At 73.3% G+C, this 52,440-nt stretch carries 49 protein-coding genes, 3 tRNA genes and 2 pseudogenes; 28 read left to right on the forward strand and 26 right to left on the reverse strand.

Annotated elements, in window-relative coordinates; all coding sequences use genetic code 11:
• Window positions 1-83 precede the first annotated feature (83 nt).
• From ABT300_RS14305 to ABT300_RS14315, 3 genes are all read right to left on the reverse strand, one after another.
• On the reverse strand, window positions 84-1,568 hold the full coding sequence (locus ABT300_RS14305; protein WP_351674851.1) for a glycoside hydrolase family 18 protein: 1,485 nt from the start codon (window positions 1,566-1,568) through the stop codon (window positions 84-86).
• Between the two features lie 259 nt (window positions 1,569-1,827).
• Window positions 1,828-3,198: a sensor histidine kinase gene (locus ABT300_RS14310; RefSeq protein ID WP_351674853.1), complete on the reverse strand. Its 1,371-nt coding sequence runs from the start codon at window positions 3,196-3,198 to the stop codon at window positions 1,828-1,830.
• The gene (locus ABT300_RS14315; protein WP_351674855.1) at window positions 3,195-3,914 is read right to left on the reverse strand and encodes a response regulator transcription factor; all 720 of its coding nucleotides are present in this window, start codon (window positions 3,912-3,914) and stop codon (window positions 3,195-3,197) included. The genes ABT300_RS14310 and ABT300_RS14315 overlap by 4 nt, the downstream gene beginning before the upstream one ends.
• A gap of 142 nt (window positions 3,915-4,056) precedes the next feature.
• Between ABT300_RS14315 and ABT300_RS14320 the strand changes: the two genes are divergently transcribed.
• Complete coding sequence (locus ABT300_RS14320) at window positions 4,057-4,584, forward strand: hypothetical protein (protein WP_351674856.1); 528 nt, start codon at window positions 4,057-4,059, stop codon at window positions 4,582-4,584.
• 85 nt (window positions 4,585-4,669) lie between these two features.
• Here ABT300_RS14320 and ABT300_RS14325 read toward each other — a convergent pair whose 3' ends face one another.
• Both ABT300_RS14325 and ABT300_RS14330 read right to left on the reverse strand, forming a co-directional pair.
• Entirely contained in the window at window positions 4,670-5,536 is an 867-nt protein-coding gene (locus ABT300_RS14325; RefSeq protein WP_351674858.1) for a spermidine synthase, read from the reverse strand.
• 167 nt (window positions 5,537-5,703) lie between these two features.
• The gene (locus ABT300_RS14330) at window positions 5,704-6,093 is read right to left on the reverse strand and encodes a hypothetical protein (protein WP_351674860.1); all 390 of its coding nucleotides are present in this window, start codon (window positions 6,091-6,093) and stop codon (window positions 5,704-5,706) included.
• Window positions 6,094-6,349: 256 nt separating this feature from the next.
• On the opposite strand from ABT300_RS14330, the gene ABT300_RS14335 reads away from it, so the two are divergent.
• Window positions 6,350-7,810 carry an NsdA family TPR-like regulatory protein gene (locus ABT300_RS14335; protein ID WP_351674861.1) on the forward strand — a complete coding sequence of 487 codons (1,461 nt, stop codon included), beginning with the start codon at window positions 6,350-6,352 and terminating at the stop codon, window positions 7,808-7,810.
• Window positions 7,811-7,892: 82 nt separating this feature from the next.
• On the opposite strand, the gene ABT300_RS14340 is transcribed toward ABT300_RS14335, so the two are convergent.
• Window positions 7,893-8,486, reverse strand: coding sequence for a histidine phosphatase family protein (locus tag ABT300_RS14340; protein ID WP_351674863.1), 594 nt, complete (start codon window positions 8,484-8,486; stop codon window positions 7,893-7,895).
• A 246-nt stretch (window positions 8,487-8,732) separates the two neighbouring features.
• On the opposite strand from ABT300_RS14340, the gene ABT300_RS14345 reads away from it, so the two are divergent.
• The 7 genes from ABT300_RS14345 (at window position 8,733) to ABT300_RS14375 (ending at window position 14,981) form a co-directional block, all read left to right on the forward strand.
• Window positions 8,733-9,722 carry a phosphatase PAP2 family protein gene (locus tag ABT300_RS14345; RefSeq protein WP_351674865.1) on the forward strand — a complete coding sequence of 330 codons (990 nt, stop codon included), beginning with the start codon at window positions 8,733-8,735 and terminating at the stop codon, window positions 9,720-9,722.
• Entirely contained in the window at window positions 9,619-10,821 is a 1,203-nt protein-coding gene (locus tag ABT300_RS14350) for a hypothetical protein (protein ID WP_502977937.1), read from the forward strand. The genes ABT300_RS14345 and ABT300_RS14350 overlap by 104 nt, the downstream gene beginning before the upstream one ends.
• A complete protein-coding gene (locus tag ABT300_RS14355) occupies window positions 10,812-12,401 on the forward strand; it encodes an amino acid adenylation domain-containing protein (RefSeq protein WP_351674867.1) in 1,590 nt (529 codons plus the stop codon). Before ABT300_RS14350 ends, ABT300_RS14355 begins: the two co-directional genes overlap by 10 nt.
• The gene (locus ABT300_RS14360; RefSeq protein WP_351674869.1) at window positions 12,398-13,738 is read left to right on the forward strand and encodes an AAA family ATPase; all 1,341 of its coding nucleotides are present in this window, start codon (window positions 12,398-12,400) and stop codon (window positions 13,736-13,738) included. The genes ABT300_RS14355 and ABT300_RS14360 overlap by 4 nt, the downstream gene beginning before the upstream one ends.
• Before the next feature lie 82 nt (window positions 13,739-13,820).
• Window positions 13,821-14,189 carry a DUF8844 domain-containing protein gene (locus ABT300_RS14365; RefSeq protein WP_306952131.1) on the forward strand — a complete coding sequence of 123 codons (369 nt, stop codon included), beginning with the start codon at window positions 13,821-13,823 and terminating at the stop codon, window positions 14,187-14,189.
• 140 nt (window positions 14,190-14,329) lie between these two features.
• Complete coding sequence (locus ABT300_RS14370) at window positions 14,330-14,917, forward strand: bifunctional DNA primase/polymerase (RefSeq protein ID WP_351674871.1); 588 nt, start codon at window positions 14,330-14,332, stop codon at window positions 14,915-14,917.
• Window positions 14,908-14,981, forward strand: a tRNA-Lys gene (locus ABT300_RS14375). The genes ABT300_RS14370 and ABT300_RS14375 overlap by 10 nt, the downstream gene beginning before the upstream one ends.
• A gap of 48 nt (window positions 14,982-15,029) precedes the next feature.
• On the opposite strand, the gene ABT300_RS14380 is transcribed toward ABT300_RS14375, so the two are convergent.
• Window positions 15,030-16,478 carry a M6 family metalloprotease domain-containing protein gene (locus ABT300_RS14380; RefSeq protein WP_351674872.1) on the reverse strand — a complete coding sequence of 483 codons (1,449 nt, stop codon included), beginning with the start codon at window positions 16,476-16,478 and terminating at the stop codon, window positions 15,030-15,032.
• Between the two features lie 315 nt (window positions 16,479-16,793).
• Here ABT300_RS14380 and ABT300_RS14385 point away from each other — a divergent pair, with 315 nt between their 5' ends.
• Window positions 16,794-18,641, forward strand: a complete 1,848-nt coding sequence (locus ABT300_RS14385; RefSeq protein ID WP_351674874.1) for a putative bifunctional diguanylate cyclase/phosphodiesterase — start codon at window positions 16,794-16,796, stop codon at window positions 18,639-18,641.
• On the opposite strand, the gene ABT300_RS14390 is transcribed toward ABT300_RS14385, so the two are convergent.
• Window positions 18,620-19,729, reverse strand: coding sequence for an LLM class flavin-dependent oxidoreductase (locus ABT300_RS14390; protein WP_351674926.1), 1,110 nt, complete (start codon window positions 19,727-19,729; stop codon window positions 18,620-18,622). The two genes, ABT300_RS14385 and ABT300_RS14390, sit on opposite strands and share 22 nt — an antisense overlap.
• A gap of 221 nt (window positions 19,730-19,950) precedes the next feature.
• Window positions 19,951-20,682, reverse strand: a complete 732-nt coding sequence (locus ABT300_RS14395; protein ID WP_351674875.1) for a maleate cis-trans isomerase family protein — start codon at window positions 20,680-20,682, stop codon at window positions 19,951-19,953.
• Window positions 20,683-21,105: 423 nt separating this feature from the next.
• Between ABT300_RS14395 and ABT300_RS14400 the strand changes: the two genes are divergently transcribed.
• Window positions 21,106-22,092: a D-2-hydroxyacid dehydrogenase gene (locus ABT300_RS14400; RefSeq protein ID WP_351674877.1), complete on the forward strand. Its 987-nt coding sequence runs from the start codon at window positions 21,106-21,108 to the stop codon at window positions 22,090-22,092.
• A gap of 41 nt (window positions 22,093-22,133) precedes the next feature.
• On the opposite strand, the gene ABT300_RS14405 is transcribed toward ABT300_RS14400, so the two are convergent.
• On the reverse strand, window positions 22,134-22,631 hold the full coding sequence (locus ABT300_RS14405; RefSeq protein ID WP_351674879.1) for a cupin domain-containing protein: 498 nt from the start codon (window positions 22,629-22,631) through the stop codon (window positions 22,134-22,136).
• 307 nt (window positions 22,632-22,938) lie between these two features.
• Between ABT300_RS14405 and ehuB the strand changes: the two genes are divergently transcribed.
• The 6 genes from ehuB to ABT300_RS14435 all read left to right on the forward strand — a co-directional run bounded on the left by ehuB (window position 22,939) and on the right by ABT300_RS14435 (window position 27,195).
• A complete protein-coding gene (gene ehuB, locus ABT300_RS14410) occupies window positions 22,939-23,865 on the forward strand; it encodes an ectoine/hydroxyectoine ABC transporter substrate-binding protein EhuB (RefSeq protein WP_351674881.1) in 927 nt (308 codons plus the stop codon).
• Complete coding sequence (ehuC, locus tag ABT300_RS14415) at window positions 23,865-24,608, forward strand: ectoine/hydroxyectoine ABC transporter permease subunit EhuC (RefSeq protein ID WP_351674883.1); 744 nt, start codon at window positions 23,865-23,867, stop codon at window positions 24,606-24,608. The genes ehuB and ehuC overlap by 1 nt, the downstream gene beginning before the upstream one ends.
• Window positions 24,605-25,252 carry an ectoine/hydroxyectoine ABC transporter permease subunit EhuD gene (gene ehuD, locus ABT300_RS14420; RefSeq protein WP_351674885.1) on the forward strand — a complete coding sequence of 216 codons (648 nt, stop codon included), beginning with the start codon at window positions 24,605-24,607 and terminating at the stop codon, window positions 25,250-25,252. The genes ehuC and ehuD overlap by 4 nt, the downstream gene beginning before the upstream one ends.
• Window positions 25,242-26,066 (forward strand): ectoine/hydroxyectoine ABC transporter ATP-binding protein EhuA, encoded by an 825-nt coding sequence (ehuA, locus tag ABT300_RS14425; RefSeq protein ID WP_452989266.1) that lies wholly within the window; start codon window positions 25,242-25,244, stop codon window positions 26,064-26,066. The genes ehuD and ehuA overlap by 11 nt, the downstream gene beginning before the upstream one ends.
• Before the next feature lie 193 nt (window positions 26,067-26,259).
• On the forward strand, window positions 26,260-27,018 hold the full coding sequence (locus tag ABT300_RS14430; RefSeq protein WP_351674887.1) for an IclR family transcriptional regulator: 759 nt from the start codon (window positions 26,260-26,262) through the stop codon (window positions 27,016-27,018).
• A gap of 103 nt (window positions 27,019-27,121) precedes the next feature.
• Window positions 27,122-27,195 (forward strand) — tRNA-Lys (locus tag ABT300_RS14435).
• Here ABT300_RS14435 and ABT300_RS14440 read toward each other — a convergent pair.
• The 5 genes from ABT300_RS14440 to ABT300_RS14460 all read right to left on the reverse strand — a co-directional run bounded on the left by ABT300_RS14440 (window position 27,161) and on the right by ABT300_RS14460 (window position 33,189).
• Complete coding sequence (locus ABT300_RS14440; protein WP_351674889.1) at window positions 27,161-28,939, reverse strand: AMP-binding protein; 1,779 nt, start codon at window positions 28,937-28,939, stop codon at window positions 27,161-27,163. The two genes, ABT300_RS14435 and ABT300_RS14440, sit on opposite strands and share 35 nt — an antisense overlap.
• 55 nt (window positions 28,940-28,994) lie before the next feature.
• The gene (locus tag ABT300_RS14445) at window positions 28,995-29,459 is read right to left on the reverse strand and encodes a DUF3592 domain-containing protein (protein WP_351674890.1); all 465 of its coding nucleotides are present in this window, start codon (window positions 29,457-29,459) and stop codon (window positions 28,995-28,997) included.
• Between the two features lie 111 nt (window positions 29,460-29,570).
• A complete protein-coding gene (locus ABT300_RS14450) occupies window positions 29,571-30,176 on the reverse strand; it encodes a lytic polysaccharide monooxygenase auxiliary activity family 9 protein (RefSeq protein WP_351674892.1) in 606 nt (201 codons plus the stop codon).
• Window positions 30,177-30,300: 124 nt separating this feature from the next.
• Window positions 30,301-31,407, reverse strand: coding sequence for an SPFH domain-containing protein (locus tag ABT300_RS14455; RefSeq protein WP_351674894.1), 1,107 nt, complete (start codon window positions 31,405-31,407; stop codon window positions 30,301-30,303).
• A 177-nt stretch (window positions 31,408-31,584) separates the two neighbouring features.
• On the reverse strand, window positions 31,585-33,189 hold the full coding sequence (locus ABT300_RS14460; RefSeq protein ID WP_351674896.1) for a peptidoglycan-binding protein: 1,605 nt from the start codon (window positions 33,187-33,189) through the stop codon (window positions 31,585-31,587).
• A 205-nt stretch (window positions 33,190-33,394) separates the two neighbouring features.
• Here ABT300_RS14460 and ABT300_RS14465 point away from each other — a divergent pair.
• Window positions 33,395-33,468 (forward strand) — tRNA-Lys (locus tag ABT300_RS14465).
• A 60-nt stretch (window positions 33,469-33,528) separates the two neighbouring features.
• Here ABT300_RS14465 and ABT300_RS14470 read toward each other — a convergent pair.
• From ABT300_RS14470 to ABT300_RS14490, 5 genes are all read right to left on the reverse strand, one after another.
• On the reverse strand, window positions 33,529-34,200 hold the full coding sequence (locus ABT300_RS14470) for a class F sortase (RefSeq protein WP_351674898.1): 672 nt from the start codon (window positions 34,198-34,200) through the stop codon (window positions 33,529-33,531).
• 3 nt (window positions 34,201-34,203) lie between these two features.
• Window positions 34,204-34,818 (reverse strand): hypothetical protein, encoded by a 615-nt coding sequence (locus ABT300_RS14475; protein WP_351674900.1) that lies wholly within the window; start codon window positions 34,816-34,818, stop codon window positions 34,204-34,206.
• 195 nt (window positions 34,819-35,013) lie between these two features.
• The gene (locus tag ABT300_RS14480) at window positions 35,014-35,793 is read right to left on the reverse strand and encodes an HAD-IIA family hydrolase (RefSeq protein WP_351674901.1); all 780 of its coding nucleotides are present in this window, start codon (window positions 35,791-35,793) and stop codon (window positions 35,014-35,016) included.
• Window positions 35,794-35,916: 123 nt separating this feature from the next.
• Window positions 35,917-36,798, reverse strand: coding sequence for a hypothetical protein (locus tag ABT300_RS14485; RefSeq protein ID WP_351674930.1), 882 nt, complete (start codon window positions 36,796-36,798; stop codon window positions 35,917-35,919).
• A gap of 78 nt (window positions 36,799-36,876) precedes the next feature.
• The gene (locus ABT300_RS14490; RefSeq protein WP_351674903.1) at window positions 36,877-37,983 is read right to left on the reverse strand and encodes an ROK family transcriptional regulator; all 1,107 of its coding nucleotides are present in this window, start codon (window positions 37,981-37,983) and stop codon (window positions 36,877-36,879) included.
• 55 nt (window positions 37,984-38,038) lie between these two features.
• On the opposite strand from ABT300_RS14490, the gene ABT300_RS14495 reads away from it, so the two are divergent.
• Window positions 38,039-39,136, forward strand: coding sequence for a Gfo/Idh/MocA family protein (locus ABT300_RS14495; protein WP_351674905.1), 1,098 nt, complete (start codon window positions 38,039-38,041; stop codon window positions 39,134-39,136).
• The gene (locus ABT300_RS14500) at window positions 39,136-39,642 is read left to right on the forward strand and encodes a heme-degrading domain-containing protein (protein WP_351674907.1); all 507 of its coding nucleotides are present in this window, start codon (window positions 39,136-39,138) and stop codon (window positions 39,640-39,642) included. The genes ABT300_RS14495 and ABT300_RS14500 overlap by 1 nt, the downstream gene beginning before the upstream one ends.
• A gap of 79 nt (window positions 39,643-39,721) precedes the next feature.
• Here ABT300_RS14500 and ABT300_RS14505 read toward each other — a convergent pair whose 3' ends face one another.
• From ABT300_RS14505 to ABT300_RS14515, 3 genes are all read right to left on the reverse strand, one after another.
• The gene (locus ABT300_RS14505; protein ID WP_351674909.1) at window positions 39,722-40,576 is read right to left on the reverse strand and encodes a fumarylacetoacetate hydrolase family protein; all 855 of its coding nucleotides are present in this window, start codon (window positions 40,574-40,576) and stop codon (window positions 39,722-39,724) included.
• A gap of 137 nt (window positions 40,577-40,713) precedes the next feature.
• Window positions 40,714-41,412, reverse strand: a complete 699-nt coding sequence (locus ABT300_RS14510; protein WP_351674911.1) for a YidC/Oxa1 family membrane protein insertase — start codon at window positions 41,410-41,412, stop codon at window positions 40,714-40,716.
• 96 nt (window positions 41,413-41,508) lie between these two features.
• The gene (locus ABT300_RS14515; protein ID WP_351674912.1) at window positions 41,509-41,826 is read right to left on the reverse strand and encodes a DUF6412 domain-containing protein; all 318 of its coding nucleotides are present in this window, start codon (window positions 41,824-41,826) and stop codon (window positions 41,509-41,511) included.
• A 170-nt stretch (window positions 41,827-41,996) separates the two neighbouring features.
• On the opposite strand from ABT300_RS14515, the gene ABT300_RS14520 reads away from it, so the two are divergent.
• The 3 genes and pseudogenes from ABT300_RS14520 to ABT300_RS14530 form a co-directional block, all read left to right on the forward strand.
• Window positions 41,997-42,755 (forward strand): hypothetical protein, encoded by a 759-nt coding sequence (locus tag ABT300_RS14520; RefSeq protein ID WP_351674913.1) that lies wholly within the window; start codon window positions 41,997-41,999, stop codon window positions 42,753-42,755.
• On the forward strand, window positions 42,748-43,140 hold the full coding sequence (locus ABT300_RS14525) for a GntR family transcriptional regulator (protein ID WP_351674914.1): 393 nt from the start codon (window positions 42,748-42,750) through the stop codon (window positions 43,138-43,140). The genes ABT300_RS14520 and ABT300_RS14525 overlap by 8 nt, the downstream gene beginning before the upstream one ends.
• A 178-nt stretch (window positions 43,141-43,318) precedes the next feature.
• Window positions 43,319-44,092: pseudogene (locus tag ABT300_RS14530) on the forward strand (DUF817 domain-containing protein); the annotation flags it as partial.
• Window positions 44,093-44,212: 120 nt separating this feature from the next.
• On the opposite strand, the gene ABT300_RS14535 reads toward ABT300_RS14530, so the two are convergent.
• Window positions 44,213-44,986 (reverse strand): class E sortase, encoded by a 774-nt coding sequence (locus tag ABT300_RS14535; protein ID WP_351674932.1) that lies wholly within the window; start codon window positions 44,984-44,986, stop codon window positions 44,213-44,215.
• Between the two features lie 438 nt (window positions 44,987-45,424).
• Here ABT300_RS14535 and ABT300_RS14540 point away from each other — a divergent pair, with 438 nt between their 5' ends.
• Window positions 45,425-46,900, forward strand: a complete 1,476-nt coding sequence (locus tag ABT300_RS14540; RefSeq protein WP_351674915.1) for a glycoside hydrolase — start codon at window positions 45,425-45,427, stop codon at window positions 46,898-46,900.
• 87 nt (window positions 46,901-46,987) lie between these two features.
• The gene (locus ABT300_RS14545; RefSeq protein ID WP_351674917.1) at window positions 46,988-48,025 is read left to right on the forward strand and encodes an SEC-C domain-containing protein; all 1,038 of its coding nucleotides are present in this window, start codon (window positions 46,988-46,990) and stop codon (window positions 48,023-48,025) included.
• Between the two features lie 10 nt (window positions 48,026-48,035).
• Here ABT300_RS14545 and ABT300_RS14550 read toward each other — a convergent pair whose 3' ends face one another.
• Window positions 48,036-48,815 carry an SDR family NAD(P)-dependent oxidoreductase gene (locus ABT300_RS14550; RefSeq protein WP_351674919.1) on the reverse strand — a complete coding sequence of 260 codons (780 nt, stop codon included), beginning with the start codon at window positions 48,813-48,815 and terminating at the stop codon, window positions 48,036-48,038.
• 223 nt (window positions 48,816-49,038) lie between these two features.
• Window positions 49,039-49,551: a very short patch repair endonuclease gene (locus ABT300_RS14555; protein ID WP_351674921.1), complete on the reverse strand. Its 513-nt coding sequence runs from the start codon at window positions 49,549-49,551 to the stop codon at window positions 49,039-49,041.
• 98 nt (window positions 49,552-49,649) lie between these two features.
• On the opposite strand from ABT300_RS14555, the gene ABT300_RS14560 reads away from it, so the two are divergent.
• The 3 genes and pseudogenes from ABT300_RS14560 to ABT300_RS14570 form a co-directional block, all read left to right on the forward strand.
• Complete coding sequence (locus ABT300_RS14560) at window positions 49,650-50,873, forward strand: DNA cytosine methyltransferase (protein WP_351674923.1); 1,224 nt, start codon at window positions 49,650-49,652, stop codon at window positions 50,871-50,873.
• A gap of 101 nt (window positions 50,874-50,974) precedes the next feature.
• Window positions 50,975-51,976 carry a DUF4928 family protein gene (locus ABT300_RS14565; protein ID WP_351674934.1) on the forward strand — a complete coding sequence of 334 codons (1,002 nt, stop codon included), beginning with the start codon at window positions 50,975-50,977 and terminating at the stop codon, window positions 51,974-51,976.
• A 96-nt stretch (window positions 51,977-52,072) separates the two neighbouring features.
• Window positions 52,073-52,243 (forward strand): annotated as a pseudogene (locus ABT300_RS14570) (DNA cytosine methyltransferase); the annotation flags it as partial.
• Window positions 52,244-52,440: the final 197 nt, after the last annotated feature.

Here is a 52,440-nt window from a genome sequence, read left to right on the forward strand (position 1 = left end):
GCCTGCCGGGGGGGGGGCGGGGGGGGGGGCGCGGCACGCCGTGGGGGCGTGCCGCGCCCTCTGCGTGACGGGCCGCCCGGGCGCTACCGGTAGGCGGCGAACGCCTTGGCGAACGCGGAGTCGGCCTGGAGGACGGAACTGCAGGTGGCGTCCGCGGAGTTCTTGGCTCCGCCGGGGCACTGCCTGTCCCGCGCAGCCGACCACATGGACAGCCGGCCGAGCCCCCTCGCCTTGGCGAAGGCGACGAGCTGTGCGGCGTCCTGCACGGTGAACACCTCGGAGGCCACGTCGTTGACGCCGATCATCGGGGTGACCGCGACGGTCTTCCAGGCAGCGCTGTCGCTCAGCCCGAGGACGCTCTTGATCTGCGCCTGGGCAGCCGTCGCGGCCTGCTCTGCGTACGTCCCCATGTCGCCGCTGTAGGCCGGGCCGTAGTCCATCGCCATGATGTCGACGGCGGCGATCCGCACGCCGGCGGACCTGGCGGCGGCGAGCAGGTTCACGCCGTCCTGGGTCAGCCCCTCGGGCATGACGGGGAGGGTGAACGACACGTCCAGGCCCGGGTGTTCGCGCTGCAGCTCGGCGACGGCCTGGGCGCGGCGGGTGTTGGCCGCGGTGTTCGGCAGCGCGCCGCCCTCGACGTCGAAGTCGACCTTCGTGAGCCGGTACGCGTCCACCGCCCTGGCGTACGCGGCGGCCAGCGCGGTCGCGGACGGGCATGTCGTCGCCAGCTCGGAGCCGGCGGCGCCGCCGAAGGAGACCCGGACGTCACCGCCCTTGGCCCGCAGCGCCCCGATCTGTGCGGCGACGGCGTCGTTCGCGAGGTCGGTCACCCCGCCCCACTGGGGCGTGCAGCCGCCGCCGTCGGTGACGAACGCGAGGTTGTAGTCCTTCACGCCGGTCGCGTCCGCGTTCGCGAGCAGGTCGAAGGCGGGGTAGAGGGAGGTGTCGACGTAGGGGGCGAACCGGGCGGCGGACGCGGTGCCAGTGCCGATGCCGGTGCTGCCGCTCGGGCTCGGCGAGCCGGAGCCGGGCGTGCCGGGAGCGGGGCTGGAGCCCGCGCCGGGGCTGCTCGGGGCCGCGGTGGGGCCGGTGGATCCGGTGGGCTCGGTGGGCCGTCCGCTCGGCTCGGGTGTGGGGCCGTCGTCGGCTGAGCACTTGGCCCCGTCCACGAGACAACCGGACGGGTCGCCGCTGCCGTTGACGACGAAGCCGACGGTGACGGACTCCCCGGCGGCGAGTCCGTCGGTGTCCCAGCGGGGCGGTGAGACGGTGACGTGCCGCCCGCTGACACCCGCCTCCCCGTTCCACAGGGAACCCAGCTTCGCCCCGGCCGGCAGATCGAACTCCAGCTTCCAGTCCTTCTCGGCCTGCGGGCTGTTGTTCGTCACGACGTACTGCGCGGTGTAGCCCGTCGACCACTGGCTGGTCCTGGTGTACGCGGCGCCGACCCCGGCGGCCTGCGCGGTGCCGGTGACGAGGACGACCCCGCCTCCGACGACCGCCGCGGCGACCACACCGCCGATCACCTTCGTCCTGCTGCCGGTCCTGCGCCGATGCGTGCTCATGACGTGCCTGCCTTCGCTGCTCACGGGTCCCGGATGCGGGGTGCGGGGTGCGGCAGCACGCTAGCGATGCGGAATCGGACAAAAGGCCTGATGGGGGCAGGGTTCGACGAACTTAGGACGCGCTTAAGGGAGGCATCGGCGGCGGTTAAAGGTCGAGACCGATCCGGCCCGCTCCCGGCGGACGGCCGGGCAGACGGGCAGGCAGGCGAGCGGGCAGGCAGGCAGGCGGGCGGGGCGTCGCGGCGGCCCTCGCCCGTCGTCAGCGCCGGGCGGTCCGTCTCCGTCTGCGGACCGCGCCGCGATGGCCTCCCCGGGCAGGTCGGCGGTCGGTCAGCTGGAGCCAGAGGCGGACCTCCGTGCCGCCCAGCACCGAGGAGCCGATGCGGACGTCGCCGCCCGTGGACTCGGCGAGCCGGCGGACGATGTCGAGGCCGAGGCCGGTCGAGCCGGCGGTCCCGGACCCCCGACCGCGGGCCATCGCCGTGGCGGGGTCGGGGATGCCCGGGCCGGCGTCGGAGACCAGGACGATCACCGCGTCCTCGGCGTTGTGGACGTCGACCGCGAAGGCGGTGCCCTCCGGGGTGTGGCGGAAGACGTTGCCGAGGAGCGCGTCGAGGGCGGCCGCGAGGTCGGCGCGGGCCACCGGGATGCGCACCGGGCGGTCGACGCCCGCGGTGCGCACCTTGCGGCCCTCGTCCTCCGCGAGCGCCGACCAGAACGCCATCCGCTCCCGGACCACCTCCGCCGCGTCGCATCCCGCGCCCGGCCCGGCGGCCGCCGTCTGCGGCTTGGCCTCCCGCGCGGTGCGGATGATGACGTCCACCTCGCGTTCCAGCTGGGCGACCGCCGTGCGGGTCTGCTCGGCAGCCGGGGAGTCGCCGAGGGAGGCCGCGTTGAGCCGGAGCACGGTCAGCGGGGTGCGCAGACGGTGGGACAGGTCCGCCGCCAGCTCCCGCTCGTTCGCCAGCAGTTGGACGACCTGATCGGCCATCGAGTTGAACGCCACTGCGGCCAGGCGCAGTTCACTCGGCCCCTCCTCGGGCACCCGCGCCCCCAGCTTCCCCTCCCCCAGTTCGTGCGCCCCCTCGACCAGCCGCCTGGCCGGCTGCACCATTCGCACGCCCAGCCGGTCGGCGACCGCCACCGACCCGACGACCAGCGCGGCCCCGACCGCGGCGAGCACCGCCCAGGCCGTGGCGACGCCGTTGCTCACCTCGGACTCGGGGACGTACACCTCGATCACCGCGGTCCCCAGGCTCAGCGCGACCGGCTGGAGCAGCACGGAACCGCCGGGGACCTCCGCCATGGACGCCCGGCCCAGCTTCCGCACGGCCGCGACGTCGGCGGCGTCCGCGCGCTGCCGGCCGAGGTCGACGGCGGCGCGGCCCTCGCCCGCCGGCAGATGCACCGCCATCCCGTCGTCGGATCCCGCCGCGGCCACCACCCGCTCCAGCTGATCGCGGTCGGTGGTGATGGACAGCGCCGGGACGACGACCGCGGCCACCCGCTCCGCGTTGGAGAACGCCCGGTCCCGGGCCATCTCCTTGACGACGAGCCCCAGCGGGACCGCGAACGCGATCACGACCATCGTGGTGACCGCCAGACACACCTTGACCAGCGCCCATCTCATCGCGGCGGCTCCGATCCGCCGGGGCCGCAGGCCGGGGGCTCCAGCTTCACGCCGACGCCCCGCAGGGTGTGCAGATAGCGCGGCCGGGCCGCCGTCTCGCCCAGCTTGCGCCGCAGCCAGGACAGATGGACGTCGATGGTCTGGTCGTCGCCGTAGGACTGCTGCCACACCTCGGCCAGCAGCTCCCGGCGCGCGACCACGACCCCGGGCCGGCTCGCGAGGAACGCCAGCAGGTCGAACTCGCGGCGGGTCAGGTCGAGCCGCACGCCGTCCAGCTCGGCCTGACGGCGCAGCGGGTCCACGGTCAGCCCGCCGACCCGCAGGACGGTGGACGGCGCCGCCTCCCCGGCGCCGGCGCGGGAGCGGCGCAGCACGGCCGCCATCCGGGCCGACAGGTGCTCCACGGAGAACGGCTTGGTCAGGTAGTCGTCCGCGCCGGCGTTGAGAAGCCGGACGATCTCCGACTCGTCGTCGCGCGCGGTGGCGATGATGACCGGCACGTCCGTGATGCCGCGCAGCATCTTCAGGGCCTCCGAGCCGTCCAGATCGGGCAGCCCGAGGTCGAGGACGACCACGTCGAAGGAGAAGTGGGCGACCTCGCGCAACGCCTCCAGGGCCGTGCCCACGCTGCGCACCGTGTGCGCGGCGTCGGTCAGATGCCGGATGAGCGCCGAGCGCACGAACTGGTCGTCCTCGACCACGAGCACACTTGCCATGCGCCGCAACCTACGCCATGCGGGCGGGCGTCATTCTGGCCTGTGGACAACTCGGCGTCTGTGGACGACCGGTAAGTCCGCCGGGCTCCGCGGCCCGCCTGACAGGGGACACGGGTGGGGCGCGTGGGGCAGGATGGCGGCGATGCGCAGAGGACTCGTACACGTACTGGCCTGGTCGCTCGCCACGGGCGCGGCGGTCACGCTGTCGTGGTGGGGCGTCCACACGGTGATGGCGGGCACGGCCTACGACCCGCCGCGCGCCCTGCCGCTGGCGGCCGGCGCGGCCGTGCGGGAGCCGAAGGCGCCGACCGCGTCGTCGAGCAGTCCCGGGCCGTCGGCCGGTCCGTCCAGCGGGCCCGTCCGCACGCCCGTCGCGCCCGCCCCGTCGCGCTCGGCGACGGCCGGCAGTCCCTCGCCGAGCGGCCCCGTCGCGTCCGGCTCGACGGGGCGGAGCGTCAAGAGCTACGACACCGACGGCGGGCGGGTCGTCTTCGACCTCGGGAGGACCTCGGCGACGCTGGTCTCGGCCACGCCGGGTCCGGCCTGGTCGATGCAGGTGTGGAAGACCGAGTCGTGGATCCGGGTGGAGTTCAGCTCCGGCGCGGACCGGGTGTCGGTGTTCTGCACCTGGCACGACGGTCCGCCCCGGGTGGAGGTGGGGACGTACTGACGCCGGTCGGGCCGGCGGACCGGCTGCCGGAAGCCCGGTCGGAAGCGCCGTCGGGCGGGACGCGCGGCGTGCGAGGCCGGACGCGTCAGCGGAACACCGAGGGCGGCGGCGCGGGCGAGGCCACCGCCGACGCGTCCGCCACCGCCGTCGCGCCGCCGGTGAAGTCGGTCAGGGCCCGGCCGTGCTCGACCCGGCCGGGGTGCGGATCGGAGGCGGCCCGGCGGGTCAGTTCGGCGATCGGCAGCGGCAGGTCGGAGGCCACGAGCACGGCGTTGCCGAACCGCTTGCGCCGCAGCACGGTCGGGTCGGCGACCAGCGCGAGTTCGGGGAACCGGGCGGCGGCGGTGGCGATCTGGCCGCGCAGATGCGCGAGCGGCGGGCCGTCGGCGAGGTTGGCGGCGTAGACCCCGCCGGGCCTCAGCGCCCTGCGGACCTCGTCGAGGAACTCCGTCGAGGTGAGGTGGGCGGGGGTCCGGGCGCCGCTGAACACGTCGGCCACGACGAGGTCGGCCCAGCCGTCCGGCGCCTTGGCGAGGCCTTCGCGCGCGTCGAGGGCTCTGACCCTGATCCGCGCCCCCGGGTCCAACGGCAGTTCCCGGCGCACCAGTCGGACGAGGGCGGCGTCGCGTTCGACGACCTGCTGGGTGGAGCGGGGGCGGGTGGCGGCGACGTACCGGGCGAGGGTGAACGCGCCACCGCCGAGGTGCACGACGTGCAGGGGCTTGCCGGCGGGGGCGGCGAGGTCGACGACATGGCCGAGGCGCCGCTGGTACTCGAAGGAGAGGTACCCGGGATCGTCGAGGTCGACGTGGGACTGGGGGGCGCCGTCGATGAGCAGCGTCCAGGCCCGCGCCCGGTCCCGGTCGGGCACGAGCTGGGCGAGTCCGCCGTCGACGGGCTCGACGACGGCGTCGGCGTCCCGCTCGCGCCGGGTGTTCCTGGACTTTCCCATGACGCCATTTTCGCAGGCCCCGACAGCACTCCGCGCGCCCGGACCCATCGCCCGGCGGCGGTGCCCGGCCGGTGCCCGGCGCACCGCGATCCGCCCCCGGACCCCCGGCCCGGCCCGGCCCGACGGCTGCTGCCGGATCCGGCCTGACGACAGCTGCCGGGGCCGGCCTAACGGCAGCTGTCGGCCGCCTCGATCAGACGGGCCGCCTCGCCCAACGCCCGGCGCAGCACCGCGGGATCCGTCGCGAGGTCCGCCTCACCGGGGGGCACCAGCCAGTCCGAGCCCTCGACGGGCGGCTCGGGCGCGGGTCTCAGTCCCCGGTCTCCGGTCCTGGTGCAGATGCTGCCCGGCACGTCCCACGCCGCCGCGGTGCCGGGCGGCACCACGAAGCCGAGCGTGTCGCCGCCGCCGTCGTGCAGCACGGGCCCCACCCCGTCGCCGGACGACCCGCGCCGCAGGATGTCCACCGCCTCCAGCCCCTGCCGGGTCCCCACCGTCACGAGGTCGCACGCCGCCACCGGCGACGTCCGACGATCGTTGCTCTGGCTGGTCTCCATTCCGGCCTCCACCGCGCAGCCCGCCTGTAGTCCACAAGGCTCAACGCGTCACCGCGTCAAGGGCTACGGCGGAAGTCCGCCGCAAAGGATGGCAGTTCATGGCAGATCGCGGATGAGATATCCGTTTTGTAGCCAAACACCGCATGGCGGCCCGACCACAGCAGGTACGTTCTTGCCCGCCGGGAACAAGGGTGCCACTCGGACAACTCACCCCTGGTCCGGCATGGTTCGACGGTTCGCACGAGAGGACCCGGCCATGGCGTCGTCGACGGTGACCCCAGCTCGGCCCGACCGGCCGGCACGGCCCAACTCCGCCTTCCGGCAGCTGCGCGGACAGCGCTCGCCGGCCGAGTTCGCCGCGCTCGTACGGCGGGCCGCGCGGGAGATCGGCGAGCGAGTCAGCTGTGACGCGCGGTACATCGGGCGGGTCGAGGCGGGCGAGATCCGCTGCCCCAACTACGCCTACGAGCGGGTGTTCCTGCACATGTTCCCCGGCCGCACACTCGCCGATCTCGGGTTCGCGCCCCGCTCGTCCGTTCGCGGCCGAGGGGCGCGCGGCGCCGGGGACGCGCCCAGCGCTCACCCCGCCGAACCGGCGGGCGCCACCGGTGACGAGCGGCACACGGATGAGACGCGCCGGGCGCACGAGCCGTATGACACGCAGGACCCGTACGACACGCACCACGACCACGAGGAGAGCGACGTGCTGCGTCGCGCATTCATGACCGGCGGAGGCGCCACGATGGCCGCCGCCACCCTGGGCCCCTTCGTCCTCGCCCACGGCGCTTCGGCGGCGGCCCGCCGCACACGGCGCGCGGGATCGAGCGAGGCGAGCGCACTCGAAGAAGCGGTCCGCAGAATCCGGCTGCTGGACGACCGGCACGGGGCCGACGGCCTCTACCGGCGCGCGGCCGCTCCGCTGCGCGCCGCCTTCGCGCTGCTGGACGCCGGGACCACCCGTCAGACGACGGCCGACCGGCTCCACTCGGGCGCCGGGGAGCTCGCCATCTCGGTGGGCTGGCTGGCGCACGACTCTGGCCGGTTCGACGACGCGCGTTCGCACTACGCCGAGGCGCTGGCGACCGCCCGGGTGACCGGGGACGACGCGCTGGAGGCGCACGCCTTCTGCAACACGGCGTTCCTCGCGCGGGACGCGGGCCGACCCCGCGAGGCCGTCCGCGCCGCCCAGGCCGCCCAGCGCGTCGCCCGCCCCCTGGGCTCACCCCGGCTGATGTCGCTGCTGTCGTTGCGGGAGGCGGGCGGCTGGGCGGGGCTCGCGGACCGGACCGGCTGCGAGCAGGCCCTCGTCCGCGCACAGGCCCTCTACGACCGCGGCCGCTGCGACCACGACCCCGAGTGGATGAGCTTCTACGGCGAGGCCGAGCTGGAAGGGCTCACGGCGCAGTGCTGGTCCGCGCTGGGCGACTGGCCGCGCGCGGCCCGGCACGCGAGACGGGCCGCGGACCTCCAGGACCCGCACTTCACCCGGAACATCGCCCTGTACACGGCAGAGCTGGCGGACGACCTCGCGCGCGGGGGGCGCCCCGACGAGGCCGCGGTGGCCGGACTGCGGGTCCTGGATCTGCTGGACCAGGTCCAGTCGTCGCGGATCCAGACCATGCTGGCGGGGACGGCGCGGGTGCTGCTGCCGCACCGGAGGGCGGGCGGCGTCTCCGCGTTCCTGGAGCGGCACGCCTCGACGCCGCGGACGGTGTGAGCCGCGCCCTCCCGGCCCCGTCCCGGCCTACCGCCCCCGCCCCCGCCCCTGCCCGGGGTCTGCGGCGGACTGCGGCGGATGGTCAGACGAGGTGACCGAGGTCGTTCCAGCTCTCGATCGCCGGCTCGCCGTAGGCCCAGCCGAGGACGGACAGCGACGTGGGGTTCAGACGGATCCGCGCCGCGAAGTCCAGCGGCAGACCCAGCCAGCGTGCCCCGATGGAGCGGAGGATGTGCCCGTGGGCGAAGACCAGCACGTCCCGGTCGGCCGAGCGGGCCCAGGCGACGACCTCGTCCGCGCGGGCGGTCACCTCGTCCAGGGTCTCCCCCTCGGGAACACCGTCGCGCCAGATCAGCCACCCGGGCCGGACGGCCTGGATCTGCGCGGGGGTCATCCCCTCGTAGGCGCCGTAGTGCCACTCCATCAGGGTGTCCCAGACCTCGGCCCGCTCGCCGAAGCCGGCGAGTGCGCACGTCTCCCGCGCGCGGACCAGCGGGCTGCTGCGTATCTCGGCGCCGGCGAGGCTGTCGAAGGGCGGCCGGTGCAGCCGCTCCCCCAGCAGCTTGGCGCCCCGGCGGCCCTCCTCCAGGAGGGGCACGTCGGTCCTGCCGGTGTGCTTGCCGGACAGCGACCACTGCGTCTGCCCGTGCCGGGCCAGCACAATGCGCGGTGCCATGGGGGACCTTTCCGGGAGAACCCTGGAAGGGACCAGGGGGAAATCGGGGGCGGATCCCCTCCATCATCGCGCACCCTGAACTGGGGCAACCCGGCGGGCGATCTCAGCGTCTTTGAGATCCGGGGCCCCTCGTGAGGGGCGCGTACGTCCGCCGTAAAGTGGCATGTCCCGCGCCACGAGCGCCGCAGTGACCGGACCAGCACCAGACAAGCGACCAGACAGCGACCAGAAGGGGGAGGCGATCGGATGCCGCAGACCGAGACACCAGGCACCGAGGCGGCCCCGCGGACACGGCTGCGCTGGTGGACCGAGCTGCCTCTGCTGCTGCTGGTGTACCTCTGCTACTCGGCGGGCCGGCTGCTCGCGCGCGGCGACGTCTCCACGGCCGTCGACCACGGTCTGGCGATCCTGCGCGTCGAGAAGTTCCTCTACCTCAACGCCGAGCACCCGCTGAACCGGCTGTTCACGGCCCACGCGTGGATCGGCGTGCCGGCCGACTTCTGGTACGCGTCGCTGCACTACCTGGTCACCCCCGCGATCCTGGTCTGGCTGTTCCGGTCGCGGACGCTGCACTACCGGGCGGCCCGCACCTGGCTCATGGTGTCGACCTTCATCGGCCTCATCGGCTTCACCCTGATGCCCACCTGCCCGCCGCGGCTGCTCTCGGCGGGGCACGGCTTCGTGGACACGATGGCCCAGTACAGCTCGTACGGCTGGTGGGGCGGCGAGGCGAGCGCGCCGCGCGGCATGGGCGGCATGACGAACCAGTACGCGGCCATGCCGAGCCTGCACGTCGGCTGGGCCCTGTGGTGCGGTGTGATGCTGTGGCGGCACGGCGGCACGCGCCTGGCGAAGACGGCGGGCGTCGTCTACCCGCTGGTGACCACCCTCGTGGTGATGGGCACCGCCAACCACTACTTCCTCGACGCGGCCGCCGGTGCGGCCGTGATGGGCGTCGGACTGCTGCTGGCGCCGTGGGCGATGCGCGCCGCGGACCGGGCCCGGGTGCGGTTCGCGTCCCGCGTCCCGGTGGACGCTCCGGCTCTGGCACCGACCCTGGCGCCGGCACTCCCGGCGGACTCTCCCGCCACTTCGGCCTCGGTTGTCAGTGGCGGATGCCAGACTTCCCCGGGTGAGCGAATTCCACGGCAGCGCGAGTCACGGCTCCGCCCCGGAGTCGAACCGGACGCCTCTCCCTCGGACGCGGGGGAAGGCGCTCCGGCAGCGGCTCGCTGAGCTGCGCGGCCCCGACACACCGGCCAAGGCGCTGGACGCGCGCGCCCTCGCCGCGCTCGCCGCGAACCCTGGCTGCAAGCGGCGCGCCATCCTCGACGGCGCGGGCGTGAACAAGGCGGCCCTGGCGGGCGCGCTGGGCTCGCCTTCGGCCTTCGGCCAGTCCCAGTTCGCCCTCACGCGGGGCAACGCGTTCGAGGCGAAGGTGAAGGCGGACGGCGGCGCGGAGCTGCTTCGGCTGGTGCACGAACGGCTGGATCCGGCCGCGCCGCCACCCGCCGGCGCGGCGGTGCCCGACCTGTCCGCGATCGGCCCCGAGGGCCGCACGGCCCGTACGGCGCTGGCGCTGCGCGAAGCCGCCGCGTCCGCCGCGGAATCCGCCGGGACCGGCGGGACCGGCGGCTGGACGCTCCTCGACCACCCGATGATCGCCCTCGACGTGGCGGGCTCCCCCGCCTTCCTCGAGCCGGACGCGGTGGTGGTCCACCCGGACGGCAGCTGGACGGTCGTGGAGATCAAGTCCTTCCCCATGCTGGACGGCGCGGCGGACCCCGCGAAGGTCGGCGCCGCCGCCCGGCAGGCCGCCGTGTACGTGCTGGCCCTCGAGGAGGTCGCCGCCCGGCTCGAGCCCGCCCCGCGCGTGCGCCACCGGGTGCTGCTGGTCTGCCCCAAGGACTTCTCCAACCTGCCCACCGCGTCCGCCGTGGACGTGCGCAAGCAGCGCGCCGTCACCCGCCGTCAGCTCGCGCGCCTCACCCGGATCCAGGAGATCGCCGACGCCCTGCCCGACGGCGTCTGCTTCTCCCCCGAGCTGCCCGCCGAGCAGCTCACGGAGGCCGTCGAGGCGGTCCCCGCCGCGTACGCGCCCGAGTGCCTGGCCGCCTGCGAGCTCGCGTTCCACTGCCGCGACCGCTCCCGCGCGGCCGGCGCCGTCACCGCGCTGGGCCGTTCGGTGCGGGCCGAGCTGGGCGGACTGAACACCGTCGAGGACGTTCTCGCGGCGGCCCGCGGCGAGGCCGGCGATCCGCGGGACCCGGCCGTCGCCGCCCTGCGCCGGGCCGCGGAGCTGCGCCGGGAGGCCCTGGGGGCGATGTGTCCCTGATCACCGCCCTGGCCCGGCTGGAGGCCGTCGCCACCGGCCGCGCCCAGCCCGCCGCCACCGTCCGGCACCGGAGGCTGTCGGAGCGGCCGCTGGTGTTCGTGCCGCTGACCACCGCCGGTGAGGCCGGCGCCCCGCTGGGCGCGCTGGTCGGCACCGAGCGGGACGCGCCGCGGCTGCTGGTCGTGCCGCAGCCGCGCGACCGCGACCTGCGGTTCGCGTTCCTCGCCGAGCTGGCCGACGTGGTCCTGCCCTACCTCGACTCCTACGCCGACGACGTGGAGTGCGCCGAGCGGGCCGAGACCGACCCGGAGACCGGCAAGCGCGTCAAGGTCGAGGTCGAGCTGTGCGCGGACGCGCCCCAGCTGATCGTGCCGAGCCGCGCGGGCGTCGACCTCGTGCGTCTGCTGGGCCGCTCCATGCGCTTCAGGCGGACGGCCGAGCAGGACCCGGAGACGCCGCATCCCGCACCCCCGCGCGTGCCGCTGCTCGGGCGGTGGCTGACGCACTTCGGGGAGCGGTCCCGGGTGCCCGGCTCCTCGCTGCTGCTGGCCCTCACGGAGGTGCTGGGCCGGCACTGGGCGACCGGGCAGTCCAGCCTGGAGGACCAGCACCTGGGGGCGCTGCTCGCCTGGATCGACCCCCCGCCCGGCGAGACGGGCGCGGCGGCGGCCCTGCGCGCGGAGCTCGCGCGGGACGCGGACGGGCAGTTGGGGTGCCCGCCGGCCGGTCCCGCCACCGACCCGGCGTTCGACAACAAGCTGCTCGCGCCCGCCATCGAGCGCTACGACCGCGCGCGCACCGCCCTGGCCGCCGCCGAGGACGGCCTGCAGGCCGACGACCGGCTGGGCGCGCTCACCGCCGCCGAGCGGGAGATCCGCGAGCTGGTGCGCAGCCGGACGCTGCCGACCTGGGACGCGGTGTGGGCGGGCCTGGACCTGCTGCGGGCGCTGCCCGAAGGCGCGCACGTCGAGGAGCGGTGGACGCGCGACCGCTGGTCGTTCACCGGCCACCGCGACCGGGTGGTCGCCGGCGAGCCCCCGCAGCCGCGCCGGGACGACGCGGTCACGGCGGCCAACAAGCTCGCCACGCGCGAGCGCGAACAGGCCCGGCTGGAGGCCCAGGAGGCGCTCGACGACCCGCTGGCCATGGCGGGGCGCCGGCTGGCCGGGGAGGCGTTCGCGGGCGAGGTCGTCGACGTCGTCATGGCGTACGGCGAGGGCCGGCGGCCGAGCCCCCGTCCGCTGGTCACCGTACGGACGGACGACCGTCCGCACCTCGCCGAGCGGGCGAAGGCGTACCGGTCGCTGGGCGGGAAGCCGCAGGCGGCCGAGTTCGTGGAGCGGGTCGCGGAGGACCTGATCGTCCTGCGGATCGTCGACAAGATGGGCCGCGGCAAGGAGCCCGAGGCGGGGTCCGTGCCGGAGAAGGGCGACCGGCTCTGCTTCACCCTCTTCGAGCACGAGCAGCGCGGCGGCGCGAAGCTGCCCGACCCGGAGGACACGCCGTGGACGCACGGCGGTCCGCCCGGTGAACAGGCTCCCGAAGCCCCCGACTCCGTCACCCAGGAGGACGTCCTGTGACCGCCGAGGCCGCACTCGACCCCGGTACCGCCGCCGCCCGCGCCACCGACGCGATCCTGCGCGACACCCTGCACTCGGCCGCGCGCGGGGTCGTCGTGGACTCCCCGCCGGGCGCCGGGAAGTCCACGCTCGTCGTCCGGGCGGCGCTCGAACTGGCCGACGCGGGCCGGTCGTTGATGGTGGTGGCGCAGACCAACGCCCAGGTCGACGACCTGGTGCTGCGGCTCGCCGAGAAGAGCCCCGAGCTGCCGGTCGGCCGACTGCACAGCAGCGACGCCGACCCGTACGACAAAGCGCTCGAGCGGCTGCCGAACGTGCGGAAGTCGGCGAAGGCGGCGGAGCTGGCCGGGCTGCCGGTGGTGATCTCCACCGCCGCGAAGTGGGCGCATGTGAAGACCGACGAGCCGTGGCGGCACGCGATCGTGGACGAGGCGTACCAGATGCGCTCGGACGGGCTGCTGGCCGTGGCCGGGCTGTTCGAGCGGGCGCTGTTCGTGGGCGACCCCGGGCAGCTGGACCCGTTCTCGATCGTCGGCGCCGAGCAGTGGGCGGGGCTGTCGTACGACCCGTCGGCGTCGGCGGTGAGCACCCTCCTCGCGCACAACCCGGAGCTGCCGCAGCACCGGCTGCCGGTGTCCTGGCGGCTCCCGGCGTCGGCCGCGCCGCTGGTCTCGGCCGCGTTCTACCCGTACACGCCGTTCCGCAGCGGCACCGGGCACGGCGACCGCCGGCTCTCCTTCGCCGTCCCGTCGGACGGCTCCGGCGCCGACCGGGTGATCGACGAGGCGGCGGAGTCCGGCTGGGGCCTGCTGGAGCTGCCCGCCCGGCACACGCCCCGCACCGACCCGGAGGCGGTGCGGGCGGTCGCCGTGGTGGTGCAGCGGTTGCTGGACCGGGGCGGCGCGGCCGCCTCGGAGCGCTCCGCCGACCCGGCCCCGTTGACGGCCGACCGGGTGGCGGTCGGCACGGCGCACCGCGACCAGGCGGCGGCGGTGCGCGCGGCGCTGGCGGATCTGGGCGTCGTCGACGTGACGGTGGACACAGCGAACCGGCTGCAGGGCATGGAGTTCGACGTCACCGTGATCCTGCACCCGCTCTCCGGCCGCCCCGACGCCACCGCCTTCCATCTGGAGACCGGCCGGCTGTGCGTGCTCGCCTCCCGCCACCGGCACGCGTGCGTGGTGGTGTGCCGGGCGGGCGTCGGCGATCTGCTGGACGAGTACCCCTCGACGGAACCGGTCCAGCTGGGCGCCCTCGTGAAGTTCCCGGACGGCTGGGAGGCCAACCACGCGGTGCTGGCGCACCTCGGGGAACATCGGGTCGCCTGGAAGCCTTGAGAGTCCGGGGCCGAATGGCTCCTGCCCCATCGGGGGAGAATGGAAGGCGGTCTGCATCCGAACCGTACGAGGAGGAGAAGACATGGCGGAGCCCACGCCGCGTCGGCACGAACCGCGGCTACGCCCCGCGCCCCTGCTCTTCGAGCCCGCCGAGGCGGCCGGCGACCCTGAGCACTTCTTCGACCTGGAGTCGATAGACGATCCGGGGGCGCTGCTGAGCCGGGCGACGGAGCTGACGCTCGCGTTCCGGGCGGCCGCCGACCGGGCGCTGGAGTTCCAGGCGATGGCGGCGGCGCAGCTCGCCGATCCGCGCCGCTTCGACCGGCTGACGACGGCGGACATCGCCGACCGGGCCGAGTGGACCGAGGACTACGCGAAGAAGATGGTCGAGTTCGGCCGCGACCTGCTGCGGGGCGACGCCGAGGGGCGGGGACCCGCCGACCCCGGGTGAGCCCTGCAAGGCCCGAGGACGGCCGGCGACCTCACCGGTGGCATATGCCGGGCGGGCAAGATACTCCCCCCGCGTCCCTCCCGTCCCGATTTCGCGCAACCCTGTGAGATCGCCTGCTCACAGGCGGTAGACCTGTCGGTATGAGCAGCGCATACGACGAAGCCCTCGGCGTCACCCCGGACGGCGCCGCATGGCTGGCCTCCGCCGGAACGTATCCGCGCAGCACGCTCGCCTTCTGGGAGGAGCGGCCGCAGGCGCCGGTCGTCCTCCCGTGCGGCGCGGTGTTCGACGTCGTCAGCGCCCCGGCGATGTTCGGGCGGGCGATGCTCGACCGGTTGTGGGGCGAGGGGCCGGGCTCCGGGCCGGTGGCCGCGTTCCGCGGCCGCACCCTGCTCTTCGCCGCGCCGGGCACGGCCCAGCGGCTGCCCTCGCTGCTGCAGTGGGAGGAGTGGAGCGCCGAAGGCCGCCGGGGCGGCCGTGCCGCGAGCGTGCCGCCGCTGCTGTGCCACGGCACCGGCGACGCGGTCACCGTGCCCGCCCTGGTGCCGCCCGAGCCGGGGTGCGGCACCCGCTGGATGGTCGCCCCGGACACCCGTCATCCCTGGCTGCCGGGGCCCGAGATCCTGCTGTGGGCGGCGGTGCGGGCGGCCCGCTCGGCCGTGCGCATATCGATTTCTCCTCCCCCCGACCAGGATGCTAAGGTCTACGACGTCAGCAGGCGCCGCTAGCTCAGTTGGTTAGAGCAGCTGACTCTTAATCAGCGGGTCCGGGGTTCGAGTCCCTGGCGGCGCACGACAGTGAAAGGCCTCTCGCGTGAGCGGGGGGCCTTTTCTCTTGCCCTCACAGCTTCGTGCCGGGGGTGATCCTCAGCGTCCACGCCCCCGACGCCGAGCGGCTCTCCACATCCACCCGGACGCCGTCGCCCGGGACGGTGAAGCTCTCGCCGAGGGCGACCGGGGCGTCGGCGAGCGGCGGATAGACGGAGTTCTCCCAGCAGGCCTCGGTGCGCGGGTGGGCGTCGAGCACCTCGACCGGCCCGCGGCCCGACCGGGCGGCGCTGCTGACGCGGTAGACGAGGATCCCGGCGCGGCAGGCGGCGCGGTCGTTGCCCACCGGGCCGCGCGCCTCGAAGGCGAGCGCGCTGTCCTGGCCGGTGCGGACCACCGCGAGCCTGGCGCCGCCCCCGGGCACGGGAGCCGACTGCACGGAGGCCCGCTGCTCGGGGGCCAGCCGCACGGGGGCCGGCTGTGCAGGGGCCGGCTGTGCAGGGGCGGGGACCCGCCCGCCGGGCTCGGGGGCGGGCTGGACGGGGGCCGGGGCCGGTTCCCCGAGGACCGGCCCCCCGGACCCGAGGGCCGGCTCCCCCACGGTCCGTACGGCCTGCGCGCCCGGTCCGGCGCCGACCGGCTCCAGCGTCAGCCGGGTCGGACCGGGGCCCCGCAGACACAGCACCTGGCGCGGATCCAGCCAGCCCAGCTTCCACTTGTGCCAGGCGAACAGGTCGGGGGCGAGTCCGAACTGGCTGCCCATCAGGTCCCAGTCGCCCACATAGGTGTCCCAGTCGCCCTTGCCGTCCACCGGGCGGTGGTAGAGGTCGGGCAGGTCGAAGACGTGGCCGGTCTCATGGGCGAGGACGAGCCGGTCCGGGGGGTGCTTCTCGAACACGGTGACGACCCGGCGGATGTCGGCGCCGTCGGCGTGCAGCGGGTCGTCCAGGTTGACGACCTTCGTGGCGTCCGAGTCGACGCCGGGAGCGTCCGGATCGGCCACGAAGTACACGACGTCGTAGCGGGAGAAGTCGATGTGGGGGTCGGCGGCGGACAGGGCGTCGTGCAGGTAGGCGGCCCGGCCCTCGGGGCTCCAGTCACGCCGTATGGCGTAGGCGGTGGAGGGCTTCGGCATGCGGATCCACTGTTTCAGCGGATGGGAGCGCAGATGGAACCTGCCGTACGACGCCTGCTCGAAGAAGCGGCTGGTGGCCGGGAAGTGGTCGGCGGCCAGCTCGGCCGGGGACGTCAGGGGGGTCCAGTCGGGGAAGGACAGGAACACCATCACCGCGTCCAGCGTGCGGGCCGGACGGGGGTAGGCGGCGTTCCAGGTGTCCAGCCCCTCCGAGTGGTGGGCCGCCGTGCGGGCCAGGGCGCAGGGCGCGGCGGAGAAGGGTTCGGCCACGGAGGGGTTGCCGATCAGGGAGGTCGCGGCGAGCGCGGTGAGGGTGGTGAACACGGCCGCGGCGCCGCGCAGTCGGGGGTGCGGGAGCAGGCGCACGGGTCGCGGCAGTCGCGGCACAGAGACCTCCGGGAGCGGTTCACAGGACACCGCCACCCAGACTGTGTTGATTTGTCGTACTACGCCCTGTTTTTCTGCACCAGACGAGTGAGGACGCGGAAAGCGGGCATCACCCCGACACCCCCGGAATTCTCACGGAACGTCACAAGCGGTCGCGGGCCCGCAGAACCGGGCCAGGTGCGGGCAGAAACGATCTGTCAGAAAGCCGGGTTGTTCCGGGACACTGGGCATGGGCTGCGCGGGTCCCCGGGCAGCCTCTATGATCGGCACACTTTCCTGCACGGACAGCGATCGAGTGCACTGCGGGAGCGAGCGGTGAGCGGAACGTCCGAAGGGCCGACGCCCGCGGCAGACCTCGACCGGTCAGCCGTCACAGAGAGTGACATCAACAGTACGAGCGGCGGGTCTGCGGCCTATCGGTCCGTCTTCGCGGCGGCGCCGCTCGCCATGGCCGTCGTCGACCGCGAGGGGCGGATCGTCGACGCCAACGGCGCGCTCGGCGCGCTGCTCGGCGGCGGCAGCGCCCCGCTGGTCGGGCGGGTCGCCTCCGATCTGCTGGACCTGGCCTCCGACGCCCGGATCCGGCACGCCTACCGCGAGGTCCTGCGCGGCCGGCGGGCCAAGCTGCGCTGCACCCGGCGGCTGAAGCAGCCGGACGGGCACGCGCTGTGGGCGCAGGTCACCGTCTCGCCGCTGGAGGCGCAGACGCCGGGGGCGGAGGCGCCCGGGGTGCTGCTGTCCGTGGCCGACGTCAGTGCTCACCGTGACCTCCAGGCGCGACTGCGGCACCTGCAGATGCACGACCCGGTGACCCGGCTGGCCAACCGCACGCTGTTCTTCGAGCGGGTGTCCTCCGCGCTGGAGGCGGAGGCGTACGAGCAGAGCGGCACGGGCCGGATCGGCCTGTGCTACCTGGACCTGGACGGCTTCAAGGCGGTCAACGACACCCTCGGGCACCGGGTGGGCGACCGTCTGCTGGCCGCCGTCGCCGAGCGGCTGAACGGCTGCGCCGAGGAGGCCGGACGGACCAGGCCGAGCGTGCCGCTGGTGGCCCGGCTCGGCGGGGACGAGTTCGCCCTGCTGGTGGAGGACTCCACCGGCACCGACCAGCTCGCCGACCTCGCCGAGTCCGTGCTCAAGGCGCTCCAGGCCCCCTTCGACCTGGCCGGACACCGGCTGAACGTGTCGGCGTCGATCGGGGTGGTGGAGCGGGCCGCGGCCGGCACCACCGCGACCGGTCTGATGCAGGCCGCCGACACCACGCTGTACTGGGCGAAGGTGGACGGCAAGGACCGCTGGACGCTGTTCGACCCCGAGCGCAACGCGCATCTGATGACCCGGCAGGCGCTGGCCTCCACGCTCCGTCCCGCGATCGAGCGGGGCGAGTTCCGGCTCGACTACCAGCCCCTGGTCGGCATGTCGGACGGCCGGCTGCGCGGCGTGGAGGCGCTGGTCCGCTGGGACCACCCCCGGTTCGGGCTGCTGTCGCCGAATCGGTTCGTCGCACTGGCCGAGGAGGATGGTTCGATCGTCCCTCTCGGCCGATGGGTTCTGGCCACCGCCTGCCGCCAGGCACGGCAGTGGCAACTGGACAATCCGGACGATCCGCCGCTGTTCGTCAGCGTCAACGTGGCGGTGCGTCAGGTGTGGGACTCCGACCTGGTGGCGGACGTGGCGGAGATCCTCGCCGAGACCGGGCTCGCGCCGCACCTGCTGCAGCTGGAGCTGACCGAGTCGGCGGTGATGGGCTCGGCGGGACGGCCGTTGCAGGCGCTGCAGGCGCTCAGCGACATGGGCGTGGGCATCGCGATCGACGACTTCGGCACCGGCTACTCCAACCTCGCCTATCTGAGCCGGCTGCCGGTGTCGGTGCTGAAGCTGGACGGATCCTTCGTGCGCGGCTTCCAGTACGAGAGCGACAAGGAAGGGGCCACCCCGCCGAACCCGGCCGACCAGGTCGTCGTCGAGGCGATGATCGATCTCGCCCACCGGCTGGGGCTGACCGTCACCGCCGAGTGCGTGGAGACGTCGGCGCAGGCGACCCGGCTGCGCAGCATCGGCTGCGACACCGGGCAGGGCTGGCTGTACTCCCGCCCGGTGCCGCCGGACCGCATCTCCGAGCTGCGCGGTACCGCCGAGTCCTACGCGGTCGGCAACCCGTAGGCGTCCGCGACGAGTTCGTAGGAGCGCAGCCGCAGGGCGCCGTGGTGGGCGTGGCTGGTGAGCATCAACTCGTCGGCGCCGGTGCGCTTGTGCAGGTCGTCGAGGCCGGAGCGGACCTCGTCGGCGGTGCCGTGGATGATGTTCGCCGTCCAGGAGTCGACGAACTCGCGCTCCAGCGGGCCGAGTCGGTGCGCCTGCGCCTCCTCGGGGGACGGGAACAGACCGGGGCGTCCGCTGCGCAGCCGGACCATGTTGACGCCGGTGGCCAGGACCTGGCGGCGGGCCTCGCGCTCGTCGTCTGCGGCGAGCACGGAGACGCCGATCAGGGCGTAGGGCTCGGCGAGCACCTCGGAGGGCCTGAACGACGCCCGGTACAGATCGAGGGCCGGCACGGTGTTCTGCGCGGAGAAGTGGTGCGCGAAGGCGAACGGCAGGCCGAGCACGCCGGCCAGCCGGGCGCTGAAGCCGGAGGAGCCGAGCAGCCAGATCGGCGGCCGGTGCGCCGACTGCACCCCGCCGGGCGACGTGCCCTGGATCGGGCCGGGGATGGCGTGCACCCTGCGGTAGGGGTGGCCGTCGGGGAAGTCGTCGTCCAGGAAGCGGGTGAGCTCGGCGAGCTGCTCGGGGAAGTCGTCGGCGCCCTCGTGCAGGGTGGCGGTCCGGCGCAGAGCGGCAGCGGCGCCTCCGTCGGTGCCGGGGGCGCGGCCGAGGCCGAGGTCGACGCGGCGGGGCGCCAGCGCCTCCAGGGTGCCGAACTGCTCGGCGATGACGAGGGGTGCGTGGTTGGGCAGCATCACGCCGCCGGAGCCGAGCCGGATGCGGTCGGTGTGCGCGGCGAGGTGGGCGAGGATCACGGCCGGCGAGGACGAGGCGACGCCGGGCATCGAGTGGTGCTCGGCGACCCAGTAGCGGTGGAAGCCGCGCGACTCCGCGAACCGTGCGAGGGCGACGCTGGTGCGCAGGGCGTCGGCGGCGGTGCTGCCGGAGCCGACGGTGACCAGGTCCAGTACGGACAGGGGCGTCGGGGCGCTGCCGTGTGCCGTGCCGCGGATCCCGTCCTCCGCCGGGGTCGTGTCCCCTGGCGGGATCGTGTCCCCCGTCGGGGTCGTGTCGCCGGACGTCGTCCGGTCTGCCGCCGTCCCGTCCGCCGTCGTCGCGTCGGCCGGTCCGGCCTGTGCCGACGTCTCTTCTGCGGCCACGGGGGTCCTCCTGTCGTCAGCCGTGTGCTGTCCTCGCAGAGCTAACAGGAGGGTGTCCCCGCTTATTCCCGGCACACCGGCGCGGAGCCGCCCCGGCGGCATGCCGGGTCTCACACCTGCACGACGGGCTCCCGGGTGAACAGGGCGCCGAGCCCCGGCGCGTTCACCCGCCGGTCGGTCAGGCGCAGCGCCTCCCACACGGTGACCTGGTTGGCGGTGAGGACCGGCTTGCCGAGGTCCTTCTCCAGCTCCGGCAGCCACGCGGCGGTGTGCAGGGCGGTGCCGGGCAGCAGCACCGCCTGCGCCTCGGGGGAGTCGGCCGCCCGCGCGAGGGCGAACACCTCCGCCTCGCCCCAGGCCCCGACCTCGGCCGCCGTGACGATCCCGGCGCCGTGGACGCCGGTCACCCGCAGACCGCCCGCCCTGAGGAAGTCGGCGAAGAGGGCGGCCACGTCGTCCGGGTAGACCGCCCCGACGGCCACGTGTGCGGCGCCGAGCTCCCGGGCCGCCCGCACGAAGGCGAACGAGGTGGAGGAGGCCGGCGTTCCGGCGCTGGTGGCCAGGGCGCGCACCTGCTCCTGGGCGCCCTCCCAGCCGTGCACGAAGCCGCCGCCGGTGCTCGCCCACACGATCGCCTCGACGCCCGCGAGCCGCAGCTGCCCGACGCCCTGGGCCAGTCGCTCGGTCGCGCCCTTGCGCCGCAGGGCGTCGATCCGGTGGGCGTCCTCGTCGACGCCGGTGTGGACCAGGTCCAGTCGGACGTCACTGCCCAGGAGCTGCTCGATGCGCGGGTAGTCGTCCTCGGCCGAGTGGCCCGGGTAGAGGAATCCGAGTGCGGTCATGTCCAGCCTTCCTGCTGCTCTTCTTCCGGCAGTGCCGGCGGGTCCCGCGGTGCGGGCGGACCTCCGGCGGTCCAACGGGCCGCTTACGCGCCGGTATGTCCAGGGATGTTCAGCAGCGCTCCACGGTCCCACCGCTCGGGTACCCAGTCGGCGCAACGCCGCCCACACGGTCACCTGGTTGGCCGAGATCAGCGGTGTGCGCGGCGGGGCCGCCGGGCGGGGGCCGCTCCGCCCTCCCGGCCGTGCCCTCCCCCGGCGTCCGCCCACCCGGCCGGCCCTCCTCGGAGCCGGGCGACAACGGACCGTCGGCGCAGCCGTGTTGACGACGGTGGATCCGGGTGCCAACGTGGTCGATCCATGCCTGCCGGAATCGGCGCACATCGCAATCCGCGCACGTCACACGCGCCGGGGAAGGGACACCGGATGGCCGCCGTCCCCCCGCCCCCCGCCGTGCCGTCTCCCGCCGCGCTTCCCACCCTGCTCGTCCTGGACGCCGATCCGCCGCCCCGGCTCGGGCGGCTCACCGGGCGGGTCCGGGTGGTGCACACCGACGAGGCCTCGCTCGCCGAGCGGCTGCCGGCCGCCGACGTCCTGCTGGTCTGGGACTTCACCTCGCACGCGGTGCGCGACGCCTGGCCGGGCGAGGGTCCGCGGCCGCGCTGGGTGCACACGGCGAGCGCGGGCGTGGACCATCTGATGTGTCCCGAACTCACCGCGTCGGACACGGTGTTGACGAACGCGCGCGGCGTCTTCGACGAGCCGATCGCCGAGTACGTCGCCGCGCTGGTGCTGGCGATGGCGAAGGACCTGCCCCTGACCTGGGAGTCGCAGCAGCGGGGCGAGTGGCGGCACCGGGAGGGCCTGCGGGTCGCCGGGACCCGGGCCGTCGTCGTCGGATCGGGGCCGATCGGGCGGGCCGTCGCCCGCACGCTGAAGGCTCTCGGCGTGACCGCGACGGTCGTCGGCCGCGTCCCGCGGACCGGCATCCACGGCCCCGGCGACCTGGACCGGCTGCTGGCCCGCGCCGACTGGGTGGTCGCCGCAGCCCCGCTCACCGAGCAGACGCGCGGCATGTTCGACCTGCAGCGGTTCGGCGTGATGCAGCCCTCGGCGCGGTTCGTGAACGTGGGCCGCGGACAGCTGGTCGTGGAGGAGGCGCTGGTGCAGGCCCTGGAGCGGCGGTGGATCGCCGGCGCCGCCCTGGACGTCCTCACCTCGGAGCCGCTGCCTCCCGACAGCCCGCTGTGGCGGGTGCCGGGGCTGCTGATCTCGCCCCATATGAGCGGTGACACGGTCGGCTGGCGGGACGACCTCGGCGCGCAGTTCGTCGAGTTGTTCGAGCGGTGGGCGGTGGGCCGTCCGTTGAGGAACGTGGTCGACAAGCGACGCGGATACGTGCCCGGCCACTGACGCCCCGGGCGCCGTGCGCGCGGCGGCCCGCCCAGGCCGGCTCAGGCGCGGTCCGGGACCGGCCGGCGCAGCTCGTCACGCCACAGCGCGCTGTCGACGTAGTGGTTGTCGTAGCGCTCGGAGCTCGCGCGGATCTCCTCGACGCCCGCCTCCCCGTGGTGCACGCGCTCCAGCAGCCTGTAGTAGTCGAAGCGGTGCAGTCCGGGCGTGAAGAGGACGAGGAGTTCGGCGGTGCTGCCGGGGGCCGGCGCGAAGGCGTGCGGGACGTGCGGCGGGACGGTGAGGAAGTCGCCCCGTTCCAGGGTGCGCACCTCGTCGCCGACCAGGAAGCGCATCCGGCCGTCCAGGACGTAGAACACCTCGGTCGCCCTGGTGTGGAAGTGCGCCGGAGCGCCGGGCGAGCCCTCGGCGAAGGTCGCCTTGTTGGCGGTGAGGGCCTCGCCGGTGGCGTCCGCGTCGGCGAGCAGCGTGATCAGGCTGAGGGCGCCGTCCTGGAGGGTCTCGGCCTGGCCGGAGCGGACGACGAGGGGGCTGCTCATGGGGACTCCCGACAATCGGTGGGCGGTCCGCGGCGGTGGCCGTCGGACCCGTCACCCATGAATCTAGGCCCTCGAAAGACCCGTCGAGAGGTTCATTTCGAGGTCATTCTCATGGGTCAATTTCCATCCGGTCGCCGACGGTCCGGCGGCAGCCGTGCCAGCGCTGAGCAGCACGGGAGACGCCCTTCCGGCCGCCCGTGGGGTGGGGGCGGGAGCGCCGTCGCGAGGCCCTTCGCGAGGCGCCTCGCGAGGAACGGGGCCGGAAGCGATCCGCATAACCCGCCGGAAGCCGGGTAGCGGCGCGCCCATGGCTCGACCACAAGCACATCGATCAGGAACCGGCTCCCGACCCCACAGAGGACCCAGCCGCCGCTCGCTGCTCGCCGCGGCGGTGTCGCTGAGCGCTGCGGGGGGTCTGGGGGCGGTCGGCTGCAGCCGTGTCCCGGACGACGGGAAGGTGTTGGGGGGCGGCCTTCTGGACACGCTGCGCAGGCAGGGGTCCGTGAAGATCGGCATCGCCAGCGAGCCGCCCTTCGGGTATGTCGGGGAAGACGGACGGGCCACCGGGGAAGCGCCCGCGATCGCGAGGGTGATCTTCAAACGGCTCGGCATCGACGACGTCGAGCCGGTGCCGGTGGACTTCGGCGCCCTCATACCGGGCCTCAAGGCACGGCAGTTCGACGTGGTGTCCGCCGGGATGTACATCAACCCGGTCCGGTGCGAGCAGGTGCTGTTCGCCGACCCGGACTATCTGATGCTGGACTCCTTCATCGTCCGCAAGGGCAATCCGCACGGCATCAGGACGTACGACGACGTCAGGAAGAAGGGGCTCAGGCTCGCCTCCGGGAAGGCGTACGCCCAGATCGACTACGCCAAGGCCGCGGGCATCGGGGACGTCCTGGTCCTGCCGGACCAGGTGGCCGGTCTGGACGCGGTGGCCCAGGGCCGGGTGGACGCCTTCGCGGGCACCCGCATCACGGTGAAGTCGGCGGTGGCGAGTTCCGGACGGGTGTCCGCGACCGAGCCGTTCCAGCCCGTGGTGGACGGCGAACCGGCCTACGGCGCGGGCGGCTTCGCCTTCCGGCAGTCCGAGAAGAACCTCCGTGACGCGTTCAACGGGGAACTGCTGAAGCTCAAGAAGGACGACTACCGCGAACTCCTGCGGATCGTCGGCCCCTTCGGCTTCGAGAGGGCCGACATGACGGACCTCACGGCGAAGGAGCTGTGCGGCTGATGATGAGTTCCGAGTTCTTCACCGCCTGGTTCCTGCCGGGCGTCTGGGTCACCTGCCAGGTGACGGTGTACGCCGCGGCCCTCGCCGCGGCCGTCTCCTTCGGGGTCGGGCTGGCCCGCGGTTCGCGGCTCTGGATCGTCCGCTTCGTCGCCGGGACCTACTTCGAGGTCTTCCGGGGCATGTCGGCGCTGGTGCTGATGTTCTGGATGTTCTTCGCGCTGCCCCTGTTCGGCTGGCAGCTGGCGCCCATGTGGGCCGGGGTCAGCGCGCTGGGCCTGACCTACGGCGCGTACGGCTCCGAGATCGTCCGCGGGTCCCTTGCCGCCGTCTCCCCGGCGCAGCGGGAGGCGGGCATCGCGCTCAACTTCAGCCGACTGCAGCGGCTGCGCCTGATCGAACTGCCCCAGGCCTGGCCCGAGATGATCCCGCCGTTCAACAACCTGTTGGTCGAGTTGCTGAAGGGCACCGCCCTGGTCTCGGTCATCACCGTGGCGGACATGACGTTCGCCGGCAACCTGGTCCGGCTGGGCACCAACGAGACGACCCCGGTGTACACGCTGCTGCTGGTCCTGTACTTCGTCCTCGCCTTCCTCATCACCCGCGGCATGCGGCTGCTGGAGCGCAGGGCCAAGGCGGGGGTCGGGCAGCGGCCCGGGAAGACCGGCGGGACCGCTCCCGCGTCCGGCGCGCGCGGCGAACGCGTGCCCGCCGGTTCGCAGTCCACGGCAGGAGGCACGGCATGAGCTGGGACTGGAACGTCGTGGACGACTTCATGCCGCGGTTCTGGGACGGCGTGCTCGTCACCCTGCAGGCGCTGGCCGTCGGCACGCTGATCGCCTTCGCGCTGGGACTGGTGTGGGCGCTCGCCCAGCGGTCCGGGCGGGCGTGGGTGCGCTGGCCGGTCGTCGCCGTCACGGAGTTCATCCGCAACACGCCGCTGCTGGTGCAGCTGTTCTTCCTGTTCTACGTGGTGCCGAACTTCGGCCCTTCGATGTCGCCGCTCACCACCGGCGTCGTCGGTCTCGGACTGCACTACTCCACCTACACCGCCGAGGTGTACCGGGCGGGCATCGACGGCGTGCCCGTCGGTCAGTGGGAGGCGGCCACGGCGCTGAGCCTGTCCAAGGGCCGCACCTGGCGGGTCGTGATCCTCCCGCAGGCGATCCGCCGGGTCGTCCCGCCGCTGGGCAACTACGTCATCGCCATGCTCAAGGACTCTCCGATGATCGCGACCATCGGCGCCTTCGACATGCTCGGCGAGGCCCAGACCTTCAGCAACGAGACCTTCACCACGGAGGCGCTGACCGTCGTGGGCGTGGCGTTCGTCGTCATCGCCTACCCCGCCTCCCTTCTGATCCGAGCCCTGGAGCGACGCCTTGTCCGCTGACACCGATCCCGCACAGACCCTCGAGTCCCTCGCCAACCCGCCGGTGGACGGCAGTGAGCTGATCCGCTTCGACAAGGTCACCAAGCGCTTCGGCGACAACACCGTCCTCGACCGGCTCGACTTCTCCGTCGACTCCGGCAAGCACGTCACGCTCATCGGCCCGTCGGGCTCCGGCAAGACGACGATCCTGCGGCTGCTGATGACCCTGGCGACGCCCGACGAGGGCTCCATCAAGGTGGGCGGCGCGTACCTGACCCACGAGGAACGCGACGGCAGACTGGTCCCGGCCGGCGAGAAGCACGTCCGGGAGGTCCGCAAGAACATCGGGATGGTCTTCCAGCAGTTCAACCTCTTCCCGAACATGAAGGTGCTGCGCAACATCACCGAGGCCCCCGTCACCGTCCTCGGCCTGTCCCGGGACGAGGCGGAGCAGCGGGCCCGCGAACTGCTCGAACTGGTCGGCCTGACCGAGCACATCGACAAGTACCCGAGCCAGCTGTCCGGCGGCCAGCAGCAGCGGGTGGCGATCGCGCGGGCGCTGGCGATGCGGCCGCAGGTCCTGCTGCTGGACGAGGTGACCTCCGCGCTGGACCCGGAGCTGGTGGCCGGCGTCCTGGACGTGCTGCGGGACATCGCCCGCAGCACCGACATCACGATGCTCTGCGTGACCCACGAGATGGGCTTCGCCCGGGACGTCTCCGACCAGGTGCTGATGTTCGACTCGGGACGCGTCATCGAGTCGGGCCCGCCGGAGAAGATGTTCAGCGACCCGGAGCGGGAACGGACCCGGGAGTTCCTCAGCGCCGTGCTGTGACGAGCCCGTCGTCCCGGACCCCGATTCCCCCCTCTTCGGCATATGCCAGAGGAACGGGCTGCTGGGGAGGGGGCCGGCAATCCCGTCGACGCCCCTCCCCACGGGCCCGTCCCCGGCTATCGTGGTAGCGGTTCACTGACCGGATTACGGCCCATAGGCAGGCGCAGCCGACACCGCGAGCGCAGGGGGAACCGTGGCGCTGAAACACGAGCCGACCGCGCCGTACCACTCGACCCAGCACGCGTTGCGCGTCCTGGAGAACGTGGCGCGGCACCCCACCGGAATCACCGACAGCCGACTCGCCCGCCTCACCGGCCTCGGCCCGGAGCGCCTGACCACGCTCCTGCGGATGCTCCGCCGCGAGGGATACGTCGAGCAGCTCGCCGACGGGGTGTACGTGACGGGCGACGCACTCACCCGCCTCGGCTCCGCGCAGGACCACGACCAGGCCCTGCGCGCGAGGCTCCAGCACACCCTCGACCGGCTGCGCGACTCCGTGGGCGCGGCCGTCTACATCAGCCGGTACGTCGACGGCGAGGTCACCATCACCCAGTACGCGGACGGCCCCGCCACGCCGTCCGTCAACGAGTGGTTCGACTTCCGCCGCTCCGCGCACGCCACCGCGCTCGGCAAGAGCCTGCTCGGCCAGCTCGACCACAACGGCCGCCGTGACCACCTCTCCCGGCACAAGATGGCCCGGCTCACCTCGCGCACCATCACCAGCGACAAGCTGCTGCTGTCCCGGCTGGAGGCCCAGGCGCCCACCGTCCCGGTGCTCGACCTCCAGGAGTACGCGATCGGCACGGTCTGCGCGGCCGTCCCGATCACCGCCGGCTCCACGGCGGGCTGTCTGGCCCTCTCCCTGCCCGTCGCCCACGCCCATCGGCTCCGCCAGGCCGCCGAGACCCTGAACAGGAACGCGGCGCCGGTACTGCTGTCGCTCGCCATCTGAGGCGCGCCTCCGGGGGGCGTCTCCGCATGGTCGGAAGCACCCCCGCAGACCAGGTAGTATTTTCTTCGTCGCCGGCCGCCGAAGGGCGGAGGGCGAGAGTCATGCGCCGCTAGCTCAGTTGGTTAGAGCAGCTGACTCTTAATCAGCGGGTCCGGGGTTCGAGTCCCTGGCGGCGCACAGAAGAAGGGCCTCTCGTGAACACGAGGGGCCCTTCGGCTTGCCCGCCCCCTTCGCCCTTTCCGGCGCCCTCTTCCTTCGGCGACCCGCCCTGCCCGACCCGCCCCTCCGGCCCGACCCGCCCCTCCGGTCCGACCGGTACGGCCTCCTCGGCCTCCTTCGCCGTCAGCCTCCGGTAGGCCTGCTCCCCCGGCGGCCGCCACCACACCGGGTCGGCGCAGCGCGGCCCCTCGCGTCGCAGCAGCGCCCGGTGGATCTTGTTCGTCGCGGTGACGGGCATCCGCTCCACCACCCGCACGAACCGGGGCGCCATCTTCGTGCCCAGGTCGGGCTGGGCGAGCAGGAACCCCGCGAAGCCCGCCGGGTCGAAGGCGCCGGCCAGCGTCGCCATCACCTGGTCGCCGGTCACCGGGTCCGGCACCGCGTAGACGGCGACGGCGTCCGCGCCGTCGTACCGGGCGAGGATGTTCTCGATCATCGCGGCGGCCAGGTTCTCGCCGTCCACGCGGAGCCGGTCGTCGGTGCGGCCCGCGAAGTAGAGGAAGCCCTCGCGGTCCCGGTAGAAGAGGTCGCCGGTCCAGTACGCGCCGTCCTCCCGGCGCCGCTCGGCCTCCGCCGCCGGATTGCGCCAGTAGCCCTCGAAGGGGTTCGGGCCCCGGTTGACCAGCTCCCCGATCGCCGCGTCGCCGTTCAGCAGCCGCCCCGCCGCGTCGAACACGGCCCGCGGACACTCCTCGCACGTCTTCGGGTCGAGGACGACGAGACCCGCGCCCGCCCGGCCGACCGCCCCCGGCGGAGTGCCGGGCGACCACTGCACCGCCGCCCCGCCCTCCGAGGAGCCGTACCCCTCCACCAGGCGCACCCCGAACCGCCGCTCGAAGGCGGCCGCGTCCACCGCTCCGGCCTCGGTGCCGAAGCCCAGCCGCAGCACGTGGTCGCGGTCGTCCGGGCTCGGCTCGGTGGCCAGGACGTACTGGATCGCCCGGCCGACATAGGTGAAGTACGTCGCCCGGCGCCGTCGTACGTCCGCCAGGAACCCGGACGCCGAGAAGCGCCGCCGCAGCGCGACGCCGGCGCCGGCCGTCAGCGCGGGCGCCCAGTCGGCGATCACCGCGTTGCCGTGGAACATCGGCATGCAGACGTAGTGCACGTCGTCCGGGCCGACGGCGAACTGCTCCACCAGGGAGCGTCCCGCGGCCGCCAGCCGGCCCTGAGTGCAGACGGCGGCCTTGGGCGCGCCGGTCGAGCCGGAGGTGAAGTAGAGGAGGAGCCGGGCGGCGGGCGTGGCGCGGGACGGGTCCGGGCGGGCGTCCGCGTACGGGGCGAGGAGCTCGTCGTACTCCGGCGTGCCGGTGACCAGCAGACGGACCCCGGGCAGGTCGAGCCCCCTGAGCAGCCGCAGGTGGGCCGGCTCGGTGATCAGCAGCCGGCACTCGGTGTGCAGGACGTCCCGGGCCAGCTCGGGGCCGCGCCGGGTGGAGTTGATTCCGGCGACGGCCGCCCCGGCGAGGGCCGCGGCCGACAGCCAGAGCGGGAACTCCGGGGTGTTGTCCAGCAGCAGCCCGAGGTGCGGCGGGCCGCCCGGCGGCAGCAGTTCGGCCAGCAGGGCCGCCCGGGCGGCGGCGCCGGCGGCGACCTCGTGGTGCGTGAGGACGGTGTCCTCGCACCACAGCCCCGGCCGGCGATCGCCCCAGCGGGCGGCCACGAGTTCGGCGACGGTACCCGTTCCCCTGGTGGACTCCATGGGCGCGCACGGTAGTTGACGTACCGTCAGATGTGGAGAGCCGGGCGGCCCGCCGTCAGGGGATCAGGCGGTCGACATCGGCGAACATGGTGTGGACCGAGACCATGAAGGTGACACAGCCGGCGATGAACACTGCGAAGAAGGCCAGCAGACAGCCCGTGCCCGCAGCGAGCCTGCCCCGGCTCGGCGGGCGGGCCGTGGCCCCTTCGGGGTGCTCGGGCGCGTAGAACACGGTGACGATGTCGCCCTCGATGGTGGTGCCCGGACCGCCGCCCTCGTCGAAGCGGAAGGCGCGGCCGTCCCTGGTGGTGAACTCGTAGACGTGGTGCAGGGTGGTGCTCACCGAGGTGTCATTGCCCCCGCCGCTCGTGCGCGTGTAGGCCCGCAGACAGCGGCCCTCGGCGGTGACTCCGCTGTCCCAGGCCGCCCTGACCTGCCGGGTGCGGCCGAGCACCTTGTACGCGGCGAAGAGTACGCCGGCGATCATGATCGCCGGCACTATGTAGAAGAACGCTTCCATGAACTCCCCCGAAAGTCCTGACGCCGGTCGGTCGTGTCGGCGTGCAGGGAACGTACCGTACCCTCGCGCGGGCCCGGGGGAGCTCAGGCAATGCTCAGGAAGACCGGCCGCTCAGAACGTGACGTCGGAGCAGGCGTAGAAGGCGTTGGCCGTGTCGGCGATCGTCCACACGGCGACGATCACGTGCCGTCCGCTGAGCCCGGACGGCAGCGTGCCGCTGTGCGAGAGGGTCGACGGGGGCCGCTGACCGCCGTAGGGCACGGTCAGGAACGGCGTGAGGGCGAGGTCGGAGCGGGCCAGGTTGTGGCTCTGGTTCCAGCCCTGCCTGGTGACGAAGTACTTGAAGTCGGTCGTGGCGTGCATCGCGGTGAACTGCCAGCGGAAGGTGTAGCTCCGCCCGCCGTTCACCCTGGTGGTCGGCCACGCCCCGCCCGAGGGGGTCCGCGCACTGTCGAGCTGGGCGAAGCGGGTGTTGCCGCCCGAACAGATCCGGCCGTCCGCCGGACCGGAGCCCGGGAAGCCCTTGGGCCCCTCGACGCTCTGCGGCTCCCACTGGATGTCGCCGCAGCCGGTCACGGAGCCGTTCTGACAGAGCTTCTGCCGACTGACGGGGAGGTCGGTGTAGCCGTGGCCGCTCGCGCCGCCGGCGGTGAGCACGAAGGCTCCCGCCGTGGTGAGCCCGAGCGCGGCGGCGTACCACTTGGTCTTTTTGCGCATGCTGCCGCTCCTGGAGAACGTGGGGAGTTCAGTGAGCCGAGCCGTGCAGGTCTAGACCAAGTTCGAGATTATGGGCGGGCGCGGGACATGTCCATACCCGTCGCCGGTTCTGTTCGACGGGCCGTCAGGGCGACTGCTCCCGGCCCGCGCAGAAGGCCACGGTCAGGTCCTTCACCAGCGCCTTGCGCTCGTAGTCGTCCAGTTCCACGAGCCCGCGCATGGTCAGCCGGGTCACCGTGTCCTCCACCGAGTCGACGACCGAGGTCAGCACGGTGGCCCGGTGCTGGGCGTCGAGCGCGGCGATACGGCGGCGGTTCATGGCCGCGGCGACCTCGGGGGCGTACTCCACCCGGACCGGCTGCACCGAGAACACCTCGACGCCGACCACCCCCGCGTCCCGCGCGACCAGCCGGGTCAGCGCCTCCCCGGCCGCCTCCACCGAGCCCCGGCCCGCGCCGGGCGTCTCCACCGGGATCCGGGCCAGGGCCGCCTCGACGCACTCGCGCAGATACGTCTCATGGTCCTCCACCCCCAGCGTGGCCCGCGCGGTGTCCCGCACCCGCCACACCACCAGGGCCACCACCCGCAGCGCGACACCGCTGCCGTCGGCGGCGAACATCGGCTCGCTGCGCCAGTGCCGCAGCCGCACGTCCACCCGGCGGCGCAGCAGCAGCGGGTTCACCCACAGCAGCCCGGTGCGCCGCACCGTCCCCCGGTAGCGGCCGAACAGGCCGAGCACCCAGGCCCGCCCGGTCCGTCCACGGGCGAGACCGCCGAAACCGAACAGCGCCAGCGCGCCCGCGCCCGCGTACGCCGCCCACTGCGCCGGACCGAGGCCCGCGCCCGCGATCTCCGGCAGCCGCAGCGCCGCCACCGTGAGCGGCGGCAGGACCCCGGCCCACCACGAAGCGGCCGCACAGCCGGCCACACCGCAGACCCCGGCGAGCACGCCCACGGCGCCGGGCAGCACCCGCGCCGGCCGCTCCGCGAGCTCCGGGTCCGGCTGCGGTGCGGGGCGGGACTGCACGGGCATCGGCCGGCGTAGCCTCGGCTGCTCCCCGGTGCCCGCCCGGCTTCCCACCACGGCCGGTCCGACGGGCACCGGCCGCGGCTCGGGCTCGTCACGGAACAGCAGGTGGACGGGGATCTCGGTGGTCGCCTCGTTCTGGATGAGCCGTGCGGGCCTCGACGGCCCCTCGGACTCGGGTGTGGGAGAAGTGGTCGTGTGCATTGCGTGCCTCCAGCCTCCGCGCCAGATACGCCATGACAGTGGGGGGAACGGAACGGTGTGCGGGGAACGGGGTGGGGTGGGTGGGGGTGGACGGTCTTTTTTTGGGGGGGACGGGCGGGTCGGTTCTGCTCGGGCGGGGGGGGGCGGTCCGGTTCCGCCGCCGGGTCTGCGGCGGTCCTAGGAGAAGAGCCGCCGCCAGGTCTCGGGGCCCGGGTAGCCGTCGGCCGCGCCGCCGCGCCAGCCCTGGGCACGCTGGAAGGCCTCGACCGCTCGCCGGTCCACCTCGCCCCAGCGCGGTCCCGGACCCGTCGCGTAATGCCTGCCGAATCCTTTCTTCACCAACTGCCGCCCCAACTGCGTGACGTACGCGCTCTGCACGCCGGGCCGGAACACGCCCCGGCCGGGGTAGGCGGGGAAGCGGGGCGCCGGCGGCCCCGAGGGGGCGGGAGCGACGGGCGGCCCCCCGACACCCGGCCGGGCCCCCGATACTGACCCTGACCCTGCCTCTGATCCGGACCCGGACCCTGCCCCGGACCCGGACCCTGCTCCGGACTCGCCGCCGCCCCCCGGGCTCGTGCCGGAGCCGGGCAAACGCGGGTCCTGCGGAGCCTGCGGGACATGCGGGACCTGCGCAACATACGGGGGCTGCGGGGGCCTCGGGGCCTGCGACGTCGGCGGCCCCGTGACGTCCCTGCCCCTGCCGGAGACCAGCAACGCCCAGGTCCTCGGGCCGGGCAGACCGTCGGCGTCGCCGCCGCTCCAGCCCTGGGCGCGCTGGAAGGCCCGGGTGGCCCTGCCGTCGGCGGCCGACCAGCGCGGGCCGGGACCCGAGGCGTAGAAGCGCCCGGCGCCCCGCTCGACGAGGAGCCGGCCGAGCAGGGTGACGTACCTGTTGTCCGCGCCGGGTCCGAAAGCCGCCCGTCCGGGGAACGCCGGCGGCGCGGCGTGCTGCCCGCCGGGCTTGTCCCCGCCCGCGTTTCCCCCCGGGTTGCCGCCGGCGCCGCCGGTGCTGCCGAACTGGTCCGCCGCGGTCTGCGCGGCCGGGCTGAGACCCTTGTAGCGATAGGGGACGTAGCGGTCGGAATGGCTCCAGTAAGCGTAGGGAGTGGCCTGGCGGCGCGTGGTCGGACGGGTCTGCTCGTAGACGACGTAATAGCTGTGCGTGTAGTCCGTCCAGCCGCCGAAAAGGACGACGTGCGAGCCCTTCTCGGGGTCGGACGGATTGTGGAACAGCAGAATGTCGCCGGGCTGGAGTTCCTCCTTGGAAATCCTCGTCCCGAACAGGTGGAGACTGCCCGTCCACTCGTTCCGGGGCAGGTTCCAGGCCATGGAGACGAAACCGGAGCAGTCCTGCCGGTATCCGTCCCACCAGTAGGCGCTCATGCTGTACGGGACCTGCGCCGAAACCCACTCCTTGGCCCGCCTGATGATGTCGGCCCGGGTCGTCGCAGGCGTCACGACCGGTCCCGCCGCCCCGCCCGGACGCCCCGGCCGGCCTCCGAGGCCGTGCAGCGGGGCCCTCACCCCCTGAGGCGTCTTGGGCTCGTCACCTGCGGGAACGCCGGGACGGTCGGGGGCTCGAGGAGCGGCGGCGGCGGGCGCCGCGTGCACCGCGCCGAACGCCGCGGCCGTCGCGGTGGCCACGACCAGGGCACGGTGCGCGGACGGGAAGCCGCTGAACCGACCGGCCGGGGCATTCGGGGCCGCCCGTCGGCGTACCGCGCATCCGGGGCACTCGCAGTCGCTCCTGGGATCGAATTCCTCGAATGCCGGAGGCTCCATGCGATTCCCCTCACACTTCAGCTGGAAATGTCCGCGGCTGTGCACGTTCGCCAGTTTCTCAACCGTCTTGTCGACGCGCATGCTGACGGTCCGAATGATGTAACCGCCGCCCGCCCGGCCCAGCGCCCTCGAGACCCGCACGCCGGCAGCCCCGGGCGGTCGGAGACACCCTCCAAGGTCCTGTAGAGTGACGACGTCAGTGCAAGCGCCGCTAGCTCAGTTGGTTAGAGCAGCTGACTCTTAATCAGCGGGTCCGGGGTTCGAGTCCCTGGCGGCGCACAGACGACGAAGGCCCCTCGCGAGAGCGAGGGGCCTTCGTTCGTTCGCGTTCCCCTCACGTCACGTCGCACCACGTCCGGCTTCGGCGCCCGTCAGGTACGCCGACACGATCACGTTCGCCGTGTAGCTGTGGCTGGTCCGGTCGAAGACGCCGCCGCAGGTGATGAGGCGCAGTTCGGCGCGGCCCGCCCGGTGGGCGCCGTAGGCGAGCCGGGCGTCGAAGCGGTCGCGCGGGACGACCTCGACGTCGTCGACGGTGAACTCGGCGACCTTCCCGTCGTCCCGGACCACCCGGACCGTCTCGCCGCCGCGGAGCGTGCTCAGCTTGTAGAAGACGGCGGGCCGCGTCTCGGTGTCGACGTGCCCCACCAGCAGGGCGGCGCCCCGCGCGCCGGGCTTCGCGCCCCCGGCGTACCAGCCGACGACGCCCGCCTGGTCGAAGGGCGGCGGGTCGACGGCCCCGTCCCCGTCGAGGCCGCGGGCGACGACCGGGGCCTGCACGCCGAGCTCGGGGATGTCGACGCGTCGTGGCAGCGCCGCCCCCAACGGCTCGACCGCGGGCGGGAGCACGACCGGCGGGCGACCGCCCGCGGCCATGTCGCCGGCGGCCGGACCGGATCCGCCGTGCCGCACCTCGGTCACGTGACGCCCCCACAGCCACAGCCCGAGCAGCAGCACCGCCCAGGCCAGGCAGGTGAGGAGGCGGCCGGAAGCGCGCTCGCGGTCGGACACGGCTCAGTCCGTCCTGCGTCTCCGCCGCACACCGCGGAAGACGACAGCGGCCGCGGCGACGCCCGCAAGCACCAGACCGACGACCGCCTGCACCGCGCCGGGGCCGTCCACCCGGGCCTCCTCCACGGCGGCGAGCGGAGCCGCACCGCCGCCGCCCGCGCGGACCGGGGCGACGGGAGAGGCGGCGGCCGTAGCGGCGTCCTGCGTCGGGGGGACCGGCGATACCCGCGGCCGCGACGGCTCGGCGGGCGACGGGGCGACGACGCTGATCCGGCCCTTGACCGTGAAGTCGACGCAGGTGATCCGCACGTCGTAGGCGCCGACGGCGACCGAGGAGCGGACCCGGGTGTCGCCGACGAGCGAGCCGCCCGAACCGCTGAGCCGTACGTCCGAGACGAAGGCGTCCGAGGTCGCGGTGGCCGTGCGGCCGGCGCAACCCGTGACCTTCAGCGTGATCTCGGCCCCGGGCGCCGGCTTGGCCGGCGTGACCGAGACGCTGCCGCCGTCACCCGTGGCGTGGGCCGAGGGGGCGTACGCCATGGGGACGAGCACCGCGGGGACCAGCGCCGCGACGACCGCCGCGACACCGGAACAGAGAGTGACCTTGAGTGAACTCATCGTGAACCTCCAGCTCTCTGGAGAGTCCCCCGCCGGGTCGCCGGGCGCATCCCCTGGCGGGGTTTCACTGCTCCGTACGGGTGGCACGCACGAGGCCGGGGGTTTCGGACCCGGTCGACGAGGTCCGCGCGCTTCTCGGACCCGGTCGACCGGGTCCGCGCGCCTCTCGGACCGGGCCGACCGGGTCGCGCCGTGTCAGACCCGGTCGACGAGGTCCGCGATCGAGTCCACGATCTTCGACGGCCGGTACGGGAAGTCCTCGACCTGCTCCGGCGTGGTCAGACCGGTGAGCACCAGGAACGTCTGCATGCCGGCCTCCATGCCGGCCAGCACGTCGGTGTCCATGCGGTCGCCGATCATCGCGCTGGTCTCGGAGTGGGCGCCGATGGCGTTGAGTCCGGTGCGCATCATCAGCGGGTTCGGCTTGCCCGCGAAGTACGGGTTCTTGCCGGTCGCCTTGGTGATCAGCGCGGCGACGGCCCCGGTGGCGGGCAGCGCGCCCTCGACGGAGGGGCCCGTCTCGTCCGGGTTGGTGCAGATGAAACGCGCGCCGTCGTTGATGAGACGGACCGCCTTCGTCATCGCCTCGAAGGAGTAGGTGCGGGTCTCGCCGAGCACCACGTAGTCGGGCTCGTGGTCGGTGAGGACGTAACCGATGTCGTGCAGGGCGGTGGTCAGCCCGGCTTCGCCGATGACGTACGCCGTGCCCTCGGGCCGCTGGTCGCCGAGGAACTGGGCGGTGGCCAGCGCGGAGGTCCAGATGTTGTCGATCGGCACGTCCAGGCCCATCCGCCGCAGCCGGGCGTGCAGGTCGCGCGGGGTGTAGATCGAGTTGTTGGTCAGGACGAGGAAGGGCTTGCCGGACTCCCGCAGCTTCTTCAGGAAGGCGTCGGCGCCGGGGATCGGCACACCCTCGTGGATGAGCACACCGTCCATGTCGGTGAGCCATGACTCGATGGGCTTGCGGTCTGCCATGTGCGGGATCTCCCTGCCGTGCGCGAGGACGCAGGTGCTGCGTGCGCCCCAGCCTAATCACAGGGCCGATCTTGGGGAATGGCCGCTTCCAGGCCGTCCACCTGCTGGGACGCGCCCCCGATGTCAGCGTCGTCGGCGGGCCAGCAGCATGGCCGCTCCGGCGATCAGGAAGCCCGCGCCGACGACGCCGAGCGCGGTGGGCGAGGACAGGCCCGTGCGGGCCAGCTCCGCGGCCTCGTCGGCGAGGGAGAGAGCACCGGCGTCGGCGTCGGAGGGGCGGGGGGAGGGCGTCGCCGGGGGCGCGGAGTGCGGGGCGGCCGAACCGGAGCCCGCCTCGGCCTTCCCCGTCTGCGGTTCGACGCCGGTGTCGGCATCGGCATCGGCGTCGGCGTCGGGCCGCGTTGCGGGCGGGGAGGCGGGCGCGGTCTCGACGGAGAAGCGGTAGTCGTTCGACTGCCCGACCCAGTCGCCGTCGTCGCCGTGCCGCTGGACGACGGCCGCGTTGGCGGTGACGACGTTCGGGGCGGTGTCCGGGGCGAGGGCCAGCCGCAGCTTGACCGTGAGGGTCCGTCCGGGCTCCACACGGAATCCGGAGAAGGCCCCGGCCCCCCGGTCGTCGGCGAAGACGCCGACCAGCTCGTCGTCGTCGGTGGACTCGAAGCGCACCGGGTGCGCCCGTCCGCCGGCGTAGAACTCCAGGCGCGGCTGATCCGGTTTCAGCTCGTGCCCCGCGTCGACCAGGACGACGACGGGATGGACGTCGTCGCAGGCGCGGCGGGTGGTGTTGGTGAGGTCGAGGTACCAGGCGCCGAAACCGCCGCCGGGCCGGTAGGAGTCGGGGCCGCCGTGCAGACGGGTGGTGAGCGGGAAGCCGTCGGCGCCGGAGCCGGCGCAACCCGGTGCGGCTTCCGCGTGCGCGGGCACGGGGGCTTCCGCGTGCGCGGGCACGGGGAGGAGGGCGGCGGCCGCGGCGAGACAGAGGGAGACAGGCGGGCACAGTCGCATGAACACGTGAGCCTGCACGATGATCCGACCGGACCGCCCCCGCCACACCGCGCGACGGCACGCGTCCCCTCGTTCGGCTCAGCCGGTCTCGCGGCCGAACAGCGGGGCCAGGAGGAGCTGGGCGGCGCCCTCCGCCACGTTGCGCGGGCCGCCCGGGGCGAGGCGCACCGGGACGGCGTTCTGCGGGGCGCCCTCGCGGCGGGCGTGGGTGTCGAGGACGGCGGCCACACCGCGCAGGAAGGGCTCGGGGTCGGCCGCGACGGTCCGCCCGCCCAGCAGCACGGCGTCGATGTCGAGCAGCCCCGCCAGGTTCGCGGCGGCCACCCCCAGCACGCGCGCCGTCTCGCCCACGTCCCCCCGGGCGAGCGCGGCCAGGCACAGCGCCTCGACGCACCCCCGGTTGCCGCACGGGCACGGCGGTCCGTCCAGCTGCACGACCTGGTGCCCGAACTCCCCCGCGCCGGTGCGCGCGCCCCGGTGCACGGTCCCGCCGATCACCAGGCCCGCGCCGAGACCGGTGCCGAGGTGCAGACAGGCGAAGGAGCCGCGCTCTCCGCCGACGGCGAGTCCGAGCGCGACGGCGTTGGTGTCCTTGTCGACGACGACCGGCGTCCCGAGCCGCGCCGCCAGCGCGTCCCGCAGCGGGAAGCCGTCCCACTCGGGGTAGCCGGTGATCCGGTGCAGCACCCCGTGGGCGTGGTCGAGCGGTCCGGGCAGCGCCACGCCGACGCCGAAGAAGGCGCCGCCCGCGGCCCGGATCAGCGGACCGGCCTCCCGGACGACCGCCCCCAGCACCGCCTCCGCGCCCGCGCCCAGGTCCAGCGGCACGCGCCGCTCCCCCACCACGGTCCCGTCGAGGTCGACCAGCACCGCTCTCAGCTCGTCCCGGTCGAGGTGGACGCCTACGGCGTGGCCGGCGCCGGGGACCAGCCGCAGGACCGTGCGCGGCTTGCCGCCGGTCGACGCGCGCCGGCCCGCCTCCGCCGCCAGCCCCTCCTCGCGGAGCCGAGCGGTGATCTTGCTGACGGCCTGCGGGGTGAGGCCGGTCCGCTCGGCGAGCTCGAGTCTGCTGATGCCGTCCAGGCCGGCCGTGCGCAGCAGGTCGAGCACGAGCGCGGTGTTGTGGCTGCGCAGACCCGGCAGGTTCACACCGGTCGGGCGGCCGCCGCCGTTCGTCCTGTTCACGCCGCCATTCTCCCTCCTGCTTGCACTTTGGCAACAGTGTTGCGAAAGTGGGCTCATGACTGGACGCAAGACTGGCGGGACTCCTCTGCGCGTGGGCCTGATCGGCTACGGCCTCGCGGGCTCCGTCTTCCACGCCCCGCTGATCGCCGCCGCCGACGGCCTCGTGCTCGACACGGTGGTCACCTCGAACCCGGAGCGGCAGGAGCAGGCCCGCGCCGAGTTCCCCGACGTGCGCCTCGCCGCCGGCTCCGACGAGCTCCTCTCCCGGGCCGACGAGCTGGACCTGGTCGTCGTCGCGTCCCCGAACAGGACGCATGTGCCGCTCGCGACCGCCGCTCTGCAGGCCGGTCTGCCGGTCGTCGTCGACAAGCCGGTCGCGGGCACGGCGGCCGAGGCCCGTGCGCTGGCCGCCCTCGCCGAGGAACGCGGGCTGCTCCTGTCCGTCTTCCAGAACCGCCGCTGGGACAACGACTTCCTGACCCTGCGCAAGCTGCTGGACGAGGGCGCGCTGGGCGACGTCCAGCGCTTCGAGTCGCGCTTCGAGCGGTGGCGGCCGCTGCCGAAGGGCGGCTGGCGGGAGTCCGGCGACCCGGCAGAGATCGGAGGTCTGCTCTACGACCTCGGCAGCCACGTCGTGGACCAGGCGCTGGTGCTGTTCGGCCCGGCGGCCCTCGTGTACGCCGAGACGGACGTCCGCCGGCCGGGCGCGGAGACCGACGACGACACGTTCATCGCGCTCACGCACGCGAACGGCGTCCGCTCCCACCTCCACGTCTCCGCGACGACCGCCCAACTCGGCCCCCGCTTCCGGGTGCTGGGCTCGAAGGCGGGGTACGTGAAGTACGGCCTGGACCCGCAGGAGGCGGCGCTGCGCGAGGGCCTGCGGCCCGGCGGCCCGGCCGGCTCTCCCGCCTGGGGCACGGAACCGGAGGAGCTGTGGGGCCGGGTCGGCGCCGGCGAGTCCCCGCTGACCGGCGGCGGACGCCCCGAACGGACCCTCCCGGGCGACTACCCGGCCTACTACGCTGCGGTGACCAAGGCACTGATCGACGGCGGCCCGGGCCCGGTGACCGCCGTCGAGGCGGCCGCCGCCCTCGACGTCCTGGAGGCGGCCCGCCGTTCGGCACGAGACAAAGTGGCGGTGACGCTGTAATGGGCACCCACGAGATCACCCCGAAGTTCACTCCGGAGATCACCCCGACCCTGGAGGAACTGCAGACCCAGGAACGGCGGCTGGTCTTCCGCCAGTTCACCCACGACGACGCGTGGGCGCTCGGCTCGCTGCTGGTGGAGCTGGCCCGCGAGGGCCAGGCGCCGGTGGCCGTCGACATCCACCGGGCCGGCCAGCAGCTCTTCCACGCCGCCCTGCCCGGCTCGACCCCCGACAACGACGCCTGGATCGTCCGCAAGCGCCGGGTGGTGGAGCGCTTCGGCGCCTCGTCGTACCTGGTCGGGGCCCGCTTCCGCGCCCGGGGGACGACGTTCGAGGAGTCCTCCCGCCTCGACCCGGACGCCTACGCGGCCCACGGCGGCTCCTTCCCGATCAATGTGGAGGGCGTGGGCATCGTCGGCGCGGTGACGGTCTCGGGCCTCCCCCAACTCGAGGACCACCGCTTCGTGGTGGCGGCCCTGGAGCAGTTCCTGGAGAAGTACCTCTAACCACAGGTCCACGAGGATGCGGGGCTCGGCGGCCTGCGACCCGGACGCCGAGCAACCTCTGGGGCCGCCGCCGGGCCGGCTACCCGGCGAACACCTGCCGCTGCCGTCCCAGCCCCGAGATCTCCAGCTCCACCACGTCCCCGCTCCGCAGGAACGGCTTCGGGTCGGGCTCCCCGAGGGCCACACCGGCCGGCGTCCCCGTGTTGACGACGTCCCCGGGATACAGCGTCATGAACTGGCTGACGTACCGCAGGACCTCGCCGACGGCGAAGATCTGCTCCGCCGTCGTGCCGTCCTGCTTCAGCTCCCCGTTGACCCAGAGCCTCAGGGAGAGGTCCTGCGGGTCGGCGATCTCGTCCGCCGTCACCAGCCACGGCCCGAGCGGGTTGAACGTCTCGCAGTTCTTGCCCTTGTCCCAGGTCCCGCCGCGCTCGATCTGGAACTCCCGCTCGGACACGTCGTGCGCCACCGCGTAGCCGGCGACGTGCGCGAGCCCCTCCTCGGCGGACTCCAGGTAGCGGGCCGTGCGCCCGACGACGACGGCGAGCTCCACCTCCCAGTCGGTCTTGACCGACCCGCGCGGGATCAGCACGGTGTCGTACGGCCCCACGACCGTGTCCGCCGCCTTGAAGAAGATCACGGGCTCGGCGGGCGGCTCGGCCCCCGTCTCCCGGGCGTGGTCGTGGTAGTTCAGCCCGATGCACACGATCTTGCCGATCCGTGCCAGCGGCGGTCCGATCCGCAGCCCGGCCGCGTCCAGCGCCGGGAGCGCCCCGGACTCGGCGGCGGCCCGGACCCGGCCGAGCGCCGCGTCGTCGGCGAGCAGCGCCCCGTCGATGTCCTGGACGACCCCGGAGAGGTCCCGCAGGACCCCCTCGGAGTCGAGCAGCGCAGGACGCTCCGTTCCCTTCGCACCGACTCGCAGCAACTTCATGATGATCGTCTCCCTGGATCGCGGGCGTCCTCCGACGGGTGCAGCCATCGGAGGACTGGTCGATCGTCCAAGCTGGGCGTCCGCTCCGCAATACCCGGTTCACGTACTGGACCGTCACCGCGACGACGTGCGGCCGGTCACCGGTAGAGGACGGCCCGTTCGACCGCGCTCCACGTCGTCGACGTGACCACGTACAGCGCGGCGGCCAGCGGGACGACGGCCACCGTGACCAGCGTGGCGTACGACAGGAACGGCATGACCCTGGCGACGACGCCGACCCCGGGCACGTCCTGGCCGCCGGTCACGGGCAACGGCGTCCGCCTGGCGCGCAGGAAGTTGAAGGCGGCCACCGCGGCCACCACGGCGAACAGCACGAGGTAGACCAGTCCGGCCCCGCCGACCGGGCCGCCTGCGGCCAGCGCGTCCGCCCAGCGGTCGCCGAGGGGCGCGGCGAACAGCCGGTGGTCGAGCAGCCCGTTGCTCTCACCGCCGATCGAGGCGCTGGAGAAGAGGTGGTAGAGCACGAAGAACGCGGGAGCCTGGAGCAGGCTCGGCAGACAGCCCGAGAGCGGCGACACCTTTTCCGCGGCGTGCAGTTCCAGCACGGCCTTCTGCAGTCGTTCGGGGTCCTTGGCGTGCTTGTCCCGCAGTTCGGCGATCCTCGGCTGCAGGGCGGTGCGGGCCTTCTGCCCCCGGGCGGCCGCGCGGGACAGCGGATGGACGAGCAGCCGTACGAGCGCGGTGAACAGGACGATCGCGGCGGCCGCCGCGGCCGCGCCGAACAGGGGCTGGAGCAGGTCGGCGAGATGCTCGACCAGACTGGCGAAAACGGACATGGGCGAGGAGCCCTCCGGGGGTCTCGTCGTGCCGGGGACAACGGGGTTGGCGGCATGACGACCCGCGCGGGTCACGAGGACAGCGTCGGACGTGCCCTACGCGGCGGTCGCCGGAAGGACCCGACCGGGCGCTCGGGGGCGGGACCGGCCGGACGCGTCCGGGTCGCGCTGCGGCAGGAAGGCCGTGCGCCGGGCCCGGTCCCTGATCGCTGTGCGCACCCGGGTGGGCGGCACGCGGGGCGCGCTGCGCGCGGCCACGACGGTGCAGACGGTGAGCGCGGAGGAGGCGGCGGCGGTCGCGGCGAGGGCGACGGCGGCGGTGAGGCTTCCCGAGTCCAGCAGCAGGACGTCGAGGAGGACGAGCAACAGGACGGGCATGACGGCGCGACGCGCGTCGAACCGGTTGTGCGGCATGCCTGTCCGCTCCCTTCCTGCTCACAGGAGGACGTCCGGGACGCCGCGATGGTTCCCCGGCGTCCCGGACAAGGCAGCTCGTGCAGCTTGTATCAAGTGTTTGACACAAGATCCCGCGCACGGCATCTTGTACTCACTACTTGATACAAGCATCGACCGGGGGGTCCGCCATGATCGACACCGTCTCGCCGGAACGGCTGCTGGCGCGCGCCGACCTCTGCGCCCGCTGGGCCGGCCTGGCCCTGGGAGTCGTCGTGGCGCAGCCGCTGGGGTTCTGGGACAGCGACGACCTCGCCATGCGCTTCCTCAGCGCGGTCACCGCGTTCGGACTGTGCGCCGTCGGCGGAGTCCTGCTCGGAGACTCCCTCACCCCCGCTCCCCTGGAGGCGGTCCGCACCGCCGGCCTCGCCCCGCGCCGGGTACGCGACCACGTCCCGCCGCGGATGGCGCCGCTGCTGGTCTTCGAAGCGGCCTGCATCGCCGTCCTGCTGACGATAGGGACCCTCATGGCCTCCCCGGACGCCCACGGCAGGGCCGGCCGCACCCTCACCGTCACCTGTACCGCGGGCAGACCGAGACTGCTCGGCCCCTGGCCCGGCCTGCACTACGCCGCCCCGGCGCTCGCCGCCCTCGCCCTCGGCACCGCCGCCTGCGTCTGGGCGCTGCGCCGCATCGCCCACCGTCCCGGCGACAACCTGCGGCGCCACGACCGCAGCTGGGCCATCACCGGCGCCTGGGGGCTGCTGGTCTCCAGCCAGCTGCTGATCGTCCTCGGCATGATCGGCCGGGTGCTGTCCCGCACGACCTGCGCCGGCATGCTCGGCAACGTCACCGCCCTGGTGATCTATCCCCTGGGACTGCTCTCCCTGTTCACCCTGGGATGGTGCCTGTTCACCGTCGTCGCGCCCCGGGCCGTCGGCGATGAGTGAGCCCGCGGTACGCGTCGACACCACCAGCCAGGTGCCCCCGTACGACCAGATCCGCTCCCAGCTCGCCGCGCTGATCGTCACCGGCCGGCTGACGGAGGGCGAGCGGCTGCCGACCGTCCGCCAGCTCGCCGCCGACCTGGGACTGGCGCCGGGGACCGTGGCCCGCGCCTACCGCGAGCTGGAGGCCGCCGAGCTGATCCGCACCCGGCGCGGCGCCGGCTCCCGGGTGGCGGCTCCCCGCGCCCGCCCCGAACGCCCCGACCCCGGGCAACTGGCCACACTGGCACGTGACTTCACGGCGTCCGCGCGCGCCCTCGGCGCCGACGCCGACGCCGTCCTGGCCGCCGTCCACAAGGCACTGGAGGAGATCGGGGAGGGGGCGTAGGGGTGGGGTCGCGGCGGTGGGGTCGTAGCGGTGAGGTCGTAGCGGTGAGGTCGTAGGGAGGAGTCGCAACGGCGGGGCGCAGCGGCGGGGTCGCAGCGGTCTCGGACGGGACCCGGCGCTGCCGTCCGCAACCGCCCAGCCCGCCGGGGCGCTCTACATGACCATGCACCTGCACGACATGCACGAGGCGCACAGGTCCCACGAGACGCGCGAGACACACGAGACGCGCGAAGCCCGACAGACGCACAAGGCACGCGAGGCACGCGAGGCGCGCCGGAGAGTGGCCCGCGGGTTGGGGGTATTCGCCGGGCAGCTGGCGCGCTTCGGCTGGGTACAGGCGCGCTGCTGCGCCTTCGCGGTCGCGCTGCTCGGCGGCATGGCCGTCTCCCGACTGCTCCCGGCCCTCCCGGTCGCCCGCTACGACCTCCTCCTCGCCTACGGCGTGCTGCTCACCGCTCTCGCGTGGCTCCTGGGCTGGGAGTCCCGGCGGGAGGTCGCGGTGGTGGCCGTCTGCCATGTCCTGGGGCTCGCCTTCGAACTGGTGAAGGTGCGGGTCGGCTCGTGGAGCTACCCCGAGCCCGGCCTCACCAAGATCGCCGGAGTGCCGTTGTACGGCGGCTTCATGTACGCAGCCGTCGGCAGCTACGTCTGCCGGTCCTGGCGGCTGCTCGACCTGTCGCTGACCCGCTACCGGCCCCTTTCCACCGCCGTGCTCGCCGTCGGCCTGTACGCGAACTTCCTGACCCATCACTGGCTGCCGGACCTGCGGCTGCCGCTCGGCGCGCTGCTGCTGGCCGCCACGGCGGGCACGTGGGCGCACTTCACGGTCGGCAGGCGGAGGCACCGGATGCCGCTGGCGCTCGCCTTCACGCTGATCGGCTTCTTCCTCTGGCTGGCCGAGAACATCGCCACCTACCTCCGCGCCTGGACCTACCCCTACCAGCTCGACGGCTGGGAGCCCGTCTCCCTCTCCAAGTGGGTCTCGTGGGCGCTGCTGATCAGCGTCACCTTCGTCATCTGCGGGGCCCGCAGGGGGCGCCGCGAACTCCGGGAGCACCGGGGCGACGGCGCCCTATCCGCGCGGCTGCGCGGCGACCAGGACGCCCCAGACGACCAGCCGGTACCGGGAGGTGTACTCGGGCGTGCAGGTGGTGAGCGTGAGGTAGCGGCCGGGGACGCGGTAGCCGACGCCGGGCTTCGTGAGGGAGCGGGGCACGGGTCCGATGACGCCCGCGTCACGGGGTGAGGTCTGCGGCAGGACCTTGTCGACGAGGTAGGTGTACGTGGCGTCGCGGGTCTCCACCTCCACCTTGTCGCCCTTCCCCAGGCGGTTGAGGTACCGGAAGGGCTCGCCGTGCGTGTTGCGGTGCCCGGCGACCGCGAAGTTGCCCTGCTGTCCCGGCTGTTGACTGCCGCTGTAGTGACCCGCGTACCCCTTGTTGAGGACCTTCGGCGTGCTCGTGCCCTCGGCGACCGGCACCCGGAGGCCGAGCCGGGGAATGCGCAGGACGGCGTAGGCCTGGGAGGCGCGCGGGACGCCGCTCCCGCCGCCGCCCCCTGCCGACGAGCCGCTGCCGCCGTCGACGCCGGCATCGCCCCCGTCCACCTCCCCATCCCCGTCCCCGGCGGACCGATCGGCGGCGGCGGTGTCGGCGCCCGGGCCCCCGTCACCGGCGGCGCCCTGACGCCCGTCCGCCTCGCCGCTCTGCCATGCCCGTTCCAGTGCCTCCACCCCGCGCTCGGCGCCGACCTTCGCCTCCCGGTTGGTCCACCACAGCTGGTGGACGACGAGGAGGAGCACCAGCACCCCGGCGGTGACGAGGAGTTCGGCGCCGGTCCACAGCATCCGCCGGCGCCGGGCACGACGCCGCCGGGAGCCGTGCCCGACGACGGGAACGCGTCGGCCGAGGGGGAAGCGTCGGCCGAGGAGGACGCGTCGGCCGACCGGAGTCCGGTGCCCGGGGGAAGTCCGCACGCGGGCACGATAAGGGGAGGGGGACAAGGTCTCCAGACCCGTACATACACGGACCGTCCCCACCTCGCCCGTTCGTCCCCTCGAACCTCTTCCGTCCCCTTTCTCCACAGGTTTGAGAAAGGGCTGTCAGAACTCTCGACAACTCCACGGGCCACACCCGATGCTTCGTGACGCACTGAGCACCGACGCACTCGCTCACTCACCGACGCACTCACGCACTCACGCACCGATGCACTGACGCACTGACGCACTCCGACGACGCCGGCGGGGACGACCGGCGGTCGATCGCTGTCATGAAGCGGAGAAGTCATGATCCGACGCAGAACACTGCTGGCGGCCACGGGCGGCGCGCTCCTCGGAAGCACCCTCGCGACGGGCACCGCCAGCGCCGACTCCACGATCGCCGTCAACCCCGCGACGAACTACGGCACATGGGAGGGCTGGGGCACCTCCCTGGCCTGGTGGGCGAACGTCTTCGGCGCCCGGGACGACTTCGCCGACATCTTCTTCACGACCAGGTCGGTGTCCTACAACGGCAGCGTCCTGCCCGGCCTCGGCCTCAACATCGCCCGCTACAACCTGGGCGCGTGCAGCGGGAACAGCGTGGGCGGCGCGTCGATGGTGGCGTCCCCCAACATTCCCGGCTTCAAGCAGATCGAGGGTTACTGGCAGGACTGGAACAACGAGGACCCGATGTCCTCGGCCTGGGACTGGACGGCGGACGCGAACCAGCGCGCGATGCTGCAGAAGGCCGTGTCGCGCGGAGCGACGACCGAGCTCTTCGCCAACTCCCCCATGTGGTGGATGTGTCTGAACCACAACCCGTCCGGGGCCTCGGGCGGCGGCAACAACCTCCAGTCCTGGAACTACCGCCAGCACGCCTCCCACCTCGCGGCGGTGGCCCTGCGCGCGAAGAACGACTGGGGCGTGAACTTCGCGACGGTCGACCCCTTCAACGAGCCGTCCTCGTCCTGGTGGACGGCGACCGGGACACAGGAGGGCTGCCACATGGACGCGACCGTCCAGGCGGCCGTCCTGCCGTACATGCGCAGCGAGTTGGACTCGCGAGGACTGACGGCGACGAAGATCTCGGCCTCGGACGAGACGAACTACGACCTCGCCCGCACCACCTGGAACTCCTTCTCCGCGACGACGAAGGGGTACGTGAACCGGGTCAACGTCCACGGCTACCAGGGCTCCGGCGGCCGCCGCGACCTGCTGTACACGGACGTCGTGACGACGGCGAAGAAGGCGCTGTGGAACTCCGAGACCGGCGACAAGGACGGCACCGGTCTCACGATGGCGAGCAACCTGCTCTACGACTTCCGCTGGCTGCACCCGACGGCGTGGGTGTACTGGCAGGTCATGGATCCGTCGGCGGGCTGGGCGATGATCCGCTACGACGAGAACACGCTGGCGGCCGGCGCCGTCACGACGAAGTACTACGTGATGGCCCAGTTCAGCCGTCACATCCGGCCCGGCATGACGATCCTCGACACCGGCGTGAGCTACGCGGCGGCCGCCATCGACAAGACGGCGAAGCGGCTGGTGATCGTGGCCGCGAACACGTCCTCCTCGGCCCAGACCCTGACCTTCGACCTCTCCCGCTTCACGACGGTGACAGGCGGCGCGTCGGGCCTCGTCCCCCGCTGGAACACGGTGACGAGCGGGTCCGGCGACCTCTACACGTCCCACTCGGACACGCACCTGAGCGGCAAGTCGATCAGCGTGCCGTTCGCGGCGGGCGCCGTGCAGACCCTTCAGGTGGACGGAGTGACGATCTAGCGGGGCATCGGACGGGCGGGCCGGCGATATGGTCGCTGGCCTGCAGGTACCTCTCCTTTGTCGCCGGGCGGCGTTACGGTGTCACCCATGCGCCCCGACACGCCTGCCGAGAACGTCGACCACACCGCCGAAGCGGCACGCCTGGAGCGGACCGCCGGCCTGTATCCCGAGGACGCGGAGGCCCTGCTGCTGCAGGCCGCGGCCCATCTGGAACTGGCCGGCGACCGCCCCGCCGCGACGACCCTGTACGACCGCCTCCTGTCCTCCTCGGAGGGACCGGAGACCCTGGAGAGCCCCCACCTGATCCGCGCCCTGAAGGCCTCCAACCTGTGGGAGTACGGTCACGAGGCCGAGGCCAGAGCGATCATCGACGGCATCCGCGCCGCCGCCCCCCGCGACCCGGCCCCCTGGGTGATCGTCGCGGAGTCGCTGGAGTCCCACGACGAGCTGGAGGCCGCACAGAAGACGTTCACCGAGGGCGTCACCCTCTTCCTGACGGACACGGCCGAGACCCCCCACTCCGCCCACCCCCTCCTCTTCGGCCGCCACCGGGTCCGGCGGATGCTCGGCGCCGCCCACGACGAGTGGGACGCGCTGGCGGACACCCTGCACTCCTCCACCGTCTCCCTGGACGAACTCCACGACCCCAAGCGCGTCTGGTCCCTGGGCTCGGACAACCCGGCCGAACTGCAGGCGGAGATCTCCCGTCTGCGCGCCGAGCTCGGCGCCTACCGGGAGGAACTGTCCCGCCCGTTCCCGGTGGCGGTCCTGCACTGGCCCACGGGAGAGCTGGCGGAGCTGGTCGGGGCGTACCCGACGCTGTCGGACGAGTACCCCTCCCACGAGGAGCACCTGGCGACGATAGAGGCGTCCCTGCGCGAACTCGCCGCCTCGGGCACGGCCAACCTCGGCATCGTCACGGGCACGGTCCCCTCCTACGAGGCCTTCGCCGCCTCGGAGGGCGCCTCCCCGGCCGACGCCGACCTCCTCCCCCAGTACGCGACGACCCTGGCAGCCCGAGGCCGCGCCACCGGCTGGCCCCCGGAGCGAGGCGTACCGTGCTGGTGCGGCTCGGGCACGGCGTACGACGGGTGCCACGGAGTGGAAGCGGGGGCCAGGGTGTAGGACCCGGCGTTCAGCCGACGGCCGGCGGGCCGGGTCGCAACGCGTCGGAGATGGACTTGACGCCGCCGTGCGCGCTGAAGCCGCCGTCGACCGGGATCTCCGCGCCCGTGATGAAGGAGGACGCGTCACTGAGGAGGAAGACGACGAGGGGCGCGACGTCGTCGACCGTGCCGCTGCGGCCCAGAGGCGTCTCCCGGATGGTCGTCTCACGGAAGGCCGGGGTCGCGGCGGCGGTCATCTCCGTCTCGATGTAGCCGGGGTGCACCGTGTTGACCCGCACCCCTCGCGGCCCCAACTCCGTGGCCGCGATCTTCGAGACGCCACGCAACGCCCACTTGCTGGCGGTGTACGCCACCGGGTAGTAGCCGGTGTACGCGGTGGAGGACCCCACGTTGACGATGGACGAGCCCGGCGGCATCAACGGCGAGAGGTACTGGATGCCGAGCAGCGGCCCCGTGGCGTTCACCGCGTGCACCCGCTCGAAGTCCTCCGCGCGCACCTCCCCCAGCCGGGCCCGGTGGATGACGCCCGCGTTGTTGACCAGCCCGTGAACATGCCCGTACGTCTCGCGAAGCTCGGCGGCAAGCTCGGCCCAGTCCCCCTCACTGGCCACGTTCAGCCGCCGGCAGTCCCCTTCGGGGCGAATGTCGGTGGCGACCACCTCGGCCCCGGCCTGGGCGAGAGCCCTGGCTTCAGCGGCGCCTTGCCCCCGGGCGGCGCCCGTGACCACGACGACCTTGCCGGTGAGGGGGCGGACGGCACGGCCGTCGTCTCCGGAGATCGGACTCATACGGGACAACATAGCGGCGTGCGCGCGTCGCCGAGCAAGCCGCTTGCCGGGCAGACCGCTGACGCCCGATCATGAAGTTCATCGCGCCGAACAGTCCGTCCTGCTCACGCCGCCCGCGGCTGCCTGGAGGCCCGTGGACCTCAGTCCGGCGGCTGACTTCAGCACGCCCGTCCTGCGGCCACGGGCCGTGCCGCATCAGCCGGGCAGGCGCTGACCCCGCCGATCAATCGCTCTGCGCGCCGTCCGGCGGGAGCACGGTGCGGCTCTGCTGCGCCCGCCGCGCCTCGGCCACGGTCTTCTCCACCCGGGCAGCTGCCTGAATCGGGTCTTCGTGCTCCCATATCCGTACGACCGTCCAGCCCGCCTCTGCGAGCCGCTGGTCGGTGTCCACGTCGCGCGTGCGGTTGCGCTCCACCTTCGACGCCCAGTAGCCGCCGTTGCGGACGGCGACGGTGTGGTGCTCCGGACAGCCGTGCCAGAAACATCCGTCGAGGAAGACGGCGACACGCGCCTTGGTGAACACCAGGTCAGCGGTGCGGCGCAGTTCCTTGATCGGGCGCGCGGCGACCCGATAGCGCAGCCCCCGTGCGTGCACCGCTCGTCGCAGGGCCAGCTCGGGTTTGGTGTCGCGGCTCTTGTTCGCCTGCATGCTGGCCCGCACGGCGTCGGAGGAGGCCCACGATCCCCTCTCGGCCATCGCGCCCTTCCCCACGGCCTCGGACTCGTCCCCATCCATGTCCACACCGTAATGCGGGCGCGACGCCCTCGTCCCAGGAGACCCCTGAAAACCGTCCGCACACCGTGATTGTCGGCGCCCTCCCGTACCATCGCCGGGTGACCACAGAGCTCCCGTCTGATCTTGACTCCACCGCCTCCGCCACCGCTTCGACGCCTTTCGAGGTCGCCGAATTCTTCGCCGGAATCGGCCTCGCCCGCCTGGGGCTGGAGCGCGGCGGAAGCTTCAAGGTCACCTGGGCCAACGACCTGGACGCCCAGAAGCACGACATGTACAAGGGGCACTTCGCCGACGCCACGGAGCACTACGTCCTGCGGGACATCCGAGAGATCGCGAGCGACATCCGCTCCGAGCTGGCCCCAGGCCCGGTCGACCTCGCCTGGGCGTCCTTCCCCTGCACGGATCTCTCACTCGCAGGGGGCCGCTCGGGCCTCGCGGGCAAGCACTCCAGCACGTTCTGGGACTTCACCGACGTGATCGAAGCCATGGGCGAGCGTGACGGCAAGAAGCCCGCCGTGATCGCGCTGGAGAACGTCAACGGCTTCGCCACCAGCCACAACGGCGCCGACATGAAGGCCGCCATCGAGCGGCTGAACACCCTCGGCTACTGGGCTGACGTGGTCACCCTGGACGGCCGCCGCTTCGTCCCCCAGTCCAGACCGCGTCTCTTCGTCGTCGCCGGGCGCGAGGATCTGCCCAAGCCGGCCGTCGACGATCGCCGGGACACGGCACTGCGCCCCGCCTGGCTCGACCGCGTCCTCGACGACAAAGACCTGACGACCTACCGCACCCAGCTCGACGAACCCCCTGCCCTGCGCACCACGGGCTGGACCGACCTCGTCGATGCTGACGACGACCGGGACGTCGAGTGGTGGGACGACAATCGCGTCGCCCACTTCGAGAGCCAGCTCTCCGACCTCAACAAGGCCCGCGTCGAGAAGCTCAGCAGCGAACCCGATGCTTCTTACCGCACGGCCTACCGCCGCACTCGAAACGGCGTCCCCGCCTGGGAGATCCGCGAAGACGACGTGGCCGGCTGCCTGCGCACCGCCCGCGGCGGCTCCTCCAAGCAGGCTGTCGTACGCATGCAGAAGAACGAGCGGATGCGCGTGCGCTGGATGACGGCTCGGGAGTACGCCAAGCTCATGGGCGCCCCGGGCTACATCCTCCCCAGCAAGCGCAACCAGGCCATCATGGGCTTCGGAGACGCGGTGTGCGTCGACGCGGTGGCATGGCTCACGGAGCACTATCTCAAGATGCTGCTCGAGAACCACCGCAAGCGGGAGTCGCTCCCGGCACAGCGCACCGCCCTCTCCCACTAACCGCGATCTCCGCACGGACGACACGACGGCGGCGTCCGACGCGCCCTGACGCCCACCGCCGCTCCACCGCTCCGCCATCCCAGGAGGAACCCTTGGTCACCGTGCAGTCGACCGTCGCCAGCGCACCGGTGACGAGCGCGGAGGCGGCCCTGATCGACGCGCTGGGGACCTGGTACGAGGGACAGCGAGACGCCAAGGGCAACGTGAACTCCAACGTCATGTGCGCAGGCCTCTACATGACAGAGTTCCTGGCTGAGCACTTCCCTCTTGAGCCCGAGCACTACAGAACCCGCTCACAGGTGAAGACCGCCAGCGGCAAGCAGGCCCAGAAACTGCTCGCCGAGCACGGTGAGGAGCGCAAGTTCACCAGCGAGGGCGGCCGCACCTCCCGCGCCACCCTCGACCACGCCGACGGCCTGGCCACGGTCCTCAACGCCGAAGGCGACAAGGCCGGACTGACCGACCTCTCCGGCCTTGAGCGCGCCGCGCTGGCCGCCCTGCTCCAGGCATGGTTCGTCGAACGAGTCCGCGAGGACTTCTTCGGCCGAAAGCGCATCGAAGCCGAGATCAACCCCGAGAACCCCGTGCGCACCACGATCGCCGCCCTCATCGAGGCCGGCCGTCTGCGCGGGGGCAACACGGCGGGCGCGATAGCCCAGCATCTCGTCGGCGCAAAGCTGAAGATCCGCTTCCCCGACGAGGACGTCAACGTCGAGAGCTACACCACCGCCGACGTCCAGACCGGCCGCGCCGGCGACTACCAGATCGGCGACACCGCGATCCACGTCACCATGTCCCCGGGGGAAAAGGTCTTCCTCGACCGCTGCGTCGACAACCTGAACCACGGCTACCGCCCGCGCGTCCTCGTCCCCGAGAGCCGGGTCGCGGCCGCCGTCCAACTCGCCGAGATGTACGGCCTGTCCGAGCGCGTCGCAGTCCAGTCCATCGAGGACTTCGTCGGAACGAACATCGAGGAGGTCGGCGGCTTCTCGAAGAGCGGGGTCCGAGACCGGCTCCGGGAACTCCTCATCGAGTACAACGCCCGGATCGAACAGGCCGAGGCGGACAAGTCGCTGATGATCCTGGTCCCGGAGAACCTCTGAGACTCACGATCAGGTTTCGCCTTTTGGTCATTGGCCCCCTGCTTCTGCAAGCATGAAGCGGTTGCAAACGCGGCCCGGCGGGACGAGGGACGAATCGTGAGCAAGCTGACCTTTTTCGACGTGTGCTCAGGGGCGGGTGGGCTCGCACTGGGTCTGGAGCGCGCCGGCTTCGATCCAGCGCTGCTGCTGGACGAAGACACTGACGCCTGCCGGACCCTGCGGGCCAACCGACCCCGCTGGAATGTGCTTCAGGCAGACCTTCTGGACCCGTGACCGGCGGGGCTTCGGCGTGGGCGGGGCGGCGATGTGATCGCTGACCTGCAGGTATGTCACCCTTGTCGGCGGGCGGCGTTACGGTGTCACTCATGCGTCCCGCCACGCCTGCCGAGAACGTCGACCACACCGCCGAAGCGGCACGCCTGGAGCGGACCGCCGGCCTGTATCCCGAGGACGCGGAGGCCCTG

The organism is Streptomyces sp. NPDC001027 (genome assembly GCF_040299045.1).
Taxonomy (GTDB): Bacteria; Actinomycetota; Actinomycetes; order Streptomycetales; family Streptomycetaceae; genus Streptomyces.

What these genes read in the sequence shown, in the direction of transcription:
- ABT300_RS14305 (WP_351674851.1), bottom strand. Translation starts at nt 1,568, where the DNA reads ATGAGCACGCATCGGCGCAGGACCGGCAGCAGGACGAAGGTGATCGGC.
- ABT300_RS14310 (WP_351674853.1), bottom strand. Translation starts at nt 3,198, where the DNA reads ATGAGATGGGCGCTGGTCAAGGTGTGTCTGGCGGTCACCACGATGGTC.
- ABT300_RS14315 (WP_351674855.1), bottom strand. Translation starts at nt 3,914, where the DNA reads ATGGCAAGTGTGCTCGTGGTCGAGGACGACCAGTTCGTGCGCTCGGCG.
- ABT300_RS14320 (WP_351674856.1), top strand. Translation starts at nt 4,057, where the DNA reads ATGCGCAGAGGACTCGTACACGTACTGGCCTGGTCGCTCGCCACGGGC.
- ABT300_RS14325 (WP_351674858.1), bottom strand. Translation starts at nt 5,536, where the DNA reads ATGGGAAAGTCCAGGAACACCCGGCGCGAGCGGGACGCCGACGCCGTC.
- ABT300_RS14330 (WP_351674860.1), bottom strand. Translation starts at nt 6,093, where the DNA reads ATGGAGACCAGCCAGAGCAACGATCGTCGGACGTCGCCGGTGGCGGCG.
- ABT300_RS14335 (WP_351674861.1), top strand. Translation starts at nt 6,350, where the DNA reads ATGGCGTCGTCGACGGTGACCCCAGCTCGGCCCGACCGGCCGGCACGG.
- ABT300_RS14340 (WP_351674863.1), bottom strand. Translation starts at nt 8,486, where the DNA reads ATGGCACCGCGCATTGTGCTGGCCCGGCACGGGCAGACGCAGTGGTCG.
- ABT300_RS14345 (WP_351674865.1), top strand. Translation starts at nt 8,733, where the DNA reads ATGCCGCAGACCGAGACACCAGGCACCGAGGCGGCCCCGCGGACACGG.
- ABT300_RS14365 (WP_306952131.1), top strand. Translation starts at nt 13,821, where the DNA reads ATGGCGGAGCCCACGCCGCGTCGGCACGAACCGCGGCTACGCCCCGCG.
- ABT300_RS14370 (WP_351674871.1), top strand. Translation starts at nt 14,330, where the DNA reads ATGAGCAGCGCATACGACGAAGCCCTCGGCGTCACCCCGGACGGCGCC.
- ABT300_RS14395 (WP_351674875.1), bottom strand. Translation starts at nt 20,682, where the DNA reads ATGACCGCACTCGGATTCCTCTACCCGGGCCACTCGGCCGAGGACGAC.
- ABT300_RS14400 (WP_351674877.1), top strand. Translation starts at nt 21,106, where the DNA reads ATGGCCGCCGTCCCCCCGCCCCCCGCCGTGCCGTCTCCCGCCGCGCTT.
- ABT300_RS14405 (WP_351674879.1), bottom strand. Translation starts at nt 22,631, where the DNA reads ATGAGCAGCCCCCTCGTCGTCCGCTCCGGCCAGGCCGAGACCCTCCAG.
- ehuB (WP_351674881.1), top strand. Translation starts at nt 22,939, where the DNA reads ATGGCTCGACCACAAGCACATCGATCAGGAACCGGCTCCCGACCCCAC.
- ehuC (WP_351674883.1), top strand. Translation starts at nt 23,865, where the DNA reads ATGATGAGTTCCGAGTTCTTCACCGCCTGGTTCCTGCCGGGCGTCTGG.
- ehuD (WP_351674885.1), top strand. Translation starts at nt 24,605, where the DNA reads ATGAGCTGGGACTGGAACGTCGTGGACGACTTCATGCCGCGGTTCTGG.
- ABT300_RS14440 (WP_351674889.1), bottom strand. Translation starts at nt 28,939, where the DNA reads ATGGAGTCCACCAGGGGAACGGGTACCGTCGCCGAACTCGTGGCCGCC.
- ABT300_RS14445 (WP_351674890.1), bottom strand. Translation starts at nt 29,459, where the DNA reads ATGGAAGCGTTCTTCTACATAGTGCCGGCGATCATGATCGCCGGCGTA.
- ABT300_RS14450 (WP_351674892.1), bottom strand. Translation starts at nt 30,176, where the DNA reads ATGCGCAAAAAGACCAAGTGGTACGCCGCCGCGCTCGGGCTCACCACG.
- ABT300_RS14455 (WP_351674894.1), bottom strand. Translation starts at nt 31,407, where the DNA reads ATGCACACGACCACTTCTCCCACACCCGAGTCCGAGGGGCCGTCGAGG.
- ABT300_RS14460 (WP_351674896.1), bottom strand. Translation starts at nt 33,189, where the DNA reads ATGGAGCCTCCGGCATTCGAGGAATTCGATCCCAGGAGCGACTGCGAG.
- ABT300_RS14475 (WP_351674900.1), bottom strand. Translation starts at nt 34,818, where the DNA reads ATGAGTTCACTCAAGGTCACTCTCTGTTCCGGTGTCGCGGCGGTCGTC.
- ABT300_RS14480 (WP_351674901.1), bottom strand. Translation starts at nt 35,793, where the DNA reads ATGGCAGACCGCAAGCCCATCGAGTCATGGCTCACCGACATGGACGGT.
- ABT300_RS14485 (WP_351674930.1), bottom strand. Translation starts at nt 36,798, where the DNA reads ATGCGACTGTGCCCGCCTGTCTCCCTCTGTCTCGCCGCGGCCGCCGCC.
- ABT300_RS14495 (WP_351674905.1), top strand. Translation starts at nt 38,039, where the DNA reads ATGACTGGACGCAAGACTGGCGGGACTCCTCTGCGCGTGGGCCTGATC.
- ABT300_RS14500 (WP_351674907.1), top strand. Translation starts at nt 39,136, where the DNA reads ATGGGCACCCACGAGATCACCCCGAAGTTCACTCCGGAGATCACCCCG.
- ABT300_RS14505 (WP_351674909.1), bottom strand. Translation starts at nt 40,576, where the DNA reads ATGAAGTTGCTGCGAGTCGGTGCGAAGGGAACGGAGCGTCCTGCGCTG.
- ABT300_RS14510 (WP_351674911.1), bottom strand. Translation starts at nt 41,412, where the DNA reads ATGTCCGTTTTCGCCAGTCTGGTCGAGCATCTCGCCGACCTGCTCCAG.
- ABT300_RS14515 (WP_351674912.1), bottom strand. Translation starts at nt 41,826, where the DNA reads ATGCCGCACAACCGGTTCGACGCGCGTCGCGCCGTCATGCCCGTCCTG.
- ABT300_RS14520 (WP_351674913.1), top strand. Translation starts at nt 41,997, where the DNA reads ATGATCGACACCGTCTCGCCGGAACGGCTGCTGGCGCGCGCCGACCTC.
- ABT300_RS14525 (WP_351674914.1), top strand. Translation starts at nt 42,748, where the DNA reads ATGAGTGAGCCCGCGGTACGCGTCGACACCACCAGCCAGGTGCCCCCG.
- ABT300_RS14535 (WP_351674932.1), bottom strand. Translation starts at nt 44,986, where the DNA reads ATGCTGTGGACCGGCGCCGAACTCCTCGTCACCGCCGGGGTGCTGGTG.
- ABT300_RS14540 (WP_351674915.1), top strand. Translation starts at nt 45,425, where the DNA reads ATGATCCGACGCAGAACACTGCTGGCGGCCACGGGCGGCGCGCTCCTC.
- ABT300_RS14545 (WP_351674917.1), top strand. Translation starts at nt 46,988, where the DNA reads ATGCGCCCCGACACGCCTGCCGAGAACGTCGACCACACCGCCGAAGCG.
- ABT300_RS14550 (WP_351674919.1), bottom strand. Translation starts at nt 48,815, where the DNA reads ATGAGTCCGATCTCCGGAGACGACGGCCGTGCCGTCCGCCCCCTCACC.
- ABT300_RS14555 (WP_351674921.1), bottom strand. Translation starts at nt 49,551, where the DNA reads ATGGATGGGGACGAGTCCGAGGCCGTGGGGAAGGGCGCGATGGCCGAG.